This is a genomic window from Butyrivibrio sp. (assembly GCF_024699075.1).
Window position 1 is genome coordinate 1 of the sequence record NZ_JAILQF010000227.1, and the last position, 41134, is coordinate 41134.

At 39.1% G+C, this 41134-nt stretch carries 36 protein-coding genes and 1 tRNA gene; 34 read left to right on the forward strand and 3 right to left on the reverse strand.

The window, feature by feature from the left end:
* The 8 genes from K6G87_RS09020 to K6G87_RS09055 form a co-directional block, all read left to right on the forward strand.
* Positions 1-544: tRNA threonylcarbamoyladenosine dehydratase (locus K6G87_RS09020; protein WP_442863368.1), on the forward strand; the 544-nt coding region annotated here is incomplete at its 5' end.
* 110 nt (positions 545-654) lie between these two features.
* A complete protein-coding gene (locus K6G87_RS09025) occupies positions 655-1818 on the forward strand; it encodes an ATP-binding protein (RefSeq protein WP_296836111.1) in 1164 nt (387 codons plus the stop codon).
* A gap of 57 nt (positions 1819-1875) precedes the next feature.
* The gene (locus K6G87_RS09030; RefSeq protein ID WP_296836114.1) at positions 1876-3309 is read left to right on the forward strand and encodes a Y-family DNA polymerase; all 1434 of its coding nucleotides are present in this window, start codon (positions 1876-1878) and stop codon (positions 3307-3309) included.
* 99 nt (positions 3310-3408) lie between these two features.
* Positions 3409-3651, forward strand: coding sequence for a hypothetical protein (locus tag K6G87_RS09035; protein WP_296836203.1), 243 nt, complete (start codon positions 3409-3411; stop codon positions 3649-3651).
* 122 nt (positions 3652-3773) lie between these two features.
* Complete coding sequence (locus K6G87_RS09040) at positions 3774-4007, forward strand: hypothetical protein (protein ID WP_296836117.1); 234 nt, start codon at positions 3774-3776, stop codon at positions 4005-4007.
* Positions 4008-4022: 15 nt separating this feature from the next.
* Positions 4023-6251 (forward strand): HD domain-containing phosphohydrolase, encoded by a 2229-nt coding sequence (locus tag K6G87_RS09045; RefSeq protein ID WP_296836120.1) that lies wholly within the window; start codon positions 4023-4025, stop codon positions 6249-6251.
* A gap of 120 nt (positions 6252-6371) precedes the next feature.
* The gene (locus K6G87_RS09050; protein ID WP_296836122.1) at positions 6372-7073 is read left to right on the forward strand and encodes an MgtC/SapB family protein; all 702 of its coding nucleotides are present in this window, start codon (positions 6372-6374) and stop codon (positions 7071-7073) included.
* 226 nt (positions 7074-7299) lie between these two features.
* Positions 7300-8451: an ROK family transcriptional regulator gene (locus K6G87_RS09055; protein ID WP_296836125.1), complete on the forward strand. Its 1152-nt coding sequence runs from the start codon at positions 7300-7302 to the stop codon at positions 8449-8451.
* 93 nt (positions 8452-8544) lie between these two features.
* Here K6G87_RS09055 and K6G87_RS09060 read toward each other — a convergent pair whose 3' ends face one another.
* Complete coding sequence (locus tag K6G87_RS09060) at positions 8545-9171, reverse strand: M48 family metallopeptidase (RefSeq protein WP_296836127.1); 627 nt, start codon at positions 9169-9171, stop codon at positions 8545-8547.
* A gap of 283 nt (positions 9172-9454) precedes the next feature.
* On the opposite strand from K6G87_RS09060, the gene cysK reads away from it, so the two are divergent.
* From cysK to K6G87_RS09150, 17 genes are all read left to right on the forward strand, one after another.
* Positions 9455-10393, forward strand: a complete 939-nt coding sequence (gene cysK / locus K6G87_RS09065; protein WP_296836130.1) for a cysteine synthase A — start codon at positions 9455-9457, stop codon at positions 10391-10393.
* A gap of 403 nt (positions 10394-10796) precedes the next feature.
* On the forward strand, positions 10797-12128 hold the full coding sequence (glnA, locus tag K6G87_RS09075) for a type I glutamate--ammonia ligase (RefSeq protein WP_296836133.1): 1332 nt from the start codon (positions 10797-10799) through the stop codon (positions 12126-12128).
* A gap of 3 nt (positions 12129-12131) precedes the next feature.
* Positions 12132-12686, forward strand: a complete 555-nt coding sequence (locus tag K6G87_RS09080) for an ANTAR domain-containing response regulator (protein WP_296836136.1) — start codon at positions 12132-12134, stop codon at positions 12684-12686.
* Positions 12687-12848: 162 nt separating this feature from the next.
* Positions 12849-13766 carry an orotidine-5'-phosphate decarboxylase gene (pyrF, locus tag K6G87_RS09085; RefSeq protein WP_296836139.1) on the forward strand — a complete coding sequence of 306 codons (918 nt, stop codon included), beginning with the start codon at positions 12849-12851 and terminating at the stop codon, positions 13764-13766.
* Between the two features lie 92 nt (positions 13767-13858).
* Positions 13859-14545, forward strand: a complete 687-nt coding sequence (gene pyrE, locus K6G87_RS09090; RefSeq protein ID WP_296836142.1) for an orotate phosphoribosyltransferase — start codon at positions 13859-13861, stop codon at positions 14543-14545.
* Positions 14546-14659: 114 nt separating this feature from the next.
* A complete protein-coding gene (locus K6G87_RS09095) occupies positions 14660-14812 on the forward strand; it encodes a hypothetical protein (RefSeq protein WP_296836145.1) in 153 nt (50 codons plus the stop codon).
* Positions 14809-15255, forward strand: coding sequence for a DUF6142 family protein (locus K6G87_RS09100; protein ID WP_296836148.1), 447 nt, complete (start codon positions 14809-14811; stop codon positions 15253-15255). Before K6G87_RS09095 ends, K6G87_RS09100 begins: the two co-directional genes overlap by 4 nt.
* 91 nt (positions 15256-15346) lie before the next feature.
* A complete protein-coding gene (purE, locus tag K6G87_RS09105) occupies positions 15347-15853 on the forward strand; it encodes a 5-(carboxyamino)imidazole ribonucleotide mutase (protein WP_296836151.1) in 507 nt (168 codons plus the stop codon).
* A 55-nt stretch (positions 15854-15908) separates the two neighbouring features.
* Entirely contained in the window at positions 15909-16934 is a 1026-nt protein-coding gene (purM, locus tag K6G87_RS09110; protein ID WP_296836200.1) for a phosphoribosylformylglycinamidine cyclo-ligase, read from the forward strand.
* The gene (gene purN / locus K6G87_RS09115) at positions 16928-17572 is read left to right on the forward strand and encodes a phosphoribosylglycinamide formyltransferase (protein ID WP_296836155.1); all 645 of its coding nucleotides are present in this window, start codon (positions 16928-16930) and stop codon (positions 17570-17572) included. The genes purM and purN overlap by 7 nt, the downstream gene beginning before the upstream one ends.
* Before the next feature lie 82 nt (positions 17573-17654).
* Entirely contained in the window at positions 17655-18932 is a 1278-nt protein-coding gene (gene purD / locus K6G87_RS09120; protein WP_296836158.1) for a phosphoribosylamine--glycine ligase, read from the forward strand.
* Positions 18933-18977: 45 nt separating this feature from the next.
* Entirely contained in the window at positions 18978-20363 is a 1386-nt protein-coding gene (locus K6G87_RS09125; RefSeq protein WP_296836161.1) for an SH3 domain-containing protein, read from the forward strand.
* Between the two features lie 269 nt (positions 20364-20632).
* Positions 20633-21007: a GntR family transcriptional regulator gene (locus K6G87_RS09130; protein ID WP_296836163.1), complete on the forward strand. Its 375-nt coding sequence runs from the start codon at positions 20633-20635 to the stop codon at positions 21005-21007.
* A gap of 45 nt (positions 21008-21052) precedes the next feature.
* A complete protein-coding gene (locus K6G87_RS09135; RefSeq protein WP_296836166.1) occupies positions 21053-23629 on the forward strand; it encodes an ATP-dependent Clp protease ATP-binding subunit in 2577 nt (858 codons plus the stop codon).
* 93 nt (positions 23630-23722) lie between these two features.
* On the forward strand, positions 23723-24133 hold the full coding sequence (locus K6G87_RS09140) for an endosialidase (protein ID WP_296836169.1): 411 nt from the start codon (positions 23723-23725) through the stop codon (positions 24131-24133).
* Positions 24134-24209: 76 nt separating this feature from the next.
* Positions 24210-25598: a DNA repair protein RadA gene (radA, locus tag K6G87_RS09145; RefSeq protein ID WP_296836172.1), complete on the forward strand. Its 1389-nt coding sequence runs from the start codon at positions 24210-24212 to the stop codon at positions 25596-25598.
* A gap of 132 nt (positions 25599-25730) precedes the next feature.
* Positions 25731-25802: transfer RNA gene (locus K6G87_RS09150), tRNA-Trp, on the forward strand.
* 254 nt (positions 25803-26056) lie between these two features.
* Here the strand turns inward: K6G87_RS09150 and K6G87_RS09155 are convergent.
* Positions 26057-27145 carry a LacI family DNA-binding transcriptional regulator gene (locus tag K6G87_RS09155; RefSeq protein ID WP_296836175.1) on the reverse strand — a complete coding sequence of 363 codons (1089 nt, stop codon included), beginning with the start codon at positions 27143-27145 and terminating at the stop codon, positions 26057-26059.
* A gap of 391 nt (positions 27146-27536) precedes the next feature.
* On the opposite strand from K6G87_RS09155, the gene K6G87_RS09160 reads away from it, so the two are divergent.
* The 5 genes from K6G87_RS09160 to K6G87_RS09180 all read left to right on the forward strand — a co-directional run bounded on the left by K6G87_RS09160 (position 27537) and on the right by K6G87_RS09180 (position 33950).
* Positions 27537-28886, forward strand: a complete 1350-nt coding sequence (locus K6G87_RS09160; protein ID WP_296836177.1) for an extracellular solute-binding protein — start codon at positions 27537-27539, stop codon at positions 28884-28886.
* Positions 28887-28968: 82 nt separating this feature from the next.
* Positions 28969-30348 carry a carbohydrate ABC transporter permease gene (locus tag K6G87_RS09165; protein WP_296836180.1) on the forward strand — a complete coding sequence of 460 codons (1380 nt, stop codon included), beginning with the start codon at positions 28969-28971 and terminating at the stop codon, positions 30346-30348.
* The gene (locus tag K6G87_RS09170; RefSeq protein WP_296836182.1) at positions 30348-31217 is read left to right on the forward strand and encodes a sugar ABC transporter permease; all 870 of its coding nucleotides are present in this window, start codon (positions 30348-30350) and stop codon (positions 31215-31217) included. Before K6G87_RS09165 ends, K6G87_RS09170 begins: the two co-directional genes overlap by 1 nt.
* Before the next feature lie 128 nt (positions 31218-31345).
* Complete coding sequence (locus K6G87_RS09175; RefSeq protein ID WP_296836183.1) at positions 31346-32968, forward strand: alpha-amylase family glycosyl hydrolase; 1623 nt, start codon at positions 31346-31348, stop codon at positions 32966-32968.
* 166 nt (positions 32969-33134) lie between these two features.
* Positions 33135-33950: an HAD family hydrolase gene (locus tag K6G87_RS09180; RefSeq protein ID WP_296836186.1), complete on the forward strand. Its 816-nt coding sequence runs from the start codon at positions 33135-33137 to the stop codon at positions 33948-33950.
* A 31-nt stretch (positions 33951-33981) separates the two neighbouring features.
* On the opposite strand, the gene K6G87_RS09185 is transcribed toward K6G87_RS09180, so the two are convergent.
* Positions 33982-34530 carry a VanZ family protein gene (locus K6G87_RS09185; RefSeq protein ID WP_296836188.1) on the reverse strand — a complete coding sequence of 183 codons (549 nt, stop codon included), beginning with the start codon at positions 34528-34530 and terminating at the stop codon, positions 33982-33984.
* 428 nt (positions 34531-34958) lie between these two features.
* Here K6G87_RS09185 and K6G87_RS09190 point away from each other — a divergent pair, with 428 nt between their 5' ends.
* From K6G87_RS09190 to K6G87_RS09205, 4 genes are all read left to right on the forward strand, one after another.
* Positions 34959-35417 (forward strand): hypothetical protein, encoded by a 459-nt coding sequence (locus K6G87_RS09190; protein WP_296836190.1) that lies wholly within the window; start codon positions 34959-34961, stop codon positions 35415-35417.
* Positions 35418-35449: 32 nt separating this feature from the next.
* Entirely contained in the window at positions 35450-36091 is a 642-nt protein-coding gene (locus K6G87_RS09195; RefSeq protein ID WP_296836191.1) for a TetR/AcrR family transcriptional regulator, read from the forward strand.
* 63 nt (positions 36092-36154) lie between these two features.
* Positions 36155-39955: a phosphoribosylformylglycinamidine synthase gene (locus K6G87_RS09200; protein ID WP_296836193.1), complete on the forward strand. Its 3801-nt coding sequence runs from the start codon at positions 36155-36157 to the stop codon at positions 39953-39955.
* A gap of 96 nt (positions 39956-40051) precedes the next feature.
* Positions 40052-41134: carbamoyl phosphate synthase small subunit (locus tag K6G87_RS09205; protein ID WP_296836194.1), on the forward strand; the 1083-nt coding region annotated here is incomplete at its 3' end.

The window sequence follows — 41134 nt, forward strand, 5'->3', positions numbered from 1 at the left end:
AGAGAGGATTCATGATATCAATCCTCTTTGCAAAGTGCATGTACATAAGACTTTCTATCTGCCGCCGCAGGCAAGATCTATGCAGCAGGAAGCTGATAAAGAGAATATGTCCGAAGATAAGAATATGCCAGATACTGACAAGCCTATTACAGGTGAGAAGTTTGACTTTAAGGCCTATGATTATGTAGTAGATGCCATAGATACTGTAACAGGTAAGATAGGACTTATAGAAGAGTGCGATATGGCAAAAACTCCCATAATAAGTTCCATGGGAGCCGGCAATAAGCTTGATCCAAGTGCCTTTGAAGTTGCAGATATATATAAGACATCAGTTGATCCTCTTGCAAGAGTTATGCGAAGAGAACTCAAAAAAAGAGGTATCAAAAAGTTAAAAGTTGTCTATTCCAAAGAAGAACCTATAAGTTCCGGAATAGAAGGTAAAGGCAGAAGAAGAACAACTCCTGGATCAACTGCTTTTGTGCCCTCTGTTGCAGGACTTATAATTGCCGGAGAAGTTATTCGTGACCTATCGGGAAAATGCTGATATAATAGTAAAGTTTGTATGTATAAGCGATATGCTGTTCTATATATACGATAATGAGTTAATAGTTGTATTGTAGCAACGTTTGCCATGAAAGGTTTTCAGTTTTTTTTATGAGTAGTAATATTACAATTGAAGAGATGCTTCTGGATACCAGGAATAAACTGGTTATAGATGTTCGTAGTAAGGATGATTATGATAAGGAAACTTATCCTGATGCGATCAATATATTTTGGGAAGATTTTATGGATCACAAGAATGAGCTCCCAAAGGATAAGCCTATATATCTTTTGTGCTATTCAGGACGAAATTCCGAAGATATAGCAGACATCCTTTCTGAAGAAGGATATGAGATATACAGTGTTGAGGGCGGTTATTATTCCTGGCTTCGCATAAAGCTTGAAATGTTCATGAGAGACGGCGAGGCATCAGATAAGCGCTGCAAGGATATAGAGCATAGTATTATCAAGAAGTTCAGAAAAGATATCTGGAGTCAGTTCACCAAGGCTATCAATATCTACGATATGATACAGGATGGAGATAAGATTGCCGTATGTATCTCAGGGGGAAAAGATTCTATGCTTATGGCCAAGCTCTTTCAAGAGCTTCACAGACACGGCAAGCAGAATTTTGAAGTTGTATATCTAGTTATGAATCCTGGATACAATGATATAAATTATCAGACGATCCTTAACAACGCAAAGCTTATGCAGGTTCCTATAACTGTATTTCGCTCTGAAATTTACAATATTGTTGCAGGAGATGATATTAAAAAGGCAGGAAGCCCCTGCTATCTTTGTGCACGTATGAGAAGAGGAGCTCTTTATCAAAGAGCCAAAGAGCTTGGCTGTAACAAGATAGCTCTTGGCCATCACTATGATGATGTTATAGAGACAATCCTTATGGGAATGCTCTATTCGGGACAGATCCAGACTATGATGCCTAAACTTCATTCAACCAACTTTGAAGGCATGGAGCTTATAAGACCTCTTTATCTTATAAGAGAAGAGGATATCATCAAGTGGCGAGATTATAATGATCTTCATTTTATACAGTGTGCCTGCAGACTTACGGAAAGCTGTGCCAGCTGCGGAGGAACAGAGCAGGGATCAAAGCGTGGCGAGATCAAGGGACTTATCAAAGAGCTTAGAACAAAGAGCCCTTATATAGAAAGTAATATTTTTAAGAGTGTTGAGAATGTTCATATTAATGCCGTTATGGGCTATAAGACTCCAGATGGCATAAAGCATAGCTTTCTCGATAATTATGAAAAATGATATAAAGCATTTTTTCTGATAGGAATTCTTGTGAGTATATGATGAGGCGATTATTGCATGGGGAGAACTTATATTGCGATAGACCTTAAATCTTTTTATGCTTCAGTCGAGTGCCAGGAAAGAGGACTTAATCCTCTTACGGCAAAGCTTGTTGTAGCTGATGCATCAAGAACCAGTAAGACTATATGTCTTGCAGTATCACCTGCTTTAAAGGCGTATGGCATTCCGGGACGCGCCCGCCTTTTCGAGGTGGAGCAGAAGGTAAAAGAGGTTAAAAGGTCTACAGGAGAGACAATTGAATATATAATAGCAACTCCCAGGATGCAGCTGTATATGGACTATAGTGCCAGGATATACAGTATATATCTAAAATATATAGCGCCTGAAGATATTCATGTTTATTCAATAGATGAAGTGTTTATGGACGTAACGGGATATCTTCATACCTATAAGATGACAGCTCACGAACTTGCCATGACAATGATAAGAGATGTTCTTGGAGAGACGGGGATTACAGCTACTGCAGGAATAGGTACTAACATGTACCTTTGTAAAGTGGCTATGGACATAGTTGCCAAGCATATCCCTGCTGACAAGGACGGTGTAAGGATTGCTGAGCTTGACGAAGAAAGCTACAGATACAAGCTTTGGAATCACAGACCACTGACGGATTTCTGGCGCATCGGAAGGGGCTATACCAGAAAACTTGAAGCCCATGGAATGTACACTATGGGAGATGTGGCAAGATGTGCACTTAGAGATGAAGATCTTTTATATAAGCTTTTTGGAATTAGTGCAGAGCTTTTGATAGACCATGCTTTTGGCATTGAACCTGCAACCATAGAAGAAATCAAGGCATATAAGCCTGAGAATAACTCTGTTTCATCAGGTCAGGTTCTTCACTGCCCTTATGATTTTGCAGGAGGTAAGCTCATAGTAAGGGAGATGACAGATCTTCTGGTACTTGATCTTGTGGACAAAAAACTTGTAACAGACCAGATAGTTCTTACCATAGGCTATGACATAAGTAATCTCACAGATCCTGAAATTCGCAAGAAGTACAAAGGGCCTGTAGTTATGGATTATCTTGGCAGGATGGTTCCTGAACATGCACATGGAAGTGTCAATCTTTCCGGATTTACTTCATCAACAAGTAAGATCATGGACAAGGTTATGGATCTTTATGACAGGATAGTAAACAGGGATCTTCTTGTAAGGAGGATCAATGTTACGGCCAATCATCTTAAGGATGAAAAAGAGCTTTTAGAAGAGTCTTCATATGAACAGCTTTCTCTTTTTACAGACTATAAGGCTTTGGAAGAGGAGAGGGCTAAAGAGAAGAAGGACCGCGATAGGGAAAGGCGTGCTCAGGAAGCTGTTCTTGCGATCAAGAAAAAGTATGGTAAAAATGCCATTCTTAAAGGTATGAACCTTGAAGAGGGGGCACAGACTGTAGCAAGAAACTCTCAGATTGGCGGCCATAAGGCATGAGCCTTTACATGGAATAGTTGTAAGAGACTGTTTTTACAGATGTTTTATAAAAATGTTTTGGCATAAGTTTACGTGCCCTATTTGTGAAGGAAAACTGATATGGACAAGGATTATACCCCGGCAGAAAGAGAGACTATCAGAAAATATGCCGATATTATAAATGAAAAACGTCCTGTTTCTTTAAAACATCCGGCAATGGATAAGATGAAGCGGGCTGCTCAGTTTTCGCCTTTTGCGGCGCTTACCGGCTATGAAGATACTGTTGAAGATGCCAAAGATCAGTTTATCAGAGATATGGAGCGTTTTGGAGAACATCTTGAAAATATTGATGACCAAATCTGATAAACAGTGACACAAATAAAGAGAAATATATTATAGTATACGAGAAGAAATTCAATTTTATAACGAGCAAAAAGCATAGCGTTTGCGAGTTTAACTTAATTACAACGAGGAGTTTTGAGAAAATGGCAATGAATCCGGCAATTATGATGAAAATGATGCAAAGGCTCAGCATATTCAGAGAGCAGCATCCTAAGTTTCAGGCATTTCTTGGAAATGTCTCAAATGGTGCTATAAGAGAAGGCACAATAATAGAAATCAAAGTTACAGATCCAAATGGCGCAGAGTATATCTCCAATATAAGGCTTACAAGAGATGACATTGAAACGGTGGAGATGCTTAAGAATATTAGAGAGTAGTGAGTAGTATCGCAAATGTCACAGAGAGTTCAAAAAATTTATCTGTTTATCTTCATAATCTTTTTTGTGAGTATATTTTCATATCATAGTATCGAGTCATTTGCAGATGATAAGAAGACTGTACGTGTTGGCTATTATGAGAATGAGATATTTCAGGAAGGCGCCAGTGAAGGTGCTGTTAAGTCAGGCTATGCATATGAATATTACCGCAAGCTGTCTGAATATACAGGATGGGAATATGAGTATGTATATGGTACATTCAGCGAGCTTTATACCCAGCTTGTAGATGGCAAGATAGATCTTCTTGCCGGTATAGCCAAAAGCGACGACAGAATAGGTATCATAGCCTATCCTGATGATGCGATGGGAAGCGAAGTTTATAATCTTATAAAACATGACTACGATACGAACATAACTTCAGATCCAGCTTCTTTTGCAGGTAAGAAAATAGGTATACTTAACAGCGTAATTGTAAATGTACTTAATGAATACCTGAGTAATCGCGGTGTTAGTGCTCAAATTGAAATATATGATGACTATACTTCTCTTTTTGAAGATTATGATAGTGGAGAACTTGATATTGCAGCAGTAGAGGGAAGCGGAGCATATAGCAGAAAAGCTTCTGAGGTACTGTGCACCTTTGGAACTACAGATTATTATTTATGCGTTAATAGTAAGAGAGCTGATCTTTTGTTTGAACTTAATAAGGCTCAGACAATGCTTTCTATAGAAGAACCCAATTATCTTAGTCAGCTAAGGAACAGGTATTATTCAGGCAGTGTTTCAAGTCTTGCTTTTTCTTATACCGAAAAGGACTGGCTTACAGGTAATGATACTTTGAAAGTAGGATATCTGGAAGATTTTCTTCCGTTTTGTGATACTGATGCTTCGGGTAATGTTACCGGTATTGTTAAGGATATAATACCTAAGATAATTGATGAACTTAATATATCCGGGGTCAGCATAACATATCAGGGCTTTAAATCTTATGATGATATGCTTGATGCCATGAATGACAAGGTCATAGACCTGGCATTCCCGGTAGAGGGAAGCCTGTTCTATTCTGAACAAAATGGTATCTATCAGTCAAGTCCTTTGGTAACTACCAATAATGAGCTTGTATATAAAGGAACATATGATAGTAGTCTGGTTAAGACTTTGGCAGTTAACAAGAACTGCGGGCTTCAGTACTACTATACTATGACAGAATTTCCTGATGCCGAGCTTGTATTTTATGACTCTTCAGATGAATGTATTGAAGCTGTTCAAAAAGATGAAGTTGATGGTACAGTTCTGAACGGACTTAGAGCCTATAACATACTAAGAAACAGTAAGTACCATGGACTTTCTGCAATGCAGCTTAGTGGCATGGAAGATATATGCTTTGGTATAGAGATAGGTAATAAAGGCCTTTTGAAGATCATTAACAGAGGACTTAGTATTCTGGATGAGGATTATGTGCTTTATACGGCATCCCATTATACTGATGAACTTTTTTCATATTCTGTTAAGGATTTTCTAAAAGACAATGCAGAAATATGTATATCCTTCGTGATAATTGCCTTTATTGTAATACTCTTCATATTAGGTATGCAGTCACAGCAGAAGATAGAAGAGGAAAAAAGGCAGCGCTATTCCATTCAGAAGATATTCAATCAGATGATCATGGCTTTTGCCAAGATGATAGATAAGAAGGATGAATATACAAGCGGACATTCCTTCAGGGTAGCGGATTATTCCAGAAAGCTTGCAAGAAAGATCGGTTATACTGAAGCTATGGCTCAGAGGGTTTATAATGTTGCTCTTCTTCATGATATAGGTAAGATTGCTGTTCCTAATAAGATCCTTAATAAACCAAAAGGGCTTGATGATGATGAATATTCTATTGTCAAGGAGCATGCTGCCCTTGGTAAGGAGATCCTGCAGGAGATAGATTCTCTTCCTGAGATATCACTTGGAGCAGGCTATCATCATGAAAAATATGATGGAACAGGTTATCCGGAAGGGCTTAAGGGTGATGAAATACCTAAGATAGCACAGATAATATCAGTCGCAGATGCCTTTGATGCAATGTATTCGACAAGGCCTTATCGTAAGAGTATGAAGCTTGAAGACTGCCTTGAAGAGATAAGAAAAGGTGAAGGTGTTCAGTTCAATCCTGAGCTTGCAGAAGCTTTTATAGAGCTTGTCCACGACGGATGGCTTGAAATGGAAGAACCTGATAAGGACGTGCTTTGGTGGTGACCTGATAAGAAGTATATAAAGATGGGTTTTGGTTTCAATATGTGATACTATGATGTTGGGGGATGATATTTAATACCCCAACATTATTTTATTTAATAAAAATATATATGGGGTGGTTATATGTCTTATATTTCTCAGATGTTGGATCTTGTTCATGAATTTACTATCCTTGGAATAATTATCAGATTTGTATTTGCAACTATAGTAGGTATAGTTGTAGGTATCGATAGAGAGATGAAGAACAGGGCAGCAGGCATCAAGACACATGTTCTTGTATGCCTTGGTGCATGTATGGTCAGTACTACAAGCCAGTATGTAAGTATTTATTTTGCCGGGACACCTGGAGATATAAACAGGCTTGGAGCTCAGGTTATAAGCGGAGTAGGATTCCTTGGCGTAGGTACTATCCTAATAACTGGTAAGAATCAGGTAAGAGGTCTTACAACAGCGGCCGGACTTTGGGTATGTGCCTGCGTAGGTCTTGCAGCAGGAATTGGCTTTATAGAAGGCGCGACTATTGCTCTTTTATTCATTATTTTCACACTAAAGTTTTTGAATATTGTAGATAACAGGATTCATATGTACGCCAAAGACTTTGAACTGTATATAGAATTCGAGAATACTAAAAGTATAAGAATGTTTATTGATGATATGCATAAAAAAGAGATAAGCATTTATGAGCTTAATGTTAACAAGAGCGACATCAAAGGACAGGGCCCTGTTGCCATAGCAAGAGTTGGTGTTAGTAATATCAAAGACAGACCTACATTCATAGACAGCCTTAGAGATAATGAATATATAAGCTATGTAGAAGAACTTTGAGTATTTATAGCTGATGGTGTATGAACTCTGTTAATCGGAAAATATACCAAAAGATACATGTAATTAATTAAAAGTATATATTTATTTTATGTGCTATCATTTATGTATTAGGTGTTTGAATAGATACTATAAATATTATATTATGATAAATATGAGATATTAAAGTAATAAACCAGAAACTGTTAATACTAATGAATAAAGATTTAGTATTACTTAGGGGGTAGCCATGCATCAGTCAGGTATAAATATGGAACAGGTCAAAGCTTATAACAGAGCTATGATCGTTAAGTACATCTGTGAACACGAAACAGCATCAAGGGTTGATATAGCTGCTGATTGTGGTCTTACACCAGCTGCAGTAACACAGATAATCAATGAACTTATAAAAAGCGGAATATTAATAGAAGTAGGTACGACTGGAAGACAGAAGGGTGCCGGAAGAAGGAAAGTCCTTCTTTCAATGAATAATGAAAATATATATCTGTATTCAATTAATATAGAACGATTTGAGACTATAATTTCCATTGTAAATATAGGCGGTAAGGTTGCTGCAACAGAAAGAATACCAACCAATAAGGATGCAGATCCGGAGGCGTTTTTGAAAGTGCTTGCTGAAGCCTGCCACAGAATTTCGGATGGCGTCGATGATGTTATAAGTAGTAAGATCAAAGGTGCAAGTATCGGAATTCCAGGAATAGTGGATATAGAAAATGGTGTATCCGTAAAGGCCTATGGCATATGGGATACCAGTGTAGAAGTACGTACTATATTGTCCAGAGAACTTGGAATTCCTGTTATCATACAAAATGATGTAAATGCCTTTGCAAGAGCAGAACTTTTGTTTGGAGAGGGAAGATACAAAGATGATCTTCTTGTTATCAAATGGGGCCAGGATATCGGAGGAGCAATAGTTATAGATGGTAATATCTATGGCAACAGAGAACGTAAGACTGCAGAGATAGGGCATATGATCGTAGATCCAAATGGAGAGCTTTGCTGCTGCGGTAAGAGAGGATGTCTTGAGACCAGAGCTTCTTATAAGAAGCTAAATAGTATCATTCCATTTGAGACTACTAAGTTTGCAGAAGCTTTTAATAGTGCCGGTGAAAGTCAGAAAAAGGAACTTAAAGAGGCAATTTCACTTTTTGCTCAGGCTCTTGTAAGCTCATGTGCATTAGCTGCTCCTGAAACTATTATCCTTGGCGGAGACCTTTTTAACAGTAAGACTATAAGAGATGAACTTGCAAATGCTATGAAGAAATATGATCCTTCATTTAATGAAGAAAGATTAGTATATAGTAAGCTTGTGGACAGGGATAGTTATATTGGCCCTGTAGCCGAGTTTTTACAAAGAGCCGTGTTTGGAATTAAATTTTAAATAGCTTTTTAGATAATAAAAAGCCCTGCAAAAGTGGTGTGTAGAAATAAGAACGTACATATCACTTTTGCAGGGCTTAAATTATTATATAAGTCAGATTCTGAGTTCCTGACCGTGCTCATTGAGCCACTTACGATGGCGGTCATAGTCAGGCATTACACTTTCAACTGTTGCCCAAAAGGCCTTGGAATGATCCATGTGAGTAAAGTGTGCAAGTTCATGAACCACAACATAATCAAGGACTTCAGGTGGAGCCATTATAAGTCTCCAGTTGAAGGATAAGGTTCCGCTCGTGGAGCAGGATCCCCATCTGGTCTTCTGATCTCTAATTACAATCTTCTTGTGGTGAACACCCATTATCTTCTCGAAGTGCTGAACACGAAGCGGAAAGAAATCTGAAGCGGCCTTTTTGTATCTCTTCTCTAACAGAGTGCGCTCGGCTTCAGTAAGTTCAGGCATGCTGCTTTTTAGAGCGTTCTCTTTGATTATCATCTCGTTGTGCTTGTCGACGATCCACTGTGCACGGCCCTTTAGCATATCATTAACTGCTGAATCGCTTGTACGAAGTGGGATTCGTAGCTCTGCACTACCATCGGCATTGACTATTACAAAGCCGGTCTTTCTTTTTGATCGTATTACGCTGACAGGAAGGCTGTGATTGCCTGATCTGTCTGAATAATTAATAAACTTGGTTACAGTTCCCTCTGCATTCTTTTTCATATCCCAATAACCCTTTAAAAGCTCCTCGTTTGAATATAAAAAATTTCCCTGCAAGTAGTATATCATACAGAAAAAATAGGTTAAGGCTTGACTTTTTTAAATGTTTATGATGAAGGCTCAAATGCACGCTGTGAGCCTGTTTAAAATATTTTTTCAAAATAAAAAAATAGTATTGACATGGAGGTGGCAGGAGAGTATTATCATTTCATAATCCTACTGAAACAGTGTGAATAGTATGAAAATAAAAATGATGATAATTTAAAGGATTGAAGGGAGAAAAATTATGGCTAACATTAAAAAATCAGCAACAGAACTTATCGGACACACACCACTTCTTGAACTTGTGAACTTTCAGAACGTAGAGAATGTTAAGGATGCCAAGATCATCGCTAAACTTGAGTATCTTAATCCTGCAGGAAGTGTGAAAGATCGAGTTGCATATGCTATGATAGAAGATGCTGAAAAAAGTGGAAAGATTAAACCGGGAGCAACGATCATTGAACCAACTTCAGGTAATACCGGTATAGGTATTGCATCTGTAGCAGCAGCAAGGGGATATAAGGCTATTCTTACTCTTCCTGATACAATGAGCGTTGAAAGACGCACAATTCTTCAGGCATATGGCGCAGAGCTCGTACTTACTGACGGCGTTCAGGGTATGAAGGGAGCAATTGCCAAGGCTGAGGAACTGCACAAAGAGATTCCAAATTCTATTATCCTTGCACAGTTTGATAATCCTGCTAATGCATCTGCTCACAGAAGCACAACAGGACCTGAGATATGGGAAGATACAGATGGACAGGTAGATTATTTTGTAGCTGGTGTTGGTACAGGCGGAACACTTACAGGTGTTGGTGAATTCTTAAAGAGTAAGAATCCTGATATCAAGATTATTGCTGTAGAGCCTGATACTTCTGCAGTTCTTTCAGGAGATAAGCCAGGACCACATAAGATCCAGGGTATTGGAGCAGGTTTTGTTCCTTCAGTTCTTAATACCAAGGTATATGATGAAATAATCAGAGTTCCTAATGAAAGCGCATTTGAAAAGGGCAGATTATTTGCAAAGTCTGAAGGTATTATGGTAGGTATTTCTTCAGGAGCGGCTTTGTGGGCAGCAGAGCAGGTTGCTTTAAGACCTGAAGCTAAAGGCAAGAATATAGTAGTACTTCTTCCTGATTCAGGTGACAGATATCTGTCTACACCTCTTTTTGCAGTGAAATAATTCAGGAGATATAAGCTTATTTTATCTCTTGAAAATAAATATAGGGATGGAATGAGTTATGTCAGAACCTTTAATTAAGGTATCAAATGTCAGCAAGATATTTAAGACCAAGGATAATACCGTTGAAGCTTTAAGGAAGGTAAAGAGTCTGATCCCGGAATTGTAGCTCTTGTTGAAGTCCTTAAGTCTGATGAAGTTAAGGCTTGGATCGAAGAAGAGTATCAGGGATCCGTAGTTCCTTACGAGGGCGAATAATATTTTTCCAAAATCGTACTTGAAATTATTGCAGTTAATAGGTATAGTATCATAATATAAAGGCAAGGGCGCCGATATTGATTCGAGCACCCCTGCCTTTTTTATTTTGCAAATATATTATTTTAAACGGTCAGAAAGGATAATAGAAATGACTAAGTACACCAGAGAAGATATTTTTCGTATTGTAGAAGACGAGGATGTGGCTTTTATCAGGCTTCAGTTCTGTGATATATTTGGTAACCCCAAAAATATTGCTATAACTCCTTCTCAGCTTGAGGTTGCACTTGACAGAGAACTTACATTTGACGGGTCCGCAGTAGAGGGGTTCGTGCGCAAGAATGAAAGCGAGATGTATCTATATCCGGATCTTGATTCGTTTGAAATATATCCATGGAGACCTCAGTCTGGCAAGGTTGCAAGAATGTTCTGTGATGTATATACGCTTGACAGAAAGCCTTTTGAGGGAGATCCCCGTAATATACTCAGGAAAGTTCTTAAAAAAGCAGAAGACATGGGCATCACTTTTAAAGTAAATCCTGAAATTGAATTCTTCCTTTTTGGTTGCGATGATTCAGGAAACCCTGTTCCTACTACCAAGGAGACAGCAGGCTATTTTGATGTAGCACCTGCAGATATGGGAGAGAACGTAAGACGTGATATTATTCTTAATCTTGAAGATATGAATTTCAACATTCTTTCATCTCACCATGAAATAGCTCCTGCTCAGCATGAAATTGATTTTGAAAGTGATGAGGCAGGACGTATCGCAGATATGATCCAGACTTTCAAAATGGCAGTTAAGACTATCGCCAAAAAGCATGGCTATTATGCGACATTCATGCCAAAGCCCCTTGAAGGTGTTAACGGATCCGGAATGCATATAAGCTTTTCTGCTTTTGACAAAGATGGTCTTAATATCTTCACTGACAGTAATGATGAGCTTGGACTTTCTAAAAAAGCTTACTCATTTATTGCCGGACTTCTTAATCATATGGAAGGAATCAGCCTTGTAACCAATCCTCTTATTAATTCTTACAAGCGCCTTGTACCGGGATATGATGCTCCTGTTAATATGACATGGACTGCATCCAGTGCTAATCGTACTTCTCTTATCCGTATTCCTTATAAGAGAGGCAATAAGACTCAGATTGAATTAAGAAATCCTGACTCAACATGTAATCCATATCTTGCACTTGCTCTTTGCATAGCAGCAGGTATTGATGGTATTGAAAATGATATGCTTCCGCCTAAGCAGCTTTCAATGCAGCAGGCTGATGGAACAGAAGCCAAAGATCAGTTTAAGACTCTTCCGCAGACTCTTGGCCAGGCTATTGATGCTTTTCAAAGTGATGATCTTGTTAAAAAAGTACTTGGACAGGATGTATGCGTTAAATTCCTTGAAGCCAAGGAAGATGAGTGGAAGAGGTTCAGAAGCTGTGTAACTCAGTGGGAAATGAACGAATATCTTGGGAAATACTGATATATGGCTAACGTAATTGTTGCATTTGCAAAAGATACTGATTCTAAAAATTTCAAAAATATATTGATGAGGAGAGGCTTTAATGTTGCAGCAGTCTGCAACTCAGGAGCCCAGGCTCTTACAGCGATGGAAGACCTTGGTAACGGCGTCATAGTCTGCGGTTACAGACTAGGTGACATGATATGCGAGGAACTTGCTGCTGATCTGCCGTCCTATTTTCAGATGCTTCTTATAGCCTCTCCTTCTAAACTTGAGTCCATAGAACTTCCGGATAATGTAATATCACTTCAGACTCCTTTGCAGACTGATGTTCTTGTGTCGACCCTTAATATGATGCTGGAAGGTGTCAGCAGAAAGAGAAGAAAGTCAAGGGACACTGTCAAAAAGGAGCGTAGCGATAAAGAGAAAGAGACCATTAAAAAGGCTAAAGAGCTGCTTATGGAAAGACATCATATGACAGAACCAGAGGCTCATCATTATCTTCAGAAATGTTCTATGGATTCCGGAACAGGAATAGTAGAAGCAGCCGAGATGCTGATCTCTCTAAATAGTATTTGAAACTGTGTTGTTTTCTTAAAAGACAATACAGTTTTTTTATGTAAGTCAAAAAATATTTTTGTTTTGCAAACAAATAGTGTGACATTTAGAAATTCTATGATATTATATAAACTGTTTAAGGTCATGTACCTTGTTTAATAATGAGAAAAAGAGGACGTATTCATGATTCAGAAGCTGATATCAGCTATTCAAAAGACTGATGCCCCTATAGTGGTGGGACTGGATCCGAAACTTTCAATGATTCCGGATCGTATCAAAGATAAATCATTCAAAGAACTTGGTAAGACGCCTTTGGGTGCAGCTGATGCACTTTGGCAGTTCAACAAAGAAATAATTGACACTATTTATGATGTTGTGCCGGCTGTTAAGCCTCAGATTGCCATGTATGAGCAGTTTGGTATAGAGGGCCTTATTTCTTTTAAGAAAACGGTTGATTATTGCCATGAAAAGGGTCTCATAGTAATTGGTGATATCAAAAGAGGTGATATCGGTTCTACTTCAGAATCTTATGCTATCGGTCATTTAGGTTCTGTTACAATTGATTCAGAAAGATTTTCAGGTTTCAATGAAGATTTCGCAACTGTCAATCCTTATCTGGGAAGTGACGGTGTTAAGCCATTTATAGATGTATGTAATTCTGAAGACAAGGGAATCTTTGTCCTTGTCAAGACATCTAATCCATCAAGTGGCGAATTCCAGGATAGATTAATAGACGGCAAGCCTTTATATGAGCATGTTGGTGCAAAGGTTGAAGAATGGGGCCAGAGCTCTATGGAAGGTGATTATTCCAATGTTGGTGCAGTAGTTGGTGCTACTTATCCGGAAATGGGTGCAAAGCTTCGCAGCATTATGCCACACGCATTTATCCTTGTTCCTGGATACGGAGCTCAGGGCGGCAAAGGAAGCGACCTTAAGGGATTCTTCAATAAAGATGGTCTTGGAGCTATTGTTAATTCTTCAAGAGGAATCATTGCTGCATGGCAGAACGATAAATACAGCAAATTCTCAGACAATGTCGGAGAAGCTGCAAGGCAGGCTGTGTTTGATATGAAAGAGGATATCAACTCTGCGGTTAAATAATACTGCGGCATTTTGATTTCATGCTTATGGCTTACAAGTTATGTTAACAACCGCAACTTGCGGAATAATAAATAATACAGAGGATAAATTACATGGAAAAGTACAAGGAAGAGTTTATTGATTTCATGGTGGACAGTAATGTCCTGAAATTTGGAGATTTTACACTTAAAAGTGGAAGAAAGTCTCCGTTCTTCATGAATGCAGGAGCATATGTTACAGGAACTCAGCTCAGAAAGCTTGGTGAATTCTACGCAAGAGCTATTCATGAAACTTTTGGCCTTGAATTTGACATTTTATTTGGACCTGCTTATAAGGGCATTCCGCTTGCTGTATCAACCTGTGCTGCTATTAGCCAGCTCTACGGCAGAGATATAAAGTATTGTTCTAATCGTAAGGAGATCAAAGACCACGGTGATAAAGGAATCCTTCTTGGCAGCAAGATCAAGAACGGTGACCGTGTACTTATCATTGAGGATGTTACAACATCAGGTAAGTCAATAGAAGAGACATATCCTATAATTCAGGCTCAGGCTGATGATGTTGATGTAGTAGGACTTATGGTATCCTTGAATCGTCAGGAGAAGGGTCTTGAGACAGAGATGTCAGCACTTGACGAAATTCATGAAAAGTATGGTTTTGGTACACATGCAATCGTAACAATGTCTGATGTTGTTGAGTATCTGTACAACAGACCGGTTGATGGTGAAGTGATACTTACCAAAGATATAAAGAAAAAGATTGATGAGTACTATAAAGAATATGGTGCTGTAAATGCCTGATATGCAATTGCTTGATGATTGCGTGAGATTTTAATGAACGGAATAGTCCGGTTATGATCAGGAGTCAAAAGGTACTTTTGGAACCTGTATAGTTAAGAATAGGAGGCTTTGTATATGGAAGAAAAGACATATAAACTTATGGGTAATACTGGAGCGATTAATATTACATTTGGTATAGTTTCAATAATTGCAGGCGTTACAGCTGGAGTTCTCCTTATAGTAAGCGGAGCAAAACTCCTTAGTGGACGTAAGAAGATTTTATTTTGAGTAGCAGAATAGAACCGTGGAGTCAAAGACCATGGGACAAGAATCCCTGGGAGAAGGATACTGCTGAGACTTACCACGCACATAAACACAAAAAGAAAAAGAAAAAACACTTCCGTTTAAGAACACTTATCTTTAAGAGAAGATATATTTTTACAGATAATGTGCATCCGAGGAAGGGTATCCTGTCTTTTATATTGAGCGTTATTGCTGCCGTCGCGCTTTTTACATGCGTGAAGGCGGCTTTTGATGCCGGCGGACAGGCGGATATCAAGTATGGCGTTGCCGTATTCCTTGCTTTTGGGTACAGTATTGCAGGTCTTGTACTTGGTATTATTGCTATGAAGCAAAAAAAGATATTTAAAATATTTCCTTTATCGGGAATTATAATCAACACTCTTAATATACTGACAGTAGTCCTGCTGACAATAATGGGGTCGATGTGAACCTGAATGGTTCATCTGAAATAATTATTTAGTATTTTAGGATCGCATTTTTAGTAAAAGGATAATTTATATATTTAAAGGAGCAATGCAAATGGCACAGGTAGGAATTGTAATGGGATCGGATTCTGATATGCCGGTCATGGCCAAGGCTGCAGATATTCTCGAACAGCTTGGAATTAGTTACGAGATGCATATCATATCTGCACACAGAGAGCCTCAGGAATTTTTTGATTATGCAAACAGCGCTGAGGAGAAGGGATATAAGGTTATCATAGCCGGAGCCGGTATGGCAGCACATCTTCCGGGAATGTGCGCAGCAATTTTCCCGCTTCCTGTAATAGGTATTCCTATGCACACAACATCTCTTGGCGGACGTGATTCTCTTTATTCTATCGTACAGATGCCTACAGGCATTCCTGTAGCTACTGTTGCAATTAACGGAGGCGCTAATGCCGGAATCCTTGCAGCTAAGATCCTTGCAACAAGTGATCCTGAGCTCCTTAAGAGATTAAAGGATTATTCAGCTTCTCTTAAAGAAAGTGTTGTAGCTAAAGATGAGAAGCTTTCACAGGTTGGATACAAGAACTATTCAAAATGATAAGTAACAATTAAATTTTTTAAAGGGTATATTTTAGGAGGAACAAGAAGTGGCACTGAATTACAAGAATGCGGGCGTTGATATTGAGGCTGGATATGAATCTGTAGAATTGATGAAAAAGTACGTAAAGGCAACAACACGCCCTGAAGTAATGGGAGGCATCGGAGGATTTTCCGGAGCTTTTGATATGGCAGCAATTAAGAACATGGAGGATCCGGTTCTTCTGTCAGGTACAGATGGTGTTGGTACCAAGATTAAACTGGCATTCCTTATGGATAAGCATGATACTGTTGGTATCGATTGCGTTGCCATGTGCGTTAACGACGTTGCCTGTGCAGGCGGCGAGCCACTCTTTTTCCTTGATTATATTGCTTGCGGTAAGAATTATCCTGAAAAGATCGCTACTATAGTTAAAGGTGTTGCAGAAGGCTGTAAGATGGCTGATTGTGCACTTGTTGGTGGTGAGACTGCAGAGCATCCAGGTCTTATGCCTGAGGATGAGTATGATCTTGCAGGCTTCTCTGTAGGAGTATGTGAGAAGAAGGATCTTATTGACGGAAGTACAATTAAAGCAGGTGATGTCCTTATTGGAGTTGCATCAAGTGGAGTTCATTCTAATGGATTCTCACTTGTTCGTAAGGTTTTTGAAATGACCAAAGAAAGCCTCGATACATATTATGATGAACTTGGAAAGACACTTGGCGAAGCTCTTATAGAGCCAACACGTATCTATGTACACATGATGAAGTCTGTAAAGAATGCAGGCGTAAAGGTTAAAGGCTGCAGCCATATTACAGGCGGCGGATTCTATGAAAATGTTCCGCGTATGCTTCCTGAAGGAAAGAGAGCTGTTATTGAGAAAAACAGCTATGAAGTTCCAGCTATCTTTAAGCTTATGCAGAAGAAGGGTCAGATTGATGATCAGATGATGTATAACACATACAACATGGGTCTTGGTATGGTTCTGTGTGTAGATCCTGCTGATGTTGATAAGACAATGGAAGCTGTAAAGGCATCAGGTGAGACACCTTATGTTGTAGGTAAGATAGAAGAAGGCGAAAAGGGTGTTACATTATGCTAAAAATTGCTGTTTGTGTATCCGGAGGAGGAACAAATCTTCAGGCGATCATTGATGGCATAGAATCAGGCAAGATAAGTGACACAAGGATCGTACTTGTTTTTTCTAATAATCCTAATGCATATGCACTTGAGAGAGCCAAGAAGGCTGGAATACCGGCAGTATGCAAGTCTCCAAAGAATTATCCTGCAAGGGATGATTTTAACAAGGACTTCCTTGAAACTTTGAAGAGCGCTGAGCCTGATCTTGTAGTACTTGCAGGTTGCATGGTTGTTATACCTAAAGAGATAGTAAGAGCATTCCCGAATCGTATTATAAATATTCATCCTGCTCTTATTCCTTCTTTCTGTGGTCAGGGCTATTATGGCCTTCATGTTCATGAAAAAGTCCTTGAAAGAGGTGCAAGAGTTACAGGTGCTACAGTTCATTTTGTTGATGAAGGAACTGATACAGGTCCTATCATCCTTCAAAAAGCTGTAATGGTAGAACAGGATGATACACCTGAGATCCTTCAAAAACGTGTAATGGAACAGGCTGAATGGAAGATAATGCCCAAGGCTATAGACCTTATAGCTCATGGCAAAGTCAGGGTTGAAGATCATAAAGTTATAATAGATGGATATGATCCTCAAAGCATCTGATAATCTATAGTAGCAAGTAATGGGCATTGTATTATGCCCAAATCACAGATATAATTGAGTTGAGTAATCGGAGGAGAATTTAATGAAAGTCCTGGTAGTCGGTGGGGGCGGTCGCGAACATGCGATGGTCGAAGCAATTTCCAGAAGCAAACATGTTGATAAGATTTATTGTGCACCAGGTAATGCGGGTATTGCTAATCTTGCAGAGTGCGTACCTTTTGGTGTAATGGAATTTGATAAGATTGGCGATTTTGCTAAAGAGAACGGAGTTGATCTTGTTGTATGCAGTCAGGATGATCCGTTATGTGCAGGTATCGTAGATGCCCTTGAAGAAAAGGGACTCAGAGTTTTCGGTACCAGAAAAAATGCGGCTATAATTGAAGGCAGTAAGGCATTCTCCAAGGATCTTATGAAGAAGTACAATATTCCTACAGCTTCTTATGAAATCTTTACAGATGCTGATAAAGCTAAGGAATATCTTAAGACTGAAGTTAACTTCCCAATAGTACTTAAGGCTGATGGTCTTGCACTTGGAAAAGGAGTTCTTATCTGTAAGGATCTTGAAGAGGCACTTGCAGGCGTTGATGAGATCATGCTTGATAAGAAGTTTGGAAGTGCCGGTAATGAGATGGTAATCGAAGAATTCATGACAGGAAGAGAAGTATCTGTTCTTGCTTTTGTTGATGGAAAGCATTATAAGCTCATGAGTTCATCTCAGGATCATAAGAGAGCAGGAGACGGAGATACAGGTCTTAATACTGGAGGTATGGGAACATTTTCTCCAAGTCCTTTCTATACTGAAGAGATCAATAAGGTAGCTTGTGAGACAATCTATCAGAAGACTGTTGATGCAATGGCAGCTGAAGGAAGAGAATTCAAGGGTGTTCTCTATTTCGGACTTATGATGACATCACAGGGTCCTAAGGTTGTAGAATACAACACCAGATTTGGCGATCCTGAAACTCAGGTTGTACTTCCTCGTATGAAAACTGATATAATAGATGTCATGAATGCAGTAATTGATGGTACTCTTGATAAGATTGACCTTGAGTTTGAAGATAAGGCCGCTGTCTGCGTGGTTCTTGCATCTGAGGGATACCCTGTGAAATATGAAAAGGGTAAGGTTATTTCAGGCCTTGAAGCATTTAATGGATTAAAAGACGGGTACTGTTTCCATGCTGGGACAAAATTTGATGAGCATGGAAATGTTATTACAAACGGGGGCAGAGTGCTTGGCATTACAGCTAAGGGTAATACACTTAAAGAAGCCAGAGAGAATGCATATAAACTGACAGAGCTTGTAAGCTTTGATGGTAAGTATATGCGTCATGACATCGGTAAGGCACTTGATGAAATCTGATAATTCGTGTGCTTTATGAATCTGGCAGAAAGAAAGAGGTAAACTATGGAGAAGAAACGTGGGAGAATAATGGCATTGATAGCTGCCTTTGCAACTGTCATGACATTGGTAATTGGAAGTACATTTATTGCAAGTGCTGAAACAGTAACATATGCAACTGTTACAGCTTCATCTGCAAAAGTTCGTTCAAGCTCTGATACATCAAGCGAAGTAGTAGGAAGCCTTAAAAGCGGAGACCAGGTTCAGATCTTATCTGAAGTTACAGATGCAAATGGACAGGTTTGGTATCAGGTCAATGTAGTAGGCGGAACAGGTTATATAAGAGGAGACCTTGTAACCAAGGGAGAGCCTCAGGAAGTTGATACAACTTCAACAACTACCGAAACTACAACAACAACTGAAACAACTACTACAGAGACAACAACAGCTGATAATACCCAGACAGCTGAGGATCTTCCTGATACTCAGGTTACAGCAATGGATTCTACTTCAGCTACAGTTACTACAAGTAAAGCTAATGTACGTTCCGGTGCAGGTACAGCTTATTCTGTAGCAGGAAGTGTTGCAAGCGGTGATGTAGTTACTGTAACAGGTTCAGCTACTGATTCTTCAGGTAAGCAGTGGTATTATATTACTCTTTCAAGCGGAGTACAGGGATTCATTCGTGCAGATCTTGTAGAGCTTGGAGAAGTTATCACTGAAACAGAAACTACTACTGAAGAAACAGGTGAAAATACTGAGGGAACTGAGAATACAGAAGAAACTGGGACAACTGAAGAAGCTACTACAGAAACAACTGATACAACAACTAATACCGGTAATACAATAGTTGCAACAACATCCAATGATTCATATTATGTTTTCATAGATACAGACGGAACATATCAGCTTGTTAAGAATACAGATGGAAATGCTGTTAAGTATAGCGTTGAAGGAATCCTTGCAGCTAATGATTATATTCAGGCACATGGTACACAGAAGGCTATTACAGTTCTTGATATAATCCTTATCATCCTTGTTGTAGTACTTGCGGGAGCAGTTATATTCCTCTTTATCAGACTCAGAAATCTCCTTTATTATGATGATGAAGGTGGTAACTATGAGGATGATAATATGCAGTATGACGACGAGCCGAAGCCTCGTAAAGCAAGCATATTTGATAAGCTTAGATCCAAGAAAAATGATGGATATGATGATGGTTATGACGAAGGATATGATGAAGGCTATCCAGATGATGGATATCCGGAAGAATACCCGGATGAAGAGCCACTTCCTGAGGAAGAGATGCCACCTGTAGAGAACAGTTCAACTGTAAGACCTGATAGAAACTCTAGACCTACACCTCGCAAATCAAGAAACTTTGCTGATGACGATGATTTCGAGTTTGAGTTCCTTGATCTTGATAACGACAACGATGGAAAGAGACGATAATTAGATCATATAAGCCGGATTGGAATAATGTTTTTCAATCCGGTTTTTTTATAAAAAAGCTTTATAAAAATACTTGTTATATGTTCTTTATAAACCGATACTTAATAAAAGGTTTATAAAACTTCCACTTATATTTATTGACATGTATATCATCACTGTTATACCATTTATATAACAGAAACCAGCAATATAGAACCATTAGTCTTTACTTATGCCCGATTGCGTGTAGTAGTATCTCCTTTTGGTTAAGACATGAGGTTATATTAGAAATGATGATAGAAATTGATTTTAACAGTGATGATGCCATTTATGTGCAGCTGTGCAATCAGATCATACTTGGAATAGCTACTTCGCAGTTCCATGAAGGCGAACAGCTACCAAGTGTCAGAACTCTTGCAGAGACAATCGGTATCAATATGCACACGGTCAATAAAGCTTATTCGATTTTGCAACAGGAAGGTTTTGTAAAGATTGACCGAAGGAAAGGTGCTGTTATTGCAGTGGACATAGACAAGCTGCAAGCACTTGACGAAGCAAGGCAGGGGCTTGAGGTCGTTCTGGCCAGAGCTCTTTGCAAAAATATTTCAAGGAATGAGATTCACAATCTTATAGATCAGATATACGACGAATATAGCGGAATCTGATGATCTTTTGGTTTCAAAAATAAACAGCAGGAGGAATACAAATATATGAATTCACAGTTTACAGATAAAGCCGAAAACGCGCTCAAAACAGCTCGTAAGGCTTCAAAAAGTCTGAAACTGAACTATGTAGGAACAGAGCATATTCTGCTTGGTCTTATCAGAGAAGAAGGAAGCGTAGCATCCAGAATCCTGATCGATAATGGAATAGATGAAAAACGTCTTATGGATCTTGTTAAAGATCTTATTGTGCAGGACGGAAGTGTTGCAACAATGGACCGTGATGGCTTTTCACCAAGAGCTCAGCAGGTTCTTAATGAAGCACACCGTCAGGCAGACAGATTCCGTGCATCAAAGACTGGAACAGAGCATATACTTCTTGCTCTTATTAAGGACGGCGAGAATGTTGCAGTAAGACTTATAAGTACCTTAAATGTTCCGGTTCAGAAGCTTTATGCAGAGACTCTTGCAGCTATGGGTGAAGACCCTAATCTTGTTAAAGAGGATCTTGGTAAGCGCCAGTCCGGACGTAAGAAGGGTAGTGCTCTTGCACAGTACAGCCGTGATCTTACAGCGCTTGCAGCTGCAGGAAAGCTTGATCCTGTTATCGGACGTGAGTCTGAGATTAAACGCGTAATTCAGATTCTTTCAAGAAGAACCAAGAATAATCCTTGCCTTATCGGTGAACCCGGTGTTGGTAAGACTGCAGTAGTCGAAGGACTTGCTCAGAGTATAGTTTCAGGAGATGTTCCTTTTACAGTTCAGAATAAGAGACTTCTGACACTTGATCTTTCAGGTATGATCGCAGGATCAAAGTACAGAGGTGAATTTGAGGAACGTATTAAAAAGGTAATTCATGAAGTTGCTGAAGATGGTAATATCATTCTCTTTGTAGATGAGATGCATACACTTATTGGAGCAGGCGGTGCTGAAGGTGCTATAGATGCTTCTAATATCTTAAAACCATCTCTTGCAAGAGGAGAGATTCAGATAATTGGTGCTACAACTATATCTGAGTATCGTAAGTATGTAGAGAAGGATGCAGCTTTAGAGCGTCGTTTCCAGCCTGTTACAGTAGAAGAACCTACTACAGAAGAGACTCTCAATATCCTTAACGGAATACTTTACAAGTATGAAGAGCATCATCATGTAAGCATACTTCCAGAAGCTGTAAAAGCAGCGGTTGAATTATCAAACAGATATATCAATGATAGAAATCTTCCTGATAAAGCTATCGATCTTATTGATGAAGCCGCATCAGCAGTGAGACTTCACTCAATGGGTGACACATCCAAGATGCGTGACCTGGATAGTCAAATTAAAGATCTTGATGACCAGGTTGAAGAAGCTCTGAAGAGCGAAGACTACAGACAGGCAGGTGAACTCAACAGACAGCAGGCTCTTCTTATCAAGAAATATAACAGAATGAAGGCGGCTAATGAGCGTAAGGAACAGACAGGCTCTGTAACTGTAAGTGCTAATGATGTTGCAGAAGTAGTTGCTCTTTGGACCAAGATTCCTGTTAAGAAGATTGCAGAGAAGGAATCAGAAAGACTCTTAAAACTTGAAGATACACTTCATAAGAGAGTTATAGGCCAGTCAGAAGCAGTAGTTGCTGTTTCAAAGGCTATAAGAAGAGGCCGTGTTGGTCTTCAGGATCCTAACAGACCGATTGGGTCATTCCTCTTCCTTGGACCTACAGGTGTAGGTAAGACTGAACTTTCCAAGGCGCTTGCTGAAGCTATGTTTGGATCTGAGAGTGCTCTTATAAGAGTTGATATGTCTGAATATATGGAACCGCATAGTGTATCCAAGATGATCGGATCACCTCCAGGATATGTTGGATATGATGATGGCGGACAGCTTTCTGAGAAAGTAAGAAGAAATCCATATTCAGTTATACTTTTTGATGAGATAGAAAAAGCACATCCTGATGTGTTCAATATCCTTCTTCAGGTACTTGATGATGGTCATATTACAGATGCCAAGGGACGTAAGGTAAGTTTCAAGAATACTATCATTATCATGACTTCCAATGTGGGAGCACAGAAGATAGTATCTCCTAAGAGACTTGGCTTTGATACCAAGGTTGATGCCAAGAAAGACTATGAGACAATGAAGAGCGGAGTTATGGAAGAGGTTAAGCGTCTCTTCAAACCTGAATTCATCAACAGAATTGATGAGATCATGGTATTCCATCAGCTCTCAAGTGACGAGATGATGCAGATTGTAACTCTTCTTTCAAGCTCTCTTTCAAAGAGATGCAAAGAACAGCTTAATATTAAGCTTACAATATCACCGGCTGTTAAGAAGCATCTTGTTGATAAATATTCAGAAGAAAAGATGGGTGCAAGACCTTTGAAGCGTGCTATTCAGACTGTTGTTGAGGATTCAATGGCAGAAGAGCTTCTTAAGGGCAATATAAAGCGTGACAGCGAAGTTGTAGTTGGCTTTAAGGATGATAAGGTTACATTTAGTACCAAGGCAGAAAAGGCTGAAGGAAAGACCAAGGCTGCAGCATCCAAGAAGACTAAGGCTACAACCAAAAAGGCAGCTACCAAAAAGAATGCGTCTTCAAAACCCAAAAAGAAGGCAGGCAGACCTAAAAAAGTGGCGCTTTCGTAACATATTTTAAAATTTTGTGTGATATAATGGTTATTACCCAAAAGGGATAATGTACTTTGAAAACTTTTTTATCGTACCAATAGGAGGTTCCATATGGCTGTAGTAGAACAGTTGCTGCGGGCAGAAGCTGACGGTACAATCAGCTTTGGTAACTACGAGCTTGATTCAAAGTCTAAGCTTGAAGATTTCAAGCATGATGGAGATCTGCTCAAAGTCAAGACGTTTAAGGACATAACAAGACTCGAGGCAAACGATATGTTTGTATTTGAATCTGTTCCCGGAACGGCAGTGACTCACTTCAAAGAGACCGAAAAAGGTGTGACATTCATGGTTGAAGGTAACGCAGACGCACAGATTACTTTAGGTATGGAGGACAATACTGAGTATAACGTACTCATAGATGGCTCCAGTGAAGGAAAGATGAAAACAGGACTTGGCGGTAAACTGTCAATCAGTGTTGAACTTTCTGGGAAGCCGGTTGCAGTTAAGGTCGAAGAAGCTTAAAAATTTCATAATGAAGCCACAGATATACAATGACGTATATCTGTGGCTTTTTGCAAGATTTTGGGGGAGTAAATATATGCCTGCAAAGATTAAAACAGTATTCTTTTGTCAGAACTGTGGATATGAGTCATCCAAATGGATGGGACAGTGTCCTTCATGTCATGAATGGAATACCATGGTTGAGGAAGTTGTAAAACCTGAACCTAAAAATAAAAGAGCTACACTTGGAAGTGGTACTTCAAATCATTTTGCTCAAGGGAATGAATCAGCTCCAAAAGCATTATCACAGATAGCTCTTGGTCAGGAAGACAGAAGTGATACACATATAGAAGAACTTAACAGAGTTTTAGGGGGAGGTCTTGTAAGAGGTTCGCTTACACTTGTAGGTGGTGATCCAGGTATTGGTAAATCTACCCTTCTTCTTCAGGTTGCAAGGAATATGTCTGATGATGGTCATAATATTCTGTATATATCAGGAGAGGAATCGCTTAGACAGATCAAGTTAAGAGCTAATCGTATAGGCGACTTTACAGATAATCTTAAATTCTTATGTGAGACCAATCTGTCCAGCATAGAAGCTGTTATTACTAAAGAAAAACCTGAAATTGTGATAATAGACTCGATACAGACTATGTTCAACGAGGATGTTACATCTGCTCCTGGAAGTGTATCTCAGGTCAGAGAGACTACAGCTGTTCTTCTTAGAATTGCCAAAAGTATGAATATATCGATATTTATAGTAGGGCATGTAACCAAGGAAGGAACAGTAGCAGGACCAAGAGTTCTTGAACATATGGTTGATACAGTTCTGTATTTTGAAGGCGACAGACATGCATCCTATAGGATATTAAGAGGCGTCAAGAATAGATTTGGATCTACTAATGAAATCGGCGTTTTTGAAATGCGTGAAGACGGACTTGCAGAAGTTCAGAATCCATCAGAGTTTATGCTTGACGGAAGACCGGAAGATGCAAGCGGAAGTATAGTAACCTGTTCTGTTGAAGGTACAAGACCAATTCTTCTTGAAGTACAGGCTCTTGTATGCCGAACGAGCTTTGGATTTCCAAGAAGACAGGCCAATGGAACTGACTATAACAGGGTGAACCTGTTAATGGCTGTACTTGAAAAAAGAGTTGGTCTTCAGATGGCTGACTGTGATGCTTATGTTAATCTTGCAGGCGGAATGAAGCTTCAGGAACCGGCTCTGGATCTTGGCATATGTCTTGCTGTTATATCAAGCTTTAAGAATAAGCCTATAGATTCTTCTGTAGTTGCTTTTGGAGAAGTTGGTCTTTCTGGAGAAGTCAGAAGTGTAAGTATGACAGAGCAGAGAGTTATGGAAGCCAAGAAACTTGGTTTTAAGACGATAATACTTCCGAAGGCTTATGAGAATAAACTTAAAGATGTAAAAGGTCTTGAGATTATAGGAGTACGATCAGTACAGGATGCAATGAAGATATTTTGATAGTCCGAAACGGTAAAAAGAAGTATCAGATACGCAATTACGATTCTTGTAAAAAACTGCAAAAAACGCTTGCATACTGTAATATGCTTTGATATAATTTATTTCGTTGACGGCGACAGGCCGACGAAATAAAGGGGAATCATACAATGGCTAGTATCACGGTCTCCAAAACCGTTCATGGGAGTTCGAATCTCTCTTCCCCTGTTTCATAAGAAACAGGACAGCATCGGATATTCCGGTGCTTTTTTATTTGTTTTTTTGTGATCCACATATATAAAATAGCCTTCATTACTGCAGATATACTGATCTGTAATAATGAAGGCTGTTTTATTGTGAAAAGAAATTATATTATTTGCTTGTACTGTTTACTATGAAAAGAATTTTATTATCCGCTTGTACTGTTTACTATGAAAAGTGATTATCTTATTATCTGAGTCTACTTTGTTATGAAAAAATAATTATCTTATCTGCTTATGCTGCTGGTATTGCGAATATAATTCAGGGTTTAAATTACTTACTGAGTCCTTCTCAACAATATGGCGCTTAGCAAGTCTTGGTTTTGCTATAGCTGTAGATGATCTTACAGAAAGAGATGGCCTAAGCAGGTTCTTGGAAAGAGATATATGTTCTGTCATAGCTCTTAAAATATAAAAACCGCATTTACCGATTTCCAGCCTGTCCTGCTTAACAGTAGTAAGAGGTGGGTTAAGATGTTCTGCTATTGGAAGATCATCAAAACCTATAACACTTATATCTTCAGGTACTTTATATCCCTGCCTTGTACACTCTTCAATAACACCTGTAGCAATAAGATCATTACCACAAAGGATAGCTGTTGCTCCAAGGTCAAGGAAGGTAGGTACATGATAGTGAGCGGCATCGGCTACGAAGTATCCATATACAGCAAGATTAGGATCAACAGGAAGTCTGTGGCTTGTCATGCTGTCAAGATAGGCTATCATTCTAAGATCTGAAACCATTGATCCTCTTGAACCATCCAAAAAAGCTATCTTTTCGTGCCCAAGCTTTGTAAGGTGTTCTATTGCAAGAGCTATTCCTTCTTCTGAATCTGTTCCTATATAACCTACATTAGGATTCTTCTCAATAAAGTTATCAAGAAGAACAGTGGAAAAGGCTGTTGTTTTAAGCTGCTCCATCCATGGATCTTCTAAAGAAAATCCAAGAAGGAATGCTCCTGAAAATCCATTACCGAGCATATATGTGTCATATTTTTCATTAACCTGGAATTCGTGACTTACAGGTTGTATGAAAACTTCACATTGCTCTTTGTAAGCAGCCTGTCTGAATCCAAGTACAATGTCATAACCAAATTGGCTTGTGGATTCATAATCCATATTTTCGACGAAAACACAAAGTCTTTTCTGACTCTTTCGCTGAGTTTTGCGTCCGGTATAGCCCATTTCAACAGCAGTTTCCAAAACCTCCTGTCTTAGGGCGGCACTTATGTCTTTGGCACCGTTCAAACCTTTTGAAACAGTACTGACTGAAATGCCAAGTTTATTGGCGATATCTTTTATGGTAGCCATGTCGTCCTTTCGTATAGCGTTTGTTCGTACTATTTTCGTATAATACCATTCTTTGATGATAATGAGAAGTATAATACGAAAACGCTCTAAAAATCCATTGCATTTCTTCAATTATTATAATGTTACAAAAGAGCAAAAACAAGATAAAGCGAAAAAAAACGAAAATTTTTTGAAAGATATGCAATAAAACGCTATTCAAGGATTGTGTAAAATGACGAATAAATAATTATATGAGCGGAATTATTGACAATTGTGCATAAAGTGTGATAAAACAGAATTGTCAAACGAAAGTTTCGGAAATTTTCGATTTTCTTAGTTTTTGGGTATTATGATTTGGGATTTGGAGTGCATATGGCACTTTAAATAAAAAGTCTAAAAAGGAGAGGAAAACATGAAAAAGAAAGTTTTAACCGTTTTAATGACACAGGCTCTTGTAGCTTCTATGCTCGCTGGATGTGGTTCTTCATCAGACAACACAGCAGATCAGACACAGGCAACAGATTCTACAGAACAGACAGAAACAACAGACACAGCAGAACAGGCTGCTACAACAGAGGCAGCTGCAGAAGAGACACCTGCAATCGATTATGGTTCAGGTGAGATCACAATCTGGGTTGCTGAGAATGTTGTAGATCTTACACAGCAGCTTGTAGATGATTTTATTGCTTCTAATGATGCATATTCAGGATATGCAGGAAATATCACAGTAGAAGCTGTTGGTGAAGGTGATGCTGCTTCTAACATGATCACTGATGTATCCGGCGGTGCTGATATTTATGGTTTTGCACAGGATCAGCTTACACGTCTTGTAGCTGCAGGTGCTCTTCAGCCACTTAATGACAACATGTCAGAGTGGGTTAAATCAAGCAATGATGAAGGAGCTATCGGAGCTGCAACATCAGGCGATGCTCTTTATGCATTCCCTATGACATCTGATAATGGATATTTCCTTTACTATGATAGTTCAGTAGTAACAGATCCTACATCTCTTGAGCAGATCATCGCTGATTGCGAAGCTGCAGGCAAGGGCTTCTATGCAGATCTTGATTCAGCATGGTACAATGCAGCATTCTTCTTCGGAGCAGGATGCACATGTTCTTTCGAAACAGACGCAGATGGTAACTTCACAAGTGTTACAGCAGACTATGCTTCTGATGCTGGTCTTGTAGCTATCAAAGAGATGGCAGAAGTTGCTTCTTCTTCAGCATTTGTTGATGGATCATCAGCAGGTGAAGCTACAAACGTAGGTGCTATCATCGATGGTACATGGGATAGCGCAGCACTTGAAGAAATGCTTGGTGACAACTATGCATGTGCAGCACTTCCTTCATTCGAAGGTTCTGATGGACAGACATATCACCTTAGCGGATTCTCAGGCAACAAGCTTCTTGGTGTTAAGCCTCAGACAGAAGGCGGCAAGCTTGCTATGTGCTATGAGATAGCTAAGATGCTTACAGATACAGATGCTCAGCTTGAAAGATTCAATGCTCAGGGTTGGGGTCCTTCAAACCTTACAGCACAGGCTGATAGCGCAGTTCAGGCTAACGTAGCTCTTGCAGCTCTTCAGGAGCAGATGCCTTACATGATTCCTCAGGGTCAGTATCCTGGAGAATGGTGGGATCTTGCAGGCGCTCTTGGTGCAGACGTTGAGAACGGAACTCTTACAGTAGATTCTGCAGATGAAGACTTCATGAAAGAGCTCAGCACACATGATGACACATGCGCAACACTTGTTCAGTAATTAACTGAATTTGTTATAAATAGCAGATTGAATATTCAGGGGAGAGGTCTTTCCTCTCCCCTGTTTTTGCGGGAGTGCTTCTATGGAAAAGAACAAAAACAATGCGTTAGGACTAATTGCAGGTAATATCAAAAATATTGGTGTTACTTTTAAAGAGGGGGATTGGAAGACAAAAGTTTCTTTTCTTATAATGGGCTTTGGACCTCTTATGAGAAAGTCTTTTGCGAGAGGATTCGCTTATCTTCTAATTGAGGTGGCATTTATCGTCTATATGGCAACCTCAGGAATTTCAAACCTTTCAAAATTATCAACACTTGGTACAGAAGAAACACATATGGATCCGAATACTTTCCTTACAACATATGGAGATAATTCGTTCCTTATACTTCTTTACGGAGTTTTGACAGCAGTACTTTGTGTTCTGTTTATTACTTTCTGGAGAATGAATATCCAGGAAAATCAGAATGAGGAGAAGATTCTTCGAAATGGTGGAAGTCTTCCTTCAACAGCTCAGGATTTTAAATCTTTATTAGATCAGAAATTTCATGCAACACTTCTTGCATTGCCGGTACTTGGTGTTCTTATATTTATGGTTGTACCGATCATATTCATGATATGCGTTGCATTTACTAATTACGATGCTACTCATCAGGCTCCAAGTAAACTCTTTACATGGGTAGGACTTGAAAACTTCAAGCAGCTCCTCCAGTTTGGCGGTAATGGCATGGGTTCAACCTTTGCTACGATCCTTATCTGGACACTTGTTTGGGCTTTCTTTGCAACATTCTCAACATATTTTGGAGGAATTGCACTTGCACTTCTTATTAACAAAAAAGGTGTCAAGTTCAAGAAACTCTGGCGTACTATTTTCGTAATGACTATAGCTATTCCTCAGTTTATTTCTCTTTTGTATGTATCCAAGATGTTTGCAGCTGATGGACTTATCAATACTTATTTTATTAAATGGGGAATCTTTGAACGTTCCTACAATTTCTGGGCACATCCAATGACAGCAAGGGTACTTATCATTTTGATAAACCTTTGGATTGGTATACCTTATGTAATGCTTATGGCTACAGGACTTCTTATGAATATTCCTGCTGACCTTTATGAAAGTGCCAGAATTGATGGAGCAAGCCCATGGCAGATGTTCCGTAAGATCACAATGCCATACATGCTTTTCGTTACAGGACCTTATCTTCTTACATCATTTACAGGAAACTTAAATAACTTCAATGTTATTTATCTTCTCTCAGGAGGCGGACCTACATCCATGCAGCTGTATGGAGGATCCGGATATACAGATCTTCTTGTAACATGGCTGTATAAGCTTATCCTTAATAGTACGAACTATAAACTGGCAGCCTGTGTAGGTATTCTTACTTTCATTGTTGTAGCGGTTACATCACTTATCGCATATAGCAAACTGCCTTCGATTAAAGATGAGGAGGGATTCCAGTAATGGCTGAGCAGAAATTACACAAAAAACACAGCGCTTTAGGTAATGCCTTGGCGTATATACTTTTAATAATACTTAGTTTTATATGGCTTTTTCCATTTTTATGTATAGTATTACAGAGCTTCAGAGCACCCACTGAGGGCGGCGGCGGAATGGTAGCATATCTTGTTCCAAAGCAGTTCTCACTTGACAGCTATAAATGGCTGTTCTCATCTGACTCTAACTTTATAAGATGGTTTATAAATACATTTATAATCGCATTCTTTATAGCACTTGGTCAGACATGCTTTGTACTTATGGTAAGCTATGCACTTTCACGTACAAGATTTGCAGGAAGAACTCTTCTTATGAAGTTCTGGCTCGTACTTGGAATGTTCCCTGGATTTTTATCAATGATATGCTTGTATTTCCTTTTGAAGAATATCGGACTTACACAGGCAGGTGCAATACCAGGACTTATCCTTGTCGGAGTAGCAAGTTCAGGTATGGGATATTATGTATGTAAAGGTTTCTTTGATACCATTCCAAAGACACTTGATGAGGCCGCCAGAATTGATGGAGCATCACGTGCAAGAATATTCTTCACAATGCTTCTTCCTCTTTCCAAGCCTATCATAATATATCAGGCACTTGTTGCATTCATGGCACCATGGTGTGACTATATCTTTGCATCATATATCGCTTTTGGTTACAGCAAGAGCTACAACGTAGCAGTAGGTCTTTATGACTGGGTTAACACCAATGACTATCAGGGATATTTCACAAGATTCTGTGCCGGTGGTGTACTTATTGCAGTTCCGATAACAGCACTTTTCATGTCACTTCAGAAGTACTATGTAGAAGGTGTTACAGGTGGAGCAGTAAAGGGATAATATCCATAGCTTCGTAATCCCGCATTTAACTTTGCATAAATAAATATTTATAACAGCTTTCCAGAAAGGCAGAGGCAGAATTGTCTGTCTCTGCCTTTTTACAGATTAGATTGTTCATGAGGCTTAATATGAAATATGTTTTTAGAAAAATAAGACATCTTATAATTTTTAGCCTGACCCTTGCATTTACTGTGTCTATGCTTTCTGGCTGTAGCAAGAAGGAAGATGAGGTCAGCATTGTAGATGATAATTACAGGAATTATTATGAGATATTTGTACACTCATTCTATGATTCTGATGGAGATGGTATAGGTGATATTAACGGAGTGACACAAAAACTAGATTATATTGAGGATCTTGGAGTAAACGGAATCTGGCTTATGCCTATCATGCCATCAACAACTTATCACAAATATGATGTCATTGATTATATGGATATAGATTCTGAATATGGCACAATGGAAGACTTTGATAATCTTGTAAATGAGTGTCATAAAAGAGGAATTAACATAATCATAGATATGGTCATGAATCATTCTTCATCCAAGAATGAATGGTTCATACAGGCTTGTGATTATCTTAGAAATCTTGAAGATGGCAAAGAACCTGATGAGAATGAATGCCCTTATTTTTGCTATTACAATTTTTCCAAAGATCAGAAAAATGACACCTGGTACAAGGTATCAGGAACAGACTGGTACTACGAAGGAGTATTCTGGTCTGAAATGCCTGATTTCAATCTTGAAAATGAAAATCTGAAAAAAGAATTCGAAGAAATATCGGATTTCTGGATAGAGCATGGAATAGATGGTTACAGAATGGATGCTGCAATGCATTATGAAGATGATGATCAGAGTGCAACACTTGATATCATGAACTGGATATATAATTACTGTCTTTCCAAAAAGTCGGACTTCTATATGGTATCCGAAGTCTGGGCTAATAAAGCAACTATTGCAGACTTTTATAAGAGCATGACACCAAGTATGTTCAACTTCCCTGCATCGGGAGCAGAAGGAACTATAGAAAAGGCAGCAAGAGGTCAGTCTGGCGCTGACAGCCTTGTAAATGCAATGATCGATTATCAGACAATATATTCTGCCTCTAATCCTGACTATATTGATGCACCATTTATTACCAATCATGATCAGGTAAGAGTGGCCAATAACCTTAATTGTGACCTTAATGATATGAAAATGGCAGCCGGAATCCTCATGACCATGAGTGGAAGTACCTTTATATATTATGGTGAAGAGATAGGAATGATGAGTTCTGGAAAAGAAGATCCCAATAAAAGGCTTCCTATGAACTGGTCATCTTCTGATACAAGTGGAATATGCAATCCTCCTGAGGGCGCTGACAGTGATGTGGAGCAGACTTTTGCACCTGCAGATGAGCAGCTTACAGATGACCTTTCTCTACTAAATTATTATAAAAGGGCTTTGAATCTCAGGAACTCTAATCCGGAACTTGCAAGAGGTGTTATTACCAAAGAGGACAACCTTTGTGATGAGATGGTTGCTGCAATATGTAAGACCTGGACAAGAGAGGATGAAAATGGAAGCTCTGTAACATCAAGTGTCATTGTTATATACAATACAACAGATGAAACTGTAACAGTGGACCTTTCTTCAGATGAGTATAAGGAACTTAAAGTTTCGGGCTATCTTACTTTAGATGATACTGAAATATCTGTACAAAAAGATGGAAGTATTGAAATGCCCGGACAGTCTATATGCGTTTTGAGATAGACCTACATCATTATATTTAATCTGGATCTGTATACTTTGAAACATACAGATTTGGGGATATACAGATATTCTGGATATTTTGAATGCGTATTTGGTTAGGATTTATGGTATTTAGAGCTTGTTGGTGATATCTTGGGACATTAGGCGAAAGGATTAAGAGACAATTATGAATTTTAAATATGACAATTTTATTTTTGACTTATATGGAACTCTTATAGATATACATACAGACGAAAGCAGGCCTGAATTCTGGAAGGAAATAGCAGGATTTTATTCCTGCTATGGAGCTGACTATACTTTCGACCAGTTACAGCAAAAGTACTTCGATATTGTAATGGAACAAGAGCATGAGCTTGCTTTCAAGCTGGCAATTAATTATCCGGAAATAGAAATACAGAAGGTTTTTGCAAGACTGTTATTAGAAGCGCCTGTCCATCATGAGACAGAAAGCCCGGTTGCACGTATGAGTGAAGAAGAGCTTGTTGATAGCCAGTGGATGCAGGATCTGTGCAATATATTCAGAACCAGTTCAAGAGACAGACTCCGTGCATATCCCGGAGTCATTAAGACACTTGATACTATAAAAGAAAACGGTGGTAAGATATTTCTTTTATCTAATGCACAGGGGATGTTTACAAGGCCTGAGCTTGAGATCACGGGCCTTACCAAATATTTTGATGCGATCTATATATCTTCAGAGAATCAAATGAAAAAGCCCCAGCCGCAGTATATGAAGAAACTTCTTGATGATCAGAATATCACAGCTGAAAGTTCCGTTATGATAGGCAATGAGATCCAGTGTGATATAGCAATTGCAGCTTCCTGCAAGGTTGATAGTATACTTCTTAACACGGATAATCTAAGCGCCATAGAAAGGCGTGCAAGACTATCAAGAGTAATAGACGGATATTTTAAAGGCTATAAGCCTGAGACGGTGGTGTCGGGAGATATAAGTGAGATTTTGGATATATGTACTGCATAATGCCCTAGTCTGTAATTATAAAGAGACTGCATTATGCAGCTCTTTGTTCTTCGTATTCTTCTGACAAGGATTTAAATACGGTTTTACGTCCGATAAAGCCTAAAATACGTACAATGATAACACCTATCACGATACCGATCGAGTCAATTGCTACATCGCGTAGCTGTGGTGTTCTTCCGTATGAAAAAGTCTGATGATATTCATCAAGAAAAGCATAAAGAACACAAAAAGCCGTAGCAAAAAAGGAAAGCTTGAAGCCCCTTACTTTATAAACATATAAAGGAAGCGACACTGACATTGCCAGAAGAAGATATTCTGTAATGTGGGCGGCCTTTCTGATATAAAACTGATTAGTCAGAGCATAGTCTGCAATCTGCGATGATGAAAGGTCAAGTGCGAAGATATTGTTGATGATATCATAGAGATGAAATCCTACATCATAGCTAAGGGCTCCTGAATCTGTGGCATTTTGACCTGAAAATGAGAAGATCAGATACATCATTATAATTGCAGGCACAAATGACAGGGGCTTTAAAGTGTATCTAAGTGTGTACTTTATGTACATTCGTATATATTTCATGATTACCTCGATTTATTTTCTTAAAACACAATTCAAAACATTCTAATAATTCTAAAAACTATTTTTCTATTAGTCAATATAATGAGATCATTAGTCACAAGATGTAATTTTACACTATATTTCGATTAAATGGTATTGATAATACAAATTTACATTTATTATAATGCAAAGTATAAAAAAGAAACATAAATATAGCTTAAAACAAGTATGAGCATATATGATGGCGATATAATCAATTTAGGTAAATCGCTCGATAAATATATTGTGGGGATGTTTTAGAACGTTTGTTCAAAAATAGTATAGAAATTTATAAAAAATTTGGAGATTCGCACTCTGTACAATTTGTGACACTGTTGTTATAATTATGCAGAATTGCGGAGAAGCGTTGTTTTGTAACTGTTCATTGCATATAAAATGAGGTGAGAAACATGGCAGATGTAACCGAAAATAGCCCGCAGGATATTGTTAACCGTTATCGTGGAATGGTAGAGACACTTTCTAAATACCTTCGCTGGTTCAAAGAGAACGAAAGCAAGGCAGTAGATCAGAATTATAGCGGATCTAATATGGGATCCACCATTCAGTTCCCGGTTTATGATGCAACAGTCCTTTCATTTGTTAAGGACGCTCAGGCTACCGGTCTTATGGACCGCAATTATGTATATCTTTATAGTAGGAAGAATCTTAAGACCTGGAAAGATGAACTTGAATATATTTCAAATGTAGATATAATGCATTTGGATGATATTAATCGAATCTTGTCCAAGTATGTACTTGGAGGTCAGGTCAAGGCTGGTATGTGGTCAGAAGCTGTTCAGCATGGTATATTTGAACATGCTGTAAGCAAGATGAAGGAACTTATCGATCTTTGGGATCACGAGAACTGATCTTAAAAGTCACTGTTATTGTGGGGAGCGCTATGGGAGCCAAGGCAAGCAGAACTGAAAAGCATATTTTGGCTAAGGCTAGAGAGATTTTTTCCAAAAAAGGCTTTAAAAATGTTACTATGCAGGACATAGTAGATGCATGTGATATAAGCCGTGGAGGATTGTATCTTCATTTTTCAAGTGTTGAGGATATATTCCTTGCTGTTCTTAAGGCTGAGGAGGAAGTGTCTTTGGATGAAGAGACTCTTTCTTTAGAAGGAACAGATGATGGATCAGAAGCATCACAGGGCATTGAAGTTATGGCAGAAGTTAGTGCATCTGACAGACTTGCAGCATTTTTGAAGGAGCAGAAGCGCTATATACTGCGCAGAAAAGACGGACTTAGTCTCGCACTTATGGAGTATTATTCAGGGCATAATGCATCCCTTGATAATAATTATATAAAAATTCATTTTGACAATTGCATTAATACTATCGAGATGATAATATCTGATGGAGTTGAAAGCGGCGAATTTGAGTGTGAAGATATAACTGGTTTTGCCAGAAATCTTGCATACGTATTGGAAGGACTTAAAACTATGGCAACAGTTGTCTCTATTTCTGAACAAGCTGTAGATAAGGAAATGTTTTATATTCTGCAGGGCATCGTACCGGCAGATCAATATACTAATTAATAATTAATGAAAATGTGCTTCGAATTTCGGAGCACATTTTTTTAAAAAAGAAAGAGGAGAATTATGGTCAGAAGAGTCTATGTAGAAAAAAAGAAACCTTTTGCAGGCAAGGCAAAGGATCTGCGACATGAGATAAGAAGATATCTCGGAATCATGTCATGCGAGGATGTTCGTGTGCTTATAAGATACGATGTTGAAAACGTATCTGATGAGGTATTTGAAAAGGCTTGTACAACAGTATTTTCAGAGCCTCCTGTTGATATACTTTACAGAGAGTCTTTTGACACTAATGAAGGAGAGCGCGTATTCAGCGTTCAGGCTCTTCCCGGACAGTTCGACCAGAGGGCTGATTCTGCAGAGCAGTGCGTACGTTTTATAAAGGGTGAAGAAGAGCCTGTCATCAGAAGTGCTGATACATATGTCATTATTGGAAATGTAACAGATGAAGAGCTTGATAAGATCAAAGAGTATGTTGTAAATCCTGTTGATTCACGCATCATTGATGAGTCCAAGGCTGATACTCTTGTAGAGACATATCCTGAGCCGGAAGATGTAAAAACATTTGACGGATTCAAGGACATGGAAGAAGCAGAGCTTAAAAAGCTTTATGATTCACTTGGACTTGCCATGACATTCAAGGATTTCAAATGGATCCAGACATATTTCCACGATGAGGAGAAGAGAAATCCTTCTGTTACAGAGATCCGTGTTCTTGATACATACTGGTCTGATCACTGCCGTCATACTACATTCGGCACAGAGCTTAAGACTATAACATTTGGGGAGGGCGATTACAAAAAGCCTATCGAAGATTCTTATAATCAGTATCTTATCGCTCGTGACGAGCTTTATACAGATCCTGATAAGAAAAAAGAAAAGTTCATTTCCCTTATGGACCTTGCTCTTGTAGGAATGAAGAAGCTTAAAAAAGACGACAAGCTTACAGATATGGAAGAATCTGAAGAAAACAATGCCTGTACTGTAGTTGTACCTGTTGAAGTTGATTATGGACAAGGCAAGACAACAGAAAACTGGCTTGTATTCTTCAAAAACGAAACTCACAATCATCCTACTGAGATCGAGCCTTTCGGTGGTGCTGCAACATGTCTTGGTGGTGCTATCCGTGATCCGCTTTCAGGAAGAGGTTATGTATATCAGGCTATGCGTGTAACAGGTGCTGCAGATCCTACAGTTCCTGTATCAGAGACACTTAAAGGTAAGCTCTCACAGAAGAAGCTCGTTAGAGGCGCAGCACAGGGTTATTCATCATATGGTAACCAGATCGGTCTTGCTACAGGATATGTTAAGGAAGTATATCACCCTAACTACGTTGCTAAGAGAATGGAGATCGGTGCTGTTATGGGTGCTGCTCCTCAGGCTAACGTAATGCGTAAGTCTTCTGATCCTGGTGATATCATCGTACTTCTTGGCGGACGTACAGGACGTGATGGAATTGGTGGTGCTACAGGATCTTCCAAGGCTCATACAAATAGCTCACTCACAACATGTGGCGCAGAGGTTCAGAAAGGTAATGCTCCTACAGAGCGTAAACTTCAGAGACTCTTCAGAAGAAAAGAAGTTTCATCAATAATCAAGAAGTGTAACGACTTTGGTGCAGGCGGTGTATCTGTAGCAATTGGTGAACTTGCAGATGGCCTTGATGTAAATCTTGACCTTGTACCTAAGAAATATGCAGGTCTTGATGGAACAGAGCTTGCTATATCAGAATCTCAGGAGCGTATGGCAGTAGTTGTTGATCCAAAAGATGCCGATCAGTTCCTTGCATATGCGGCAGAAGAAAACCTTGAAGCTGTAAAGGTGGCGGTAGTAACCAAGGAACCTCGTCTTGTACTTAACTGGAGAGGTAAGAAGATAGTAGATATCTCCAGAGCATTCCTTAATACTAACGGAGCTCATCAGGAGACAGATGTTGAAGTAGAGATTCCTTCAAAGGCAGATAACTACTTTAACAAAGTTGCATGTGATAAAGCATGCGAAGCTCTTTCAAAGGGCGATGTAAAGGAAGCATTCCTTGAGGAAATGAAAGACCTTAATGTATGTTCACAGAAGGGTCTTGTAGAAAGATTCGACTCTTCTATTGGAGCTGCTTCAGTAGAGATGCCTTATGGCGGAAGATACCAGCTTACAGAGACTCAGAACATGATAGCTAAGCTTCCTGTTCTTGATGGTAAGAGCGATACAGTAACAATGATGGCTTACGGATTTGATCCATTCCTTTCATCCTGGAGCCCATACCACGGAGCTGTATATGCAGTAACAGAGTCTGTTGCAAGAATCGTAGCAGGCGGCGGTGAAGTTAAGAATCTTCACTTCACATTCCAGGAATACTTCAAGAGAATGACAGAAGATCCTAAGAGATGGTCACAGCCATTCACAGCACTTCTTGGTGCACTTGATGCTCAGCTTGGATTTGGTAAGGCTTCAATAGGTGGTAAGGACTCTATGTCAGGATCCTTCAATGATATAAACGTACCACCAACACTTGTATCTTTTGCTGTAGATGTTGCTCGTATTAAGGATGTTGTTACACCTGAGCTTAAGGAAGCAGGCGATAAGCTGGTAGAACTTAAGATCGCAAGAGACGAATATGATCTTCCTGTATACGAGAAGGTTATAGCTCTTTATGATAAAGTTTCAGAGCTTATGAAGAGCGGCGTAATAAAATCAGCATATGCTGAGGATGGCTACGGAATTGCAGCTTCAAGTGCAAAGATGTCATTTGGTAATAAGCTTGGAGTAGCATTCGATGAGAGCATTAGTGCAAAAGATCTTTTTGCAAATGGAATGTGTAATCTCCTTGTAGAGACTTCTGAAGCTGACCTTGACAAGGTACTTTCTGTAGATGGGGCAAGACTTGTCGGAACTGTAACAGCTAAGAACAGCTTCGTAGTTGAAGGTGCTGAAATAGACGGTGAAGAGCTTCTTAAAGCCTGGACAGGAACACTTGAAAAGGTATTCCCTTCAAAGGCAGGAGATGACAATACTGTTATCGAAACAAAACTTTATGATACTAAAGATATATATGTATGCAAGAACAAGGTTGCAAAGCCTACAGTATTCATTCCTGTATTCCCCGGAAGTAACTGCGAGTATGACTCTGCAGCAGCATTTAAGGCAGCAGGAGCTGATGTTGATATAAAGATATTCAGAAACCGTAATGCACAGGATATCTATGAATCAGTTGAGGAATTTGAAAAGGCAATAGATAAGGCACAGATCGTTATGTTCCCTGGAGGATTCTCAGCAGGTGATGAACCTGACGGATCAGCTAAGTTCTTTGCTACAGCATTCCAGAATGCTAAGATCAAGGATGCTGTTGAAAAGCTCCTTAATGAAAGAGACGGACTTGTACTTGGTATCTGTAACGGATTCCAGGCTGTTATCAAGCTTGGCCTTGTACCAAACGGTAAGATCACAGGTCAGAACGTAGATTCACCTACACTGACATTTAATACAATAGGCCGCCACATCTCCAAGATGGCATATCTTAAGGTTGTATCTAATAAGAGCCCATGGCTTCAGGAAGCAAAGCTTGGCGGAGTATATACAAACCCTGCATCTCACGGTGAAGGAAGATTCGTTGCTCCTGAAAATGTAATAAATGACTTGTTTGCAAATGGTCAGGTAGCATTCCAGTACTGTGATACAGAAGGCAACATCTCTATGGATAGCGAATGGAACATCAACGGTTCCTATTGTGCTATTGAAGGTATCACATCACCTGATGGAAGATGCCTTGGTAAGATGTGCCACGCAGAGCGTAGAGGAGACGGTGTTGCTGTTAACATCTATGGTGAGCAGGATCTTAAGATCTTTAAATCCGGCGTAGAGTACTTTAAATAATAATTAGACTATCCGGGGCCAGTTATGGCCCTGGAGGTTTATTTATGTAAAGATAATTATTTTCTTCTTTATAGAAGCAGAAGGGACAGATAATATATGAAAAAAGCCTTTTTAATCCTTGAAGACGGAACAGTGTTTGAAGGACAGGCAATAGGAGCTGATAAAGAAGTAATCAGTGAAATTGTATTCAATACGACAATGGCTGGCTACACAGAAGTATTTACCGATCCTTCATATGCAGGACAGTCAGTATGTATGACATATCCTCTTATCGGTAACTATGGTGTATGCCTTGATGATATGGAATCCGAGAGAATCTGGCTAGACGGTGTTATAGTCAGAGAGCTTTCAGAGGTTGCATCTAACTTCAGATGTGATATGAGTTTGCAGGATTTCCTTGTAAAGTATGATATTCCCGGAGTTGAAGGAATTGATACAAGAAAGCTTACAAGAATCCTTCGTGAAAAGGGAACCATGAACGGCTGTATCACAACCAATGAAAATTACAACCTTGATGAGCTTATTAAGAAGATGAAAGCTTATACTACAAAGGGCGTAGTTGAAAAGGTTTCCTGCAAAGAAAAGTATGAGGTTAAGGGCGCAAGAGACCTTTCTGATAACGGACCTGTTTCCGGAAGTGCTGTATTTAATGAAGATAATTACAAGGCAGATCTTAGTGGCGATCATTCAAAGAGAGAGAAGAAACCTTCTCTTGTTAGAAAGCTTAATGGCATAAAGGCAGACGGAACTCACCTTAAGGTAGCTCTTCTTGATGTAGGAGCTAAGTACAATATCGCCAACTCACTTGCAGCAAGAGGATGTGATGTAACAGTATATCCATATAATACAAGTGCAGAAGAGATCCTTGCCGGAAATCCTGACGGAATAATGCTTTCAAATGGCCCCGGAGATCCAAAGGACTGCGTATCTGTTATAGAAGAGGTTAAGAAGCTTTATGAATCAGATGTTCCGATCTTTGCAATCTGCCTTGGACATCAGCTTATGGCACTTGCAACAGGAACAGATACTTATAAGCTCAAATATGGTCACAGAGGTGGTAACCATCCTGTCAAAGAGCTTGCAACAGGTAAGGTATATATAAGTTCTCAGAATCACGGCTACGTAGTAGATACAGATAAGCTTGATCCTAAGGTTGCAACACCAGCTTATGTGAATGTC

What these genes read in the sequence shown, in the direction of transcription:
- purE (WP_296836151.1), top strand. Translation starts at nt 15,347, where the DNA reads ATGGCACAGGTAGGAATTGTAATGGGATCGGATTCTGATATGCCGGTC.
- K6G87_RS09130 (WP_296836163.1), top strand. Translation starts at nt 20,633, where the DNA reads ATGATGATAGAAATTGATTTTAACAGTGATGATGCCATTTATGTGCAG.
- K6G87_RS09045 (WP_296836120.1), top strand. Translation starts at nt 4,023, where the DNA reads ATGTCACAGAGAGTTCAAAAAATTTATCTGTTTATCTTCATAATCTTT.
- K6G87_RS09040 (WP_296836117.1), top strand. Translation starts at nt 3,774, where the DNA reads ATGGCAATGAATCCGGCAATTATGATGAAAATGATGCAAAGGCTCAGC.
- K6G87_RS09030 (WP_296836114.1), top strand. Translation starts at nt 1,876, where the DNA reads ATGGGGAGAACTTATATTGCGATAGACCTTAAATCTTTTTATGCTTCA.
- radA (WP_296836172.1), top strand. Translation starts at nt 24,210, where the DNA reads ATGCCTGCAAAGATTAAAACAGTATTCTTTTGTCAGAACTGTGGATAT.
- K6G87_RS09095 (WP_296836145.1), top strand. Translation starts at nt 14,660, where the DNA reads ATGGAAGAAAAGACATATAAACTTATGGGTAATACTGGAGCGATTAAT.
- K6G87_RS09140 (WP_296836169.1), top strand. Translation starts at nt 23,723, where the DNA reads ATGGCTGTAGTAGAACAGTTGCTGCGGGCAGAAGCTGACGGTACAATC.
- pyrE (WP_296836142.1), top strand. Translation starts at nt 13,859, where the DNA reads ATGGAAAAGTACAAGGAAGAGTTTATTGATTTCATGGTGGACAGTAAT.
- K6G87_RS09135 (WP_296836166.1), top strand. Translation starts at nt 21,053, where the DNA reads ATGAATTCACAGTTTACAGATAAAGCCGAAAACGCGCTCAAAACAGCT.
- K6G87_RS09180 (WP_296836186.1), top strand. Translation starts at nt 33,135, where the DNA reads ATGAATTTTAAATATGACAATTTTATTTTTGACTTATATGGAACTCTT.
- K6G87_RS09185 (WP_296836188.1), bottom strand. Translation starts at nt 34,530, where the DNA reads ATGAAATATATACGAATGTACATAAAGTACACACTTAGATACACTTTA.
- K6G87_RS09035 (WP_296836203.1), top strand. Translation starts at nt 3,409, where the DNA reads ATGGACAAGGATTATACCCCGGCAGAAAGAGAGACTATCAGAAAATAT.
- cysK (WP_296836130.1), top strand. Translation starts at nt 9,455, where the DNA reads ATGGCTAACATTAAAAAATCAGCAACAGAACTTATCGGACACACACCA.
- K6G87_RS09125 (WP_296836161.1), top strand. Translation starts at nt 18,978, where the DNA reads ATGGAGAAGAAACGTGGGAGAATAATGGCATTGATAGCTGCCTTTGCA.
- K6G87_RS09050 (WP_296836122.1), top strand. Translation starts at nt 6,372, where the DNA reads ATGTCTTATATTTCTCAGATGTTGGATCTTGTTCATGAATTTACTATC.
- K6G87_RS09080 (WP_296836136.1), top strand. Translation starts at nt 12,132, where the DNA reads ATGGCTAACGTAATTGTTGCATTTGCAAAAGATACTGATTCTAAAAAT.
- K6G87_RS09190 (WP_296836190.1), top strand. Translation starts at nt 34,959, where the DNA reads ATGGCAGATGTAACCGAAAATAGCCCGCAGGATATTGTTAACCGTTAT.
- K6G87_RS09200 (WP_296836193.1), top strand. Translation starts at nt 36,155, where the DNA reads ATGGTCAGAAGAGTCTATGTAGAAAAAAAGAAACCTTTTGCAGGCAAG.
- K6G87_RS09160 (WP_296836177.1), top strand. Translation starts at nt 27,537, where the DNA reads ATGAAAAAGAAAGTTTTAACCGTTTTAATGACACAGGCTCTTGTAGCT.
- K6G87_RS09195 (WP_296836191.1), top strand. Translation starts at nt 35,450, where the DNA reads ATGGGAGCCAAGGCAAGCAGAACTGAAAAGCATATTTTGGCTAAGGCT.
- purN (WP_296836155.1), top strand. Translation starts at nt 16,928, where the DNA reads ATGCTAAAAATTGCTGTTTGTGTATCCGGAGGAGGAACAAATCTTCAG.
- K6G87_RS09170 (WP_296836182.1), top strand. Translation starts at nt 30,348, where the DNA reads ATGGCTGAGCAGAAATTACACAAAAAACACAGCGCTTTAGGTAATGCC.
- glnA (WP_296836133.1), top strand. Translation starts at nt 10,797, where the DNA reads ATGACTAAGTACACCAGAGAAGATATTTTTCGTATTGTAGAAGACGAG.
- K6G87_RS09060 (WP_296836127.1), bottom strand. Translation starts at nt 9,171, where the DNA reads ATGAAAAAGAATGCAGAGGGAACTGTAACCAAGTTTATTAATTATTCA.
- purD (WP_296836158.1), top strand. Translation starts at nt 17,655, where the DNA reads ATGAAAGTCCTGGTAGTCGGTGGGGGCGGTCGCGAACATGCGATGGTC.
- K6G87_RS09165 (WP_296836180.1), top strand. Translation starts at nt 28,969, where the DNA reads ATGGAAAAGAACAAAAACAATGCGTTAGGACTAATTGCAGGTAATATC.
- K6G87_RS09025 (WP_296836111.1), top strand. Translation starts at nt 655, where the DNA reads ATGAGTAGTAATATTACAATTGAAGAGATGCTTCTGGATACCAGGAAT.
- K6G87_RS09175 (WP_296836183.1), top strand. Translation starts at nt 31,346, where the DNA reads ATGAAATATGTTTTTAGAAAAATAAGACATCTTATAATTTTTAGCCTG.
- pyrF (WP_296836139.1), top strand. Translation starts at nt 12,849, where the DNA reads ATGATTCAGAAGCTGATATCAGCTATTCAAAAGACTGATGCCCCTATA.
- K6G87_RS09055 (WP_296836125.1), top strand. Translation starts at nt 7,300, where the DNA reads ATGCATCAGTCAGGTATAAATATGGAACAGGTCAAAGCTTATAACAGA.
- K6G87_RS09155 (WP_296836175.1), bottom strand. Translation starts at nt 27,145, where the DNA reads ATGGCTACCATAAAAGATATCGCCAATAAACTTGGCATTTCAGTCAGT.